This window comes from Alistipes sp. i18-0019-D1, from assembly GCF_042852885.1.
GTDB lineage: Bacteria > Bacteroidota > Bacteroidia > Bacteroidales > Rikenellaceae > Alistipes.
On sequence record NZ_AP031424.1, the window covers coordinates 1095759 to 1153429 of the forward strand.

A 57671-nucleotide genomic window follows, 5' to 3' on the forward strand; every position below is an offset into this window, starting at 1 on the left:
TCGGTTTGAGCCTGGTGAAACTCCTCGTCGAGAAGCACAACGGCCGGGTGTACGTCGACCGGCACACCGTCGAGGGCTGCGAACTTACGGTGGAGATCCCGGATTCCGGGGAATCGGCAAGGGGGGGGGGAGATTCGCGCCTCCGAACCGGCCGAAGAGACGGCCGACAACCCGGAAGACCGGCAGCCGGAAGCGAAGCCCTTCCGCATCATGATCGTGGAGGACACCCCGGACCTGCGGGAGTTCCTGGTCAAGAATTTCGAGGACACCTACGGCGTCCTTTCGGCGAAAAACGGCGCCGAGGCCCTCGCCATCCTCGAAAAACAGGCGTGCGACCTGATCATCAGCGACGCCCTGATGCCCGAAATGGACGGTTTCGACCTGCTGATGAAGGTCCGCAACGACGAAATGCTGTGCCACATCCCGTTCATCCTGCTCTCGGTGGTCGACTCCGTGGACTCGAAGATCCGGGGGCTGGAATACGGGGCCGACGTCTACATCGAAAAACCTTTCTCGCTGGGCTACGTCAAGGCGACGGTGGAGAGCCTGCTCGAAAACCGGAAACGAGCTTTCCGCCACTTCGCGTCACGGCCCGGATTCCAGTACGAGAAGGATGACATGGGCCGCAACGACCGGCAGTGGCTGGACAAGCTGACGGGCATCGTCCGCGAGAACCTCACCTGCGAGACGCTCTCCGTGGACCTGCTCGTCGAGAAGATGGCCTTGAGCCGCTCCAGCCTGCAACGGAAGCTGAAAGGGCTGACGGGCGTCTCGCCCAACGAATACATCCAGCTGGTGCGGCTGAAAACGGCCGCGCAGCTGCTCCGCAGCGGCGAATACCGGATCAGCGAGGTCTGCTACCTGACCGGCTTCAGCAGCATGTCGTGGTTCGCCAAGTGCTTCACGAAGCAGTTCGGCATGCGCCCGAAGGATTTCATCCGGCAGAACCAGGACGGAAAATAACCCCGTACCAGGAATATGGGATGCATGTCGACTGTTTTTGAACAAAAAGTGCTGACCGCCCGCGTCTGTCGTTTACTGCGGGAAATCCGGTTTTCAGGGTTTGGTCACGCGCCACTCCGCAGGGGCCTTGAAACCCTCCTTACCCTGCCCGTAGGGCAGCTCGGGATGCGCGGGACGGATCGTGTCGTAGCGGATGATGTACCGGCGCAGGCGCTCGGCTTCGGCGGCATGCTCTTCGATCCGGTTCTGCGCCTCATAGGGGTCTTCGGGATAGCAGACCAGGTAATCGCCCTTGAGCTGCATCGCACGGTTGCCCCCTTTGAGAATCAGCTTATAGTCGCCGCTGACCGCCGCGCCGCAGCCGAGGTAGAGGTCGCGCGGGAACGATGCGGTTTTGCCCGTAAGCACCGGAAGCAGGTTCACACCGTCGTAGGGACGCGGAGGCTCCCCGGCGCCGACCAGCGCGGCGATCGTGGGGGCCATGTCGACGAACGCCGCGAGTTGTTCCGAGCGTACGCCCGCCGCGAAGCGCCCTTTCCAGCAGAGGACGGCCGGAACGCGTACGCCGCCGTCCCATTCCCGGCCCTTATGGCCGCGCAGCGGCGCGCAGCTCGACCCGCCGGGCAGGTTCGGAATGCCGCCGTTGTCGCTCATGAAGAGCACCAGCGTATTTTCCAGCTGGCCGCTCTTCTCCAGTTTTTCGAGAATGCGGCCCACACCCTTGTCCATGCGGGTCACCATGGCGCGGTAGGTATAGGCATCCTTCTCGCGGGGAGTCAGCGCGGCGAATTTCTCCGGGGAGATATGCTCGGCGATCTCGTCTTCGGGGGCCTGGAAAGGCGTATGGGGCGCATTGAACGCCACGTAAAGGAAGAACGGCCCTTCGGGGGCGTACTCCCCGATGCAGCGCACGGCCTCGTCGGCGATCAGGTCGGTCGAATAGCCCTCGTCGCGGCACGACTCCCAGTCGTTGTGCCAGTCCAGTTCGCCCTCGCGTTCATGGGTGAAGTAGTCGAGCGCGCCGTTCAGGCAGCCGTAGAAATGGGTGAATCCGCGGTTAAGCGGATAATACGCCCGGCGTCCGTGGCCCAGATGCCACTTGCCGACGATCGCACGGTGGGCGTAACCGTTGGCGGCGAGCATGTCGGCCAGCGTCTGCTCCTCGGGATCGAGTCCGTAGTCGCGCCAGGGCGGAATCACGGTTTTCCGGATGCCGAAACGGCTGGGATAGCGCCCGGTCATCAGTCCCGCACGGGTCGGCGAACTGACCGGGGCGGTATAGAAACGGTTCATCTCGATGCCCCTGGCGGCCAGCGCATCGATGTTGGGCGTGGGGATGACGCTTCCGTGATAGCTCACGTCGCCCCAGCCCAGGTCGTCGGCCACGATGAACAGGATATTGGGACGTTCGCCGTTCCCGGCGGCAACGGCCGGAAGCGCGGCGGCAAGACAGGCGCCTGTTCCGAGCAGGATTTCGCGAAGTAGGTTCCGATTCATTTCGATTTTTGGATTTAGTTGTTGCAAGGTATTCATTTTCGCGGGGAAACGACGTCGTTTTTTGTTCAAAAAATGTCGCGATTTCGGCAAACCGCCCCTCGTCCCCCTCGAATCCGCTCCGAACCGGAACCCGACCGCGGCCGCAAAGCCCCGGGTTCCGGTCTCCGGCAGCATTTTGAACATTCCGTGGCCTGTTTTGGCCAAATTTTTAGTCCCCGGCTCCTATATAATGGTTATCTTGCGATCGGAACAGGACCGGAATCCGGACGGCCGCGCCTCGGTGCGGGACCGCCCCCGGCCGACGAGAACCACACGCAAACTCACAAAACTTCAAGACATGAATAACCGCACCATCCTCACCGGACTGCTGGGCGCCGGAACAGTCGCCTCGGCCACGGCGCAGGCCCCGGCAAAAGCAAAGGCGCAGACACCGCAGGGCCGCCCGAACATCGTGATCATCTACACCGACGACATGGGCATCGGCGACCTCTCGTGCACCAACACGGGCTGGATCGAAACGCCCTCCATCGACCGCCTGGCTTCGCAGGGTCTGGTCCTGAACAGCTACTATTCCTCCGCTCCGGTCAGCTCGCCCTCGCGCGTGGGACTCACCACGGGCATGTTCCCGATGGAGTGGGGCATCAACACCTACCTCCAGACCCGCAAAGGCAACGCCGCCTGCGAACAGGCCGACTACCTCGCCGCCGAAGCGCCCTCGATGGCCCGCATCCTCCGCGACGCCGGGTACGCCACCGGACACTTCGGCAAGTGGCACATGGGCGGCGGGCGCGATGTGAAGGACGCGCCATCGATCCCCTCGTTCGGCTTCGACGAGTACTGTTCGACGTGGGAAAGCCCCGACCCGGCTCCCGAACTGACCGCCACGAACTGGATCTGGAGCGACAAGGACGACGTGAAACGCTGGAACCGCACGGGCTACTTCGTCGACAAGACGCTCGACTTCCTGGTGCGCCACAAGGACAAGCCCTGCTTCGTGAACCTCTGGCCCGACGACATGCACACGCCGTGGGTTCCCGACGAGGAGTCGCAGCACAAGCAGAAGGACTGGAACTCACAGCCCAACTTCTCGGAGGTGCTCGCCGAGTACGACCGTCAGATCGGCCGCTTCCTCACGCGGCTCGACCAGCTGGGGCTGAGCGACAACACCATCGTCATCTTCACCTCGGACAACGGCCCGGCCCCGAGCTTCCGCCAGCTGCGCACGAACGGCATGCGCGGCGTGAAGAACAGCCTCTACGAAGGCGGCATCCGCATGCCGTTCATCATCCGCTGGCCCGGGGTGATCGAAGCCGGCAAGGTCGACGACCGAACGGTCGTCTGCGCCGTCGACCTGCTGCCGTCGCTCTGCAAAATCGCCAAGGCCCGGCTGCCGAAAGGCTACCGTTCGAGCGGCGAGGACATGAGCCGCGCCCTGCTCGGAAAACCCGCGGTCCGCAAAGGCGACCTGATGTGGGACTTCGGCCGCAACGAAGCGTTCATGTTCCCCCGCGACAAGTACCACCACAGCCCCTCGCTGGCGATCCGCCGCGGCAACTGGAAACTGCTCGTCAACCCCGACGGTTCGAACGCCCAGCTCTACGACATCGCCGCCGACATCAACGAAACGAAGAACCTCGCGGAGGAGAATCCCGCGCTGGTCCGCGACCTTTCGAAGACCGTACTGGCCTGGTGGGAGCGCCGTCCCCGCATCGGCGCCGGAAAACAATAATCCATCTCCGGACAGAACGACCATGAGAAACAAGACGATACCCGCCGGAAAGATCGGATTCGGGGCCTCGCTGGCCCTGCTCTCCGGCGGCACGGCCCAGGCCGCCAAACCCGCCCGGCAAAGCCCGAAACGCCCCAACATCGTGCTCGTCATCGCCGACGACTGCCGCCATTACGACCTGGGCTGCTACGGAAGCCCCGACGCCATCACGCCCAACATCGACCGGCTGGCCGCGCAGGGACTGCGTTTCGAGCGCTTCTTCCAGGCGACGGCCATGAGTTCCCCGACGCGCCACTGCCTGCTCACGGGGCTTTACCCCGTCCGCTCGGGAGCCTATCCCAACCACACGCGGCTCGACGAGGGCGTGCACACGCTGCCCGAATACCTCAAGGAGGCCGGTTACCGCGTCGCCCTGCAGGGCAAGCGGCACATCGCGCCGATCGAATCCTTCCCGTTCGAGTTCCTTTCGGAGGAGTCGCTGCGCAGCGTACACCCCGAAAAGATCGAACCGTTCCTGGCCGACGTGGCACAGACGGGCGAACCGTTCTTCCTCTACGTCGGCTCGACCGAGCCTCACGACCCGTGGACGCTCGGCGACCGCAGCCTCTGGAGCCCCGACGACCTCACGCTGCCCGGCAACCTCGTCGACACGCCCGAAACGCGCCGGCAGTTCCGCAATTACCTCGCGGAGATCAACGTGCTGGACAATCAGGTGGGCGCGGTGGACTCCCTGCTCCGCAAATACGGACTCGACGAAAACACCGTCTTCATCTTCACCAGCGAGCAGGGTTATTCGTTCCCGTTCGGCAAGTGGACCTGCTATGACGAAGGCTTGCAGACGGGCTTCGTCGTGCGCTGGCCGGGCGTGGTCAAACCCGGCACGACGACCGACGCCATGTGCGAATACGTCGACGTGACCCCGACATTGGTGGACATCGCCGGCGGAAAGATTCCCGAAGGACTCGACGGACGCAGTTTCCTGCCCGTCGTCCGGGGAGAGGCCAGGAGTTTCAAGCAGGAGGTCTACGCCATCCAGACCAGCCGCGGCATCCACGCCGGACCGGAATACTACGGCATCCGCTCGGTGCGCAGCGACCGTTTCGCCTACATCCTCAACCTCACGCCCGAAGCGACGTTCAAGTGCATGTCCACGCACCCGAAACGCGACTGGTGGGCTTCGTGGAAGGAGAAGGCCGCCACCGACGAATTCGCCCGCGGACAGGTAGAGCGCTACCAGCACCGCCCCGGCGAAGAGCTTTACGACATCGTCAGCGACCCGTTCCAGACCCGCAACCTGACCGACGATCCGAAATACGCCGGGGAGAAAGCCGCACTGCGCGCCAAACTGCTGCAATGGATGGAGCGCCAGGGCGACCGGGGGCAGGAGACGGAGATGGAGGCCAAAGAGCACATGTTCCACAAGGAGGCGGACGACACGCCCCGGCCCAAAAAGAAAAAAACCGAAAAAACGCGACCACAAAATGCCCGGATTGATTAACTTTGCAGACAAAGAACCCAAAAACCGACCCATGAAAAGAAATTTCATCGCATTATGCACCCTGCTGCTGGCTGCCTGCGGAAGCCAGGAGCCGAAAATCACCCTGTTCAGCAACGAGGCCTTCCAGACGGAGGCCGACGGCAAGCCCGTCGGTATCTACACGCTCCATGCGGGCGACGTGACCATGCAGGTCACCAACTACGGCGCACGCGTCGTATCGCTCTGGACCCCCGACCGTGCGGGCAACTACGAAGACATCGTACTCGGCTACGAGACGATCGACCGCTACATCAACAATGACGGCGAACGCTTCCTCGGCGCGGTCGTGGGACCCTACGCCAACCGCATCGCCAAGGGCAGCTTCACGCTCGACGGCACGGAGTACAGCCTGCCGATCAACAACAACGGCCAGACGCTCCACGGCGGGCTCGAAGGCCTGGACCGCGTGGTCTGGGACGTGGTTTCGGCCTCGGAAGACCGTCTGGTGATGAAGTACCTCCACGCCGACGGACAGGAAGGTTTCCCGGGCAACCTGCAGATCGAGATGACCTACTCGCTCACGCCCGAAAACGAGTTCCGCATCGACTACAAGGCCACGACCGACAAGCCGACCGTGGTGAACCTCTCGCACCACCCCTTCTTCAACCTCAAGGGCGAGGGTAACGGCACGATCCTCGACCACGTCGTGACCATCAACGCCAGCCGCACCACGCCGGTCGACTCGGTGCTGATCCCCACCGGGGAGATCGCCGACGTCACGGGCACGCCGTTCGATTTCCGCCAGCCGCACGCCATCGGCGAGCGCATCGGCGCCGACAACGAGCAGCTGCGCAACGGCGCGGGATACGACCACAACTGGGTCCTCGACCGCAAGACCGCGGACGGCATCGAGCCGGCGGCCACGGTCTGGGAACCCGCTTCGGGCCGCACGATCGAGGTGCTGACCGACCAGCCCGCCATGCAGTTCTACAGCGGCAACTTCTTCGACGGCAAAGCGAACGGCAAATACGGCAAACCGCTGCGTTACCGCGAATCGCTGGCGCTCGAAACGCAGAAATACCCCGACAGCCCCAACCACGACAACTTCCCCTCGACCGTGCTGCGCCCGGGCGAAGAATACACGCAGGTCTGCATCTACCGCTTCGGGGTGAAATAAACGCCCGCTCCGGCAGAAACACACGGACGCCGCCGCAAGGGAATCTCCCTGCGGCGGCGTTTTTCGTCCGTCCCGGAACGCCGGGTGCCTGCGGGAATCGGTCCGGGCGGAGACGCCCTGTGCCCGGAATCCGCCCTACCGGCAGCTGAACGCGACGCTTCGGGAGGCCCCGTGTTCGTCGATCACCGTCAGACGGTGACGCCCAGGAGCGGGCCGGACCGACAGTTTGTGCTCCAGCGAGGTCGCACCGAGATACCGGTCGTCGAGATGCCAGAACAGCACGGCGTTGCGGTCGCGGTGCACGGCCGTGAAGACGAGGCTCTGCTGCTCTCCTTCGAGCGACTTCGGGGCCACCAGCACGCGCCCCGGCTGGGGATAGATGATCTCGATGGGGTCGTTTCCCGCCCCGCGGCCCGACAGACCGGGGTGCAGCGGCGGCAGCGGACGGTAGTCCGGGTGCTGTTTCCGGTAGTACCACTCCTGCGCGGGCGGCAGAATGAACATCGGCCTGCGGACGATGCGAGCCGGATCGCAGCAGTCGGTCGTCACGCGGTATTTCAGGTCGGGGCTTAAATTGACGATCCGGTGGTAGGGGCAGACCTCGGCCGGGGTGGCGGTCCGCGGAATCATCAGCGTATCGCGGTCGGGGCACACCTGCGAGGCCAGGAATCCGCTTTGGCGGCAGACCACGGCGGGTTCCAGATCGCCGTAAGGCTCCGCGAACCACTCGCTCCCGGGCAGCAGGCCGAACACCTCGAACAGTACGGGCGCGGCATACCCCACGCCCGTCATCAGCGGCCGCCCCTCGCCCGAACAGTTCCCGACCCAGACACCCACGGCATAGTCGGGCGTCGCCCCGACGGCCCACGCATCGCGGTTGCCGTAGCTCGTCCCGGTCTTCCAGCCGATCTTCTTCGACGAGGCGAAATACTGCCATTCGCCCTCCTCCTCGGGACGCGTGACGCGGCTGATCGCCTCGAACATCAGCCACAGCGCACCCCGCGACAGGGGAATGTCGTCGGCCACAACGGTCGCATCGGACGCCGCGTCGTAGTGCGGCCGGCGGATCGTCTCCTGCCCGTTGAGTTTGGCCGCCATCAGCATATAGGCGGCCGTGAGGTCCCACAGCGTGATCTCCGCGCCGCCCAGAATCAGCGACAGCCCGTAATGGCCGGCGCTGCGGTCGATCGTGCGGAAACCCAGCCCCCGCACCAGCGACAGAAAATTCTCGCGGCCGTATTTGTCGAGCATCCGCACCGACGGGACGTTGAGCGAACGCTCGACCACCCGGTCGGCGGGAACCGCGCCGTCGAACGTGCGGTTGTAGTTCTGGGGCGTGAAATTCCGGTAATAGGTCGGCACGTCGGGGAAAAGCATCGTCGGAAGCGCCGTGCCGTCGTCCAGCATCCCGGCGTAGAGGATCGGTTTGAGCACGCTGCCGCTGCTGCGCCGCGCGGGGATGACATCGACGCTGGTTCCCGCGCTCCGGTCCCCGGGATCGTAGACGTTGCCGGCGTAGGCCAGCACCTCCCCGCTCCGCACGTCCATCACCACGACGGCCAGGTTGTTGATCCGGTTGCCCCGGTACTGCGCGTTGTAACGCCTCGCCAGCGCGTTCACCCGCCCCTGAAGGCCGGCGTCGAGCGTCGAGTGCAGCGCCCCGGTGCGCATCCTGCCCAGCAGGTGCATCGCCTCCATCGGCATCGGTTCGGGAGCCTCGGGCAGCGGCTCCAGCTTGGCCAGGGCACACGTCAGGGAGTCGATGTGCCCGCCGCTCCGGATCCGGTCAAGCAGTCCGTCGCGCTTCGCGCGCAGCCGTTGGCGGTTGCGCTTCATGTGGATCAGCGAAGGCGCGTTGGGCAGCACGGCCAGCAGGGCGCTTTCGGCCCACGAAAGGTCCCGCGCGCTGCGGCCGAAATAGTACCACGAGGCGCTCTCCAGCCCCACGACATTGCCGCCGAAGGGCGCATGGGCGGCATACAGGGCCAGGATTTCATCCTTCCCGCAGCGCATTTCGAGCCGCAGGGCCAGCACCGCTTCGACGAATTTTTCACCCAGGGTCCGGGGCTTTCCGCCGCGGCTCAGGCGGATGGTCTGCATCGTGAGCGTGCTCGCGCCGCTCTCGATCCGCCCCGCCGCGAGATTCTGCCCCACGGCGCGCACCAGGGCCAGCGGATCGACCCCGAAATGGCGGTCGAAACGCTTGTCCTCGTAAGTCGTGACGGCGGTGCGGAACTTTTCGGGCACGCTGTCCGTCGGAAAGAAACGCCACTGCCCGTCGGGGGCGACCTTCGCCGAGAGCAGCCGCCCGTCGCGGCTCCACACCGTCGCGGAGAACGGCTCGTCGAAGAGCGTCCGCGGCAGGGCGAAGAAAAACCCCGCGGCGGGCAGCAGGGTAAGCCCGACCGCGAGGAGGCAGATTCTTTTTTTCGACACTATTTTTGACATATTTTATATATCTTTGGTGAAAGATATGCACACCCCGCCGTATCCAACGCAAAGTTACCTAAAAAAACGCACCATGAAAACATTCCGCGCCGCATTATTTGCCCTCATCGTCCTGCTGTCCGCCGCCTGCAGCCGCCCGGCGAGCGACATCGTCGAGTCGTCGACCAACGGACTTTCGGGCGTCCGGATGCCGGTCCAGGTGACCCTCCGCGAGGGCGTCGAGCTGGCGAAAGGCGACCTGAAGGACGCCGTATCGTTCACCCCGGCGGCCGACATCGAAGTTTCCCGGCAGGGCGTGCGGATGCTGCGCATCGTCCCGAAATCGCCCCTGAAAAGCGACACCCGCTACAAGGTGACGCTCGACGCGTCGAAACTCACCGGCGGGAAGGCCCGAGGCGTCGCCCAGTTCGAATTCTCGACGCCGAAACTGCGGTTCTCCTACAACCCCTGCTGGCTGCAGCAGAGCGACGACCTGAAATACTACGTGCTGGTCGGCGAAACGGTTTCGTCGGACTACGCCGCCGCCGACTACGTGGAGCAGCGGCTCAGGATCAAGGGACTTCTGAAGCCCGAAGTGGCATGGACCCATTCGGAGGACGGCACGGTCCACAAATACCGGGTCGAGAACATCCCGACCCGCAGCGACGAAAGCTACAAGCTGACCCTCGACTTCGACCTCGACCCGAAGCGGAACGTCGAGATGGAGGTCCCCCGCAAGGGCGAATACATCGTACTGGACCATACCGTGCAGACCGAGCCGCTGGCCGTGGTCGTCACCTTCTCCGAGCCGCTCAAGCCCAACCAGGATTTCAAAAGCCTGATCCGCTTCGACCCGAAATTCCGGACCTCGGTCGACCGGAACCGCCTCTACATCTACCCCGAAACGCAACTCACGGGCAATTACGAGGTCGAAATCAGCCGCGAGGTGCAGAACAAGGCGGGACGCCGGCTCGATGAAAGCTGCACCTTCACGGCCGTGCTACCCTCGCAGGCTCCCGCGATCCGCTTCACGGGCAAAGGCTCCATCCTGCCCTCGTCCAACCGCATGAGCCTGCTGTTCGAATCGGTGAACTTCGCCCGGGCGCGGGTCCGCGTGCGGAAGATCTTCGCCAACAACCTGCTGCAATTCTTCCAGCGGAACTACTACGGCGACACCTATTTCTCCGACATGGAGTACGTCTCCCGCGTCGTCCGCGACACGACCATCGACCTGGGGGGCAAGGCCTCGACGCGGCTCGACCGCACCAACAGCTACTCGCTGGACCTCAGCCGCCTGATCACCGACAGCCGAAAGTCGATGTACCTGCTCGAAATCAAGGGCGTCGACCCGCTGATTCCGGTCGGGGACAACGACTACGACTACTATTTCGGCGACTACCGGACCTACGCCGAGCGGTCGAAGGTCGTCATAGAGTCCGACATCGGCATCATCTGCAAGAGCAGCGGCGACGGAGAGATAGTCGTCTACACCACCGACCTGGTCTCGGCGCTCCCGAAAGGCAGCTGCAAGGTCCGGGCCTACGACCGCCAGAACCAACAGCTGGCCGAAGCCGTCACCGACTCCGAGGGACGGGCCGTGCTGAAATGCGGGGACGAACCCTACATGGTTCTGGCCGAGGCGGACGGCGACGCGGCCTTCGTCCGGGTGGAGCGGGGTGCGGCGCTTTCATTGAGCAATTTCGACGTGGGCGGCACGACCGACACGAAGGGGATAAAGGGCTACCTGTTCGGCGAACGGGGCGTCTGGCGCCCGGGCGACGAGATCTACCTCACGCTGATCGTCGCCTCGGACAACCCGCTGCCGGAGAACCACCCGGCGTCGCTGGAGTTCTACAACCCCAACGGGCAGCTGGTGCAGTCGGCGGTCAGCAGCGGTTCTTCGGACGGGATTCATACATTCAAATTACAGACGACGCCCGCCTCCCCCACGGGAATCTGGCGCGCGAAGGCGGCCTTCGGCGGCGCGGTGTTCGAGAAAAACATCCGCGTGGACGCCGTCAAACCCAACCGGATGAAGATCGAGATGCGTCTGGGCGACGGACAGACCGTCGACGCCAAGGAGTTCACGGGCCGACTGACGGCCCGGTGGCTGCACGGCACACCGGCCGCAGGGTCCAAGGTCACGCTCCAGGCGCAGCTGTCGCAAATCCCGACGCGCTTCAAGGGCTATGCCGACTATTCGTTCGACGACGCCACGAAGCAGTTCGCCCCCGAGGAGCGGGAGATCGTCTCCGGCACGACCGACGCCAAGGGCACGCTGCAACTGACCACCGACCGGCTCTCCTCGCTGGAAGGGTTGAGTCCGGGGATGCTGAGCGGCAAATTCACCGTCAAGGTCTTCGAAAAGAGCGGTGACTTCAGCGTCGACCAGCAGATCGCGGCCGTCTCGCCCTACGACGCCTATTTCGGCATCGGCGTAACCGCCCAGCAAAGCGACTGGGGCGAGGAATACCTCGACAGCAAACGCGACCATGCGCTGCGGCTCGTCCTGCTCGACGCCCGGGGCCGCCCCGTGACGGGCACGGAGGAGGCGACCGTGACGGTTTACAGGATGAGTTCCTACTGGTGGTGGGACGCCTCGTCGGCGGCCTCCCAGGCCCGCTACGCCAAGAGCGCGCTCAACGCCCAGTACAAAACCCTCCGGACCACCCTCTCGAACGGCAGAGGACAGGTCACGATGCGCTGGAGCGCCGGCGATTACGGCTATTACCTCGTTCGCGTGACGGGTGCCCGGCAGGCGCATTCGGCGACGTGCGTCGTCTGCGTGTCGTCGTCCGACTACCGGGGCGACGTCTCCTCGGTGACCGACGCCGCGACACGCCTGGCCATCGCCCGCGACAAGGACAAATACGTGCCGGGCGACAGGGCGAAGATCACCATCCCTTCGTCCCCGGGCGCACGGGCGCTGGTGAGCGTCGAGAGCGGCAGTTCGGTGCGCGAAAGCCGCTGGATCGAGTGCACCGACCGGCAGACCTCCTTCGAAATTCCCGTCAGGGAGGGCATGGCCCCGAACGTCTACGTCTCGGTGACCCTCGTACAGCCCCACGGCAACACGCTCAACGATGCGCCGATGCGGCTGTTCGGCGTCCTGCGGCTTCCGGTCGAGGACGTCGGCACACGCCTTGCGCCCGTCGTCGAGATGCCCGAGTCGGTGAAGCCCGAGTCGGAAATCACGATCCGGGTCCGCGAGCAGAACGGCCAGCGGATGAGCTACGTGCTGGCGCTGGTCGACGAGGGGCTGCTGGGGCTGACGCGTTTCAAGACGCCCGACCCCTACCTCTATTTCAATGCCACCGAAGCGCTGGGCGTCCGCACGTGGGACCTGTTCGACTATGTGATCGGCGCCTACGGCGGCCGCATCGAGCAGTTGTTCGCCATCGGCGGCGACGCCGAGCAGCCCAACACCGGAGCGCTCCGGGCGCAGCGGTTCAAACCCGTCGTGCGGTTCCTCGGCGCCGAGAGGCTGGCCGCCGGGAAGACCAACACCCACAGGATCGCGCTGCCGCCCTACTTCGGATCGGTGCGCGTGATGGTCGTAGCCTCCAACGGCCGCGCCTTCGGCTCCGCGGCGAAAGAGGTCGCCGTGAAAAAGCCGCTCCTGGTGCAGGCGACCCTGCCCCGCGTGGTCTCCACGGACGAGGAGATCGAACTCCCGGTCACGGTCTTCGCCCTCGAAAAAGGGGTCGGCAAAACCGACGTCCGGGTGACCGTGAACGAAGCGTTCTCCGTGGTCGGGCCGCAGAGCCGGAGCGTCGTCCTCGGCGACGAGGGCGAACAGGTCGTCACCTTCCGGCTCAAGGCGGGCCGGCAGACCGGGATCGGGAAGGTCCGCGTCACGGCGGCCTCTTCCGACGACAACTCCGCCTCGGAGATCGAGATCGACGTGCGGGAGCCGAATCCCTACGTCACGACCTCGGAGGAGCACATCCTCCAGCCGGGCGAAACGGTCCGGGTGAAGCCCCTGAAAGCCTCCGGGACCGCCCGTCTGGAACTTTCGTCGATTCCTCCGATCGACCTTTCGCGCCGCCTCGAATACCTCGTGCGCTACCCCCACGGCTGCATCGAGCAGATCACCTCGGGAGCCTTCCCGCAACTCTACCTGCCCTCCGTCGCGGAGTGCGACGAAGAGATGTTGCAGGACATCGACCGCAATATCAAGAGCGTCCTGTCGCGGCTGGGGAGCTATCAGCTCTCCAACGGCGCATTCGCCTACTGGAGCGGCGGAACCTCACCCTCGGAGTGGGGCACGGCCTATGCGGTCCATTTCATGACCGAGGCCGCGAAATACGGCTACGCCGTCGACCGGACGACGCTCGACCGCGCGCTCAAATACCTGCGCGGCAGCACCTTCGACAATCCGCTGACGCTGGCCTACGCACAATACGTCCTCGCCCTCGGCGGCACACCCGACCGGGGTGCCATGAACCGCCTGCGGGAGAAGTCGGCGCAGGCCGGCAGCGATGCGCGATGGCTGCTGGCCGCGGCCTACGCCCTCGACGGCAACCGGAAGGTGGCCGAAGAGCTGACTGCACAGACCGCCAACACGGCGGCTCCGAAGGCCGACCCCTACGACGGAACCTACAACAGTCCCGAACGGCAGATGGCGATCGTGCTGATGACACAGACGCTGTTAGGACAGCGCGAAGCGGCGTTCCGCACGGCCCTCACAATGTCCGACATCCTGAAGAAAGACAAGTGGCTGAGCACGCAGTCGACGGCCTGGATGCTCAACACGCTGGTCAACTTCGCCTCCACGGGACAGACGGGCATCGACGCCCGGGTCGGCCGCGAACAGCTGCGGAGCGCCAAGTCGATCGCCTCCATGCCGCTCACCGCAGAGACCGAGGTGAAGAACACCGGCACGGGCAGCCTCTACCTGGTCGTGAGCCAGAGCTACACGCCCGGCAAGGGCGAGGAGGCGGAAGCCGCGAGCGGCCTGAAGATCGACGTCCGCTACCGGGACATGAACGGCGCGCCGCTCGACCCGCAATCGGTCGCCGTATCGACGGACTTCTACGCCGTGGTGACCATCACGAACACCAGCGGCTACGAGCGCTACGCCGACCTGGCCCTGACGCACATCGTCCCGGCAGGCTGGGAGATCACCTCCGAACGGGACCTTTCGGCGGTCACCTACCAGGACATCCGCGACGACCGGGTCCTGAGCTACTTCGACCTCCGGAGCGGCGAGAGCAAGGAGATCCCGATCAAGCTGACCGCAGCCTACAAGGGCCGCTACTACCTCCCCTCGGTCTACTGCGAGGCGATGTACGACAACTCGGTGCGGGCGCTCCGGAAGGGCGAATGGATCGAGGTCGTCGGGCAGACGCCGGCCGGAAACTGACCGCACGGCCCTGAAATAACGAAACATCCCCGTAATGCCAATACATTACGGGGATGTTTTTGCAGACCGGACGGTTATTCGTCCTTGCCTTCGAAGAAATAGGTGGCGTAGTTCAGCCCCGCCGTATCGTAACATTTGCGCAGGGAGTTCATACGGTGTTTGAAGTCGTCGAAATCCTTGCGGTCGTAGGACCAGCCCACCTCGGCGATGGCGGCCAGGCGCGGCAGCAGCATGTGCTTCAGGTGCGGGAACGTGGCGATGTACTCGGTCCAGAGGTTACCCTGCACGCCGAGGATGTAGGAACGCTCCCCGGGCGTAAGCTGGTCGTAGGGGTCCAGTTCGTAGACCTTGCGCATCGGGACATAGCCGCCGATGGCCATCGGCTCCTTCGCGGGAGTCTTGGTCTGGTAGTAGTCCAGGTAGCAATGGACGTTGGGCGTCATGATGACGTGGTTGCCGGCCTTGGCCGCCGCAATGCCGCCCTTCGAGCCGCGCCACGACATGACGGTCGCCGTGGGCGAAACGCCGCCTTCGAGAATCTCGTCCCAGCCGATGATCTTCCGGCCGTGCTCGCGGAGCCACTTTTCCATGCGGCGCACCGTGTAGCTCTGGAGTTCGAATTCGTCCTTCAGTCCCTCGGCCTTGATGCGCTCCTGGCACAGCGGACACTGCTTCCAGCTCTCCTTCGGGCACTCGTCGCCGCCGATATGGATAAACTCCGAGGGAAAGAGCTCCAGCACCTCGGCGAAGACGTTCTGCAGGAATTCGAACGTCGTCTCCTTACCCGGGCAGAAGACCTCCTTGCTGATGCCCCAGCGCCGGCGCACCTCGTAGCCTTCGCCCTTGCAGCCCAGCCACGGATAGGAGGTGAGCGCCGCGACGGCATGACCCGGAAGTTCGATTTCGGGAATCACCGTGACGTAGCGGTCGGCGGCGTATTTCACGATCTCGCGGATCTGCTTCTGCGTGTAATAGCCGCTGTGGGGCGTCTTATCATACTCGTTCGAGGTGTGGTGGTGGCCGATGAGCGTCTCCTTGCGCACCGACCCGACGCGCGTCAGCTCGGGGTATTTTTTGATCTCGATACGCCAGCCCTGGTCGTCGGTCAGATGCCAGTGGAACTTGTTGAGCTTGTGCATGGCGAGGATGTCGATATACTCCTTGACCTCGTCCACCGTCCAGAAATGGCGGCAGGGGTCGAGCATGCCCCCGCGGTGGGCGAAATAGGGTTTGTCGCTGACCGTCACGGCGGGCAGGACGCCTCCGCCGTCGACGACCAGCTGGTGCAGACTCTGCAGTCCGTAGAACACGCCCTGCGGCGTACCGCCGCGCACCTCGACGCCCGAAGGAGTCACGGCGAGCGTATAGGCCTCGGCCTCCAGCGAGCCGTCCACCGCCAGGCGGATGTCACCCCCGGCGGCGGTCTTCATCACCCCTCCGACGACGGGCGCGACCTCCCCGGCGAAAATCCGGGCCGAGCGGCGCAGTTCGGCATCCTTGCCGACGCCGATCACAGTCGATGCGGTTACGGTGAAAGTCCCCGCGCCGGGCGTTACCGAGAGGGGTTTGGGAACGATGCTGGCCTCGGGTCCCGCCCCGAAGGCTGCGCACGACAGACCGACGGCGCACAGCGAAAAAAAGAGTCTCTTCATATTGATTCAGGTTCTGGTTGAAATTATGGTTTCAGTGGAAATTCGTGCGTATGGACCGTCTTTTCGCGCGGACCGACGATCCGGACGCGGATCAGGCTGTCCGCAACGTCGCAGCGCACGTAGCTTCGGTTGTCGTTGACCACGACCGGGAACCGCGTACCCTGCTCCCCGGCCGGCCGGAACGAATAACAATGGTCGTGGCCGCAAAGCATCAGGTCGATCCCGGCTTCGTTGAGCACCGGCACGAAGAGTTCGTTCAGGTGGACGCTCCCGTGCCAGGCCCCGGCCGCAGGCGGGATGTGGAGCAGGACGATGCGCGCCGAGGCCGTGAGGAACTCCTCCGAGCGCACGGCCTTTTTCAGCCATTCGCACTCCTCGGTGCGGTAGGCGTCGTAATCGGCCAGCCCGTTGTACTCCGCATGGTCGTCGGGCTTGTCCTCGCCGCAGTCGAGCAGCAGGATGCAGACGTCGCCGTAGCGATAAATACCGTAGAACCGCCCGTCCTGCCCGGGGAAATAATCCCCGAGGCTGTCGGCGAAGACACCGCGCGTCTCGTGGTTGCCGCGGGTGAACAGGATCGGGGTTTCGGCGGCGAAAAGCGCGGCCGAGGCGTCGAGGTAGGCCTTGAAAAGCTGCTCCCCGCTCTCGACGCTGCTCGACATGTCGCCGTTGAAGGCCACGAATCCCAGCTCGGAAAAGTCCACATGCTTGCAGAGCCGGGTCAGGTAGTCGGCCTTGCCGTGGATGTCGTTCAGCACGAGGAAGGAGCATGCGGAACCCGCAGCCGGGAAGGTGCGGAACCCGTAGGCCCGGCGCCGAGCCGCATCGGCGTCGACGGTCTTTCCGTAGGTGACGTTGTTGACGTCGGGCCACGACTGGACCTCCTGCGAAAAGATCCGGTAACGGTAGCCGGTCCCGGGTTGCAGCCCCCGGACACGAACGGCGTGGAGCGTCCTGCCGGCCAGTTTGCGGCCCGCGACGGTCTGGTAATAGCGCGGCTGCGGGGGTGCGGGCGCAAGGCTGTCGGCGGGAGAGGCCTCGACCCACGAAAGCGCGGGCCTGCTGGTGGTCCAGACCACCGTCACCCCGTCCTGCGACATGTCGCACAGGTAAGGTCCGTGCGTAATTCGGAGTTCCTGGGCGGCGGCCGTCAGTGCGAAAGCCAGCCCCGCCAACACGAAAAGCAATTTCTTCATCCTATTTCCGGTTGATCGCCTCGTCGGCAAAGGTTTCGGTTTCCACGCGGACGGGAAACCGGATTTTACGCCATGCAAGATAGCGATTATTCGCGAAACAACCGCATTAAAGACAAAAAAAGGAGGCGAACCGGTTTCCGTTCGCCCTCTTTTCGTTATTTTTCGCGTTTACTTTATCCGTTCGAGAAGTTCCTCCTTGCGGTCGGAATCCTTGAGCATCGCCACGAAATAGCGGGCGTCGGCCCGGTTGGCGGCCGAAGGGTCGGCCTCGTAAACCTCCACGAAATGTTCGGCATGCGCAGCCAGGGCGTGCCGGCAGTCGAAGTTGACGGCCAGCACCTCCGCGCCTTCCGCGGCCTCCCTGCCGGGCGCCCACGAGAGGCCCGTGACCGTTTCGCCGCCCCCGACGGCGGTGCAGGACGCAGGATCGACACCCGAAACGTTCAAGGTCAGCGACGGATAATAGAAATACAGCCCGCCGGGCAGCGTGACGGTCAGCGTCAGCGCGTCTTCCCCGGCCCGGGTCTCCACGACGGCATGCCGGCGCAGGTAGTTGTATTCGAAATACTCCTCGGGAGCGGGCATCCACATGCAGTCGTCGCCGTCCTTGCCGTGGGTGTTGTTGAGCCACAACAGCATCTCGGACCACGTGCGGTCGGTTCCGTGCACACCGATATTCACCGCCTCGCGCTCGGCTACGGGACGTGCCAGCTGCGCTTCGATCACCCCCGGGATATCCTTGGGCTGCCAGAATCCCCGGTCGAGCACAGTCTTCACCAGATCGCCCTCCACGGCGAAAGGCCGGAGCCGCCCGCCGCCCGATTGCACGAAAATCGTCTGAATCGGATCATAGCTCATAGCCGCCGTGACATAGGTCTTGTTGCCGTTGGGTTCGGCCAGCATCTTGCAGCCGCGGCCCGAAAGGCGGTCGAGGACGATCTGCTGCGCAATGCCGTAATGGCGGAGGATCGAGTCGGGCAGGTTGACCGACGGGGTGTTCATGTCGTGCAGGGCGATGCCGACGCCGTAGTTGAGCATCTCCCGAACATCGCCCCACATCAGGCCCTTCTGCATGAAGAAACGGTAGTAATTGTCCGTATAGCCCGGCTTCACCGTGGCCTCGGCGTCCATGTAATCCCATTCGGGGGAGATCGTCGTGGTGAAGGCGAAGCGCACTTCGCGCCCCGTTCCGTCGGTCGAGCCGAGCGTCTTGCCGAAGCCGTAGGTATCGGGCGGCATGTCGCCGCCGCGCAGGTGCGCCGCCGTATAAAAATAGGTGTCCGAAAGGGGACGTCCGTTAATCGCCGCCCAGGTCGTCGAAAAAGCCGCCTGTTTGCAGTCGTCCTGCGTCAGCAGCACCAGCAGCGACTTGTTGTATTTCAGGGGAGGGATTCCGACCCGCACCTGCGAGAGATCGGTCCCGGGTTCGAACGCCAGCGTGATTTCGGCCGTTACCTGCCGGGGTTCATCGCCGAAAGGATAGACGTATTCCGCGGGGGGGGGGGAAATCGGGGTTGTCCGGATCATCGGGGTCCGGGCTTACCGGCTTGGGCATCTTGACGCAGCCCGCCAGCAGCAGAGCCGCCGAGGCGAACAACAGGGAAGAGGCGACGAGAGGTGTTTTCATAAAACAAAAGTACAAAAAAACGGACGGGTTCAAAACCGAATCGTATATATTCCGGTAAAATATTCCGGCTGATAAAAAGGCGCTACAACACCGAAGGCACAAAACCCGGACGGATCCAAAACCGAATCGTGTGCAGCCCGGCAAAACGCTCCGGCTGATAAAAGGGGCGTTACGCCCCCCGAAGGTACGAAAAATAGGAGGCGTCAGCGTTTTTTCTGCGCCTTTTTCTTTTTGCGCACCGACCAGCCGAAATGACCCAGCGCCTCGCCCAGCGCGAAATACTCGCCGTGGGAGTAGACGATCGGATCGGCCCGTTCGAGGCAGAACCGGCCCGTCGCCGGGTCGATGTAGGCCTCGTCGGCCTGGACGCCGACCACCTCGGCCACGAACATGTCGTGGGTCCCGAGCGGCAGCACCTGCCGGACACGGCATTCGATGTTGACGGGGGATTCGGCGATGAGGGGCGCGGCGACCTTTTCCGACGGCACGGCCGTCAGGCCCATCTCGCGGAACTTGTCGTAGTCGCGGCCCGAGCGCACCCCGCACCAGTCCGCGGCGCGTGCCAGACGGCGCGTCGTGAGGTTGATGACGAACTCGCCCGTGCGGCTGATGATCGCATGGGAATGGCGTTCGGGACGCACCGAGATAAAACACATCGGCGGGTCGGAGCAGACCGTCCCGGTCCACGCCACGGTCAGCATGTTATACTCCCCGGGCGCCGCGCCGCAGCTCACCAGCACCGCCGGCAGCGGATAAAGCACCGTCCCCGGTTTCCAGTTCTGCTTCATTCGATTTCTTTTTCGGAACAAAGGTACAGGTTTTTCCTTATCTTTACCGCATATGATCGCAGATTTTGTCCGATACCTCGAAGCCGAACGCCGCTACTCGCCGCTCACGGTCCGCAACTACCGCCACGACGTGGAGCAGTTCCTCGCGTGGCTGGGGGTCGACGACGCACAGTTCGAGCCGCGGCGGATCACCACGGACGACATCCGCGAATGGATTCTCTACCGCACCGAAACGGGCCGCGTGAGCGCCGCCACGATGAACCGCGAGGTATCGTCGCTGCGTGCGCTGTTCCGCTGGCTGCTCCGCACGGGAGCCATCGACCGCGACATCATACACCCGATCTCCTCGCTGCGGACTTCGCGGCGACTGCCGGCCTTCGTCCCCGAAAGCCGCATGAGCGGCATCGTCAGCGAATGCGAATACGACACCGAGGATTTCACCCGCGAGCGCAATTCGCTGATCATACTCCTCCTCTACGCCTGCGGTCTGCGCCTGGCGGAACTGGTCGGCATCGACCGCGGCGACTTCTCCGCGGACTTCTCGTCGCTGCGCATCCGGGGCAAGGGAGACAAGGAGCGGATAGTCCCGATCCTCGAATTCGTACGCGAAAAGATTTTACATTACATCGGGTTAATTGAGAGGCAAAATATTTGCATTTCATCGGAAAAAGCACTATTTTTAACACACAAAGGGAAACGCATATCCCGGACGGCGGTGTACCGCACGGTGCAGGAAGAACTGGGCAGGGCGGGCGTACAGGGCAAGAAAAGCCCCCATGTGCTGCGGCACACATTCGCCACCCACCTTCTGAACGCAGGCGCCGATATGCGCGAAATACAGGAACTCCTCGGGCACGCCTCGCTGCAGGCCACACAGGTCTACACGCACAACAGCATCGCCAAGCTCCGGGAGGTTTACGCGAAGGCCCATCCCCGCGAAAAGGGAGGCAAATGATTAACTTTTATAAACTGTAAGGCTATGAACGTACAGATTCAATCCGTGAAATTCGACGCCGACAAACGGCTCGTCGAATTCGTGAATGCCAAAATGGCGAAGTTGGACCGCTTTGCGGAGCGCTCGACCGGAGCCGAGGTCATTCTCAAACTCGATAAGGACCACGAAAAAGGAAACAAATTCGCAACCATCACGCTGCACATGCCCGGCGAGGATCTGGTGGCCTGCCACCAGTCGAAAGCCTTCGAGGAGTCGGTCGACGAAGCCATCGACGCCCTGAAACGCCAGCTGGACAAATTCAAGGCGAAATTCGAAAAACAAACCCCCACCAACCTTTAATACCTTAACTAACCAACGCCGCGACGGCCGCCTTATCGAAAGGCGGCCGTCGCATTTTTTCGGGAGCAGGACAAACGAAAGAAGAACCCGGTCCGAATACCCTGCCTACTCACCGCCCTGCTCCCTGCGGGCACTGAACCGGGTACCTGGTTTCAGATCAATAAACCCACTCGAAATCGTCGACCTGCATCGTATTCGTCGAACAACCCGTCAGGTAGTCACCGCGCACGCTGGTCGCACACGAGATCACGAGCGAGAACTTATCGGCAGCCGGTTTTCCGGCTTTCTCCACATACCAATCGATCGGAAGCGTGGCCTCGATCCAGCCGGCAGCAGTCTGCGTAATGACCAGATCGCCGTAACCGAGAATCGCACCTTCGTCGACGCTCGTCATGGTCGCGGGATCCCACATGCCGGTAGGAGCCGTCATACCCGAAGTCACACCGTGCTGGGCCGTCCAGTCGACGACGGCGACGAAAATGCGCGCGCGATCCTGCTTATCCTTGTAGGACGCTCCGTCGGGATCGTTCGAACCCACTTTGTCGATCTTGCCGACCTGCGCCTTATAGCGAACCTTCAGGGCGCGGGGACGCGCCGTCCAGGCATAGGGCTTACCGAAATTGACCGTTCCGGAAAGACCCGTGTAATTGAAATCGCCGGTGAACATATTCCCCGGGGCAAACACGAAGCCCATCACCATTTGCGCGGAAAGAATCGCCGTCCCGGCCTCCGTTTCATCCTCCCGGCAAAGCGGCGTAAAGAGTTTAGGGGTTCCGTCCTCGTTGTATTGTTCGAGGAAAGCATTGTTGCCGCTGTCCCAAAGCTTTACGCCTTCGGGATTGGGATAAGTAATCGGATACTCACCGTTACTGGCATCGAGCCAGATTCTCTTCGACCAGCCCGACATGTCGCCGTTGGGAATCTTATCCCCGGCCGCCGTAGCGAACTCCTTGCTGGCGAGGGTCTCTCCGTCCTTTGCGACACGCACTTCGTAAGTCGTAGCGGCAAAAATACCCGTACCGGCCTGAATGCTGTGAATGTCCAACTCGGCATCGTTCTTCGCCGAGGTCCAGACGGGAGCGAGGCTGTACTTCGCGCCTTCGACGAGCACGGCGTCGGTCCAGTCGGCGGCGCCCTTTACGCGATACTGCACGCTGCCGCCTTCGGGAACATTCGCAGCCGTAACGGTCGCGGTATTGGCCCACAGATCGGCATCGTTGTTATAGGTCAGAGCCGCCTTGCCCGTCAGATGGCAGGTCAGGGTTTTGGTCGTGCTCTTACCCTTCGCATCAGTCACCTTCAGGATGAACTTATGATCCGAAGTTTCATTGTAAATCTGCGCGATCATCGGAACAAGCGCCGAAATATCGAACGTCAGCGCCGTTTTGCCCGAAACGGCATCCCCGGAAGGGAACCCGAGCGCGCCGAGCGCTTCGGCCATGCTGCCGGGATTCACGAGGTTCAACTCGGTCGCCAAGCCTACCGTAGCGAGCATTTCGGCCGTCAGAGCCGGAGAGTCGATCGTAACCGTAAAGCCCTCAATAGCACCGGGAGCCGTTACCGACACCTTGACCGACATCGGAGTCGTGATCTCCTGCGGTTGGTCGATGTCGCCACCGTCCAATGCAATGGTCGGAGCTGCGGTCAGGTGACATGTGAGCGTTTTGGTCGTACTTTGTCCTTTCGCATCGGTCACTTTCAGGATGAACTTGTGGTCCGAAGTTTCGTGATAGATCTGCGCAATCATCGGAACAAGCGCCGAAATATCGAACGTCAGCGCCGTTTTGCCCGAAACTGCATCCCCGGAAGGGAACCCGAGCGCGCCGAGCGCTTCGGCCATGCTGCCGGGATTCACGAGGTTCAACTCGGTCGCCAAGCCTACCGTAGCGAGCATTTCGGCCGTCAGAGCCGGAGAGTCGATCGTAACCGTAAAACCCTCAATAGCGCCGGGAGCCGTTACCGACACCTTGACCGACATCGGAGTCGTGATCTCCTGCGGCTGGTCGATGTCACCGCCGTCCAATGCAATGGTCGGAACAGCGGGGGGGGGTGTCTCATCGTCCGTGCCGTCATCCCCGCACGCCACGAAGAGGGCGGCCATCATGGCCATAGCCATGGTCATAGACACTAATTTTTTCATAATCATACTATTAAAATAAAAATTCTATTTGCAATTTTGAAGCAAAAATAGAGGACCGGTGCGACGGCGGCAAATTAATTCAATGAACCGCACAACAATCATCACCAACAGCGTTTTTTTAATAACGAACAGAATCGGCTCGCTGAAGGAATATATCGGAAGGAAAGGAGGAGGCGCGAAAACGGTCGGGATCAATCCCGGACCGATCCCAAACAAAAAACGGCCGCACTTGCGTGCAGCCGTCGGTTTGGTAGTGGATAGGGGATTCGAACCCCTATGTCATGCGTGAGAGGCATGTATCCTAACCCTTAGATGAATCCACCGGTTTGGTTTTGTGGTGCAAAGATAACGCCTTCTTTCGAAACTCCAAAATTTTCCGGCAAAAACTGTGATTTTTTTCGTTTTTGGACGCCGCAAATGCTTTTTGAGCTATCTTTACAGATAGACATAAAAACGTATTCGCCATGAAATTCCGTACCCTCGCCCTCCTGGCCGCCGCACTGACGGTCGGGTCCTGCACGAAACGCCCCGTCCAGCCGCAGTTCACCGTCGTAAGCGCCGACTCGCTGGTCAGCGGAAACGGTTTCTCCTGCGGCTTCGAATACCGCTTCGCCTCGATCTCCAACGCCGAGGACTCCCCCGCCCTCGCAGCGATCGAACGGGCGAACATCGGCCGCTTCTTCGAACTGGAGAACTTCGAAGGGACGCCCCGGGAGGCTGCTTCGGCCGCGATCCGTCAGGTCACCAGCGACATGACGCCGCCCGGGAACGCAGCGGAAAGTAGCGCCCGCCCGGCATGGAAGGGCGAAATCTCGGCCGAATCCGAAGGGTCGGTCGTCGACACGCTCCTTTGCTACGTGATCACACGGTCGAGCTACACGGGCGGAGCGCACGGCATCTACGGTACGGAATGTTACAACTATTCGCTGGCAGGCGGTTACGAAATCACGACGGCCGACCTGTTCACCGAAGCGCAGCTGGAGCGGCTCAACCGGCTGATCCGCGAAGATATATGCAAACAGTACGGGGTCCGGAGCGACGAAGAGCTGGAGACGAAAGGATTTTTTCCGGAATACATCGGCGTAACGGAGAATTTCCTCGTCACGCCCGAAGGCATTACGTTCTACTACAATCCTTACGACATCGGGTGTTACGCGCTCGGAAGCGTCGAGGTGAGCGTGAGCCGCGAGCAACTGGCCGGACTCTGACGTTCTCCCGCCCGGAAGGAAAAGAAAAAAGGTCCGAGTCTCACGACTAGGACCTTCTTTTTCGGCGGGGAACCACCCCTCCGAAAATGAGGTTCAATCGGAGGTATTCGACCGCGGAACGAGTACCGCTCCTTTGGTCTTAGTAACGGACAATCCGTTACAACCTGCCGATTTCCTCAACCAACCTAAAACTACTAACCTAAATGAACCTTAAAACTTCACTGCAAAGATAAGGGGGATTTTTCAATTACGCAAATATTTTACGAATATATTAAATATATTTAACAATTTGGTAACATTGGCAAACCAATAAAACTACTTACCCGATTAAGTAAATACTCTCGCAAGTATTTAATCCTAAACCCATTCAACGCAACACCGCGGCCTGAAAACCCCGGTCGGCGGGATTTTCCGAAAACTGGAATCGGTTAACACCGTTGAACAAAAAACGGGCAAATACTTCGGAAGCCGGGGGAGGGCCGGAAAAATCCGGACGCACAAAAAGAGAAGTGTCCGGAAGCAGGCATAAAAAAAGCGCCTTCCGAAAAGACGCAAAAAAAAGGAAACCTGGAACCGGACCGCAGTCCGTCTTTCCCAGTTTCCTCACCAACCTAAAACTACTAACCTAAATGAACCTTAAAACTTCACTGCAAAGATAAGGCGAAAAAACCATTCGCGCAAGCTTTTATTAAAATAATTTTCAAAATTTTTGAGTTTTTTTAATATCACCAGCCGGAAAAAGCATACATACATCTGAAAATAAGATATATAGCATACATACAAACAAGGCTGCAAAAAACTTTTCTCATTCGGCATGCAGTATCGGCCGAAAAGTGCATTTATATATAAAAAGAGCCATATGACGATCATAACGGATAAATTGCTACTTTTGCAAAATGATTTCAGCAACGTCATTTTCTTTTCAGCCAGAATCTCTCCGCTCAACACCCCGGCAGAGATTTTGCACACTCGCTATTGCCTATCCTCGAACTCCTAACCTAACCAATAGTTTTACAGTACGATGACAGTATCGTTGATCATTTCCACTTACAACTGGCCTCGGGCGCTTTACCTTTGCCTCGACAGCGTGATGCAACAGACCGTCATGCCCTCCGAAATCCTGATTGCGGACGACGGATCGGGCATGAGCACCCGCGATGTCGTAAAGCACTTCGAGAACATCTCGCCGGTTCCCGTGCACCATATCTGGCATGAGGACCGAGGATTCCGGGTGGCAGCCATCCGCAACAAAGCCATTGCCGCCAGCCGTGGTGAATACATCATCCACGTCGACGGCGACCTGATCCTGCAGCGGAATTTCATTCAGGATCACATGATCTTCGCCCAAGAAGGATGCTACGTTACCGGCTCCCGGGGCATCATCACCGAGATGCTGGCCCAGAAAGTGCTCAGCGGCGAGATCACCTCGCTCTCAGCCATGACTAAAGGAGTTCGCAATAGTAATAATGCCATGCGAATTCCGATTATGTCGGTTATCTATCGGATGTTCGGGTCAACCCGATCACCGAGAAGCTGCAACCTGGCCATCTGGCGCAAGGACCTGATCCGCGTGAACGGTTACGACGAGAGTTTCGAAGGTTGGGGCTACGAAGATACCGAACTGGTACTGCGCCTGAACAACAGCGGCGTGGAACAACGCTGCATGAAGTTCCGGGGCATCGTGTTCCACATCTACCATAAAGAGGCTTCCCGGGACAACAAATCCAAGAACGAACAGCGTTACAAAGACAGCATTCGCGAACACCGGACCCGCTGCGAAAAGGGACTCGACCGGCATCTTACCCCGAAGATATCCTATGAGACCGGGGGGGGGTCAGCCGCCGTCGTCGGTGGCTGACCCGGTTGTTCCAAATCCGCCACGCGCTACTTTTCGAACGATGACTTTTCGGGGAAACGGGTCTTGAGAAACGCCCGGACCCGAGTACGATCTTCCTCGGTCATGCGCGCGTCGTCGTTCAGGCAGAACAGCGACGGGCTATACTTCTTCATAATAGATTCAAGATTCGGCAGATAAGCCGGGATACAGCGCGAGTCGCTGCCGCAACCCGAGCCGAAAGCCGCCCGAAGCAGCCGCAGAGGGCTGCGCAGTTTGTTGAAGCGGGTCACCTTGCGCAGCGAGGCGCGTCCGCGCGCCAACGCATAATAGAGCACCAAGGCACGCTGCCAGTCGTCGCGCGAGCGGAACCGGGCATGTTTCGTATGTTCCAATTCAGCTTGGAAGGTCTCGCAGCATTCGAGAAAATCGCTGCGGCGGTAAGCGTCGACATTGTGGTGGGGAGCCAGCGACGAGCACCTACCGTAACGCTCCCGCACAAGATTCTGCATCCGGAGAATCATATGACAGTAAATATCGTCATCGTGCTTTTTCAGCGACTGGACCTTAAGCCGCACGATGGGGCGTCCCTGCCTGTCAAAAAAGAACCCGGGATCGACGGGACGACTGAAGAACATGTCGTCGTTGGCATAGAGAAAATGCTCGGCCAAATCGGGAATATATGGCAAGAACCATTCTATCACAGTCGAACTGAATACCGGCAAAATCTCCGCAGGCATGATTTCCCGGTGGGAAACCACCCTTACGCGCGGGTTCGACGTATCGAGCCACGCGGGCGTCTGGTCGTCGGTTACAACGTAGATACGACGTATCCACGGCGCATATTTCTCCACCGAGCGCAGTGAATAGCGCAGTTCGTCGTTCTCGACGTAGCGGCACTCCCCCGCCACCTGGGGGTCCACCTGTCTGTCTGCCGGCAGAAATTCATTTTTCTTCGTCAACCACACGGGGTCGTTTCCATCGACCCAAAGGTATACCAGATCAATGTCCATCGCATGCATGTTTATCGGTTACACGTTTCCGCCACACCGGAATCAGATCGAACAACCGGCAGGTCTCCCAGCCGCCGCACTCCTTGATTTTCAGCCACGTAAGCCCCCAGCGGTCGAACGAACGGCGGGTGATGCGCCGGAACCTCGCATCGAGGCGGATTCCGCGGGCGTCGGCGTAGGCTACGAAGGCCTTGTGAGCCAGATATTTGTCCTGTTGCTTCTTCGGCGTCTGGCGGCTCTTGGTAATCGACGCCCCGTTGACCACATAGCGGTAAACGACGTCGGGAACCGTCACCAAAACGCCCCCTTCGCCCAGCAGGCGCATCGTATATTCCACATCCTCGTAGCAGACCCGCTCGCGGAAGCACAGTCCCAGCCGCAGCAGCATCTCGCGCCGCAGCAGCTTGTTCATCACATAGAAATCGGGCGGACAGCGGCAGGTGCGGAATTTCTCCTGCGTGTCGGCAACCACCTGCCGTTCCGTATAATGGATCGTCCACTTCGAGTAAGAGGGTCTGATCTTCAGCATCGAGGCGCAGGCGATGTCGGCCTTCGCCTCCCGGGCCGCCTCGTACAGCCGCTCGCAGTAAGCCGGGTCGATCCAGTCGTCGGAATCCACGAAAAGGATGAATTCGCCCGTCGCGGCGTCGAATCCCCGGTTGCGGGCGCCGCCCAGGCCGCGGTTCTCCTGCGAAATGACCCGGATACGGTCGTCCTGCGCCGCATAGCGGTTCAGGATGTCGATCGAACGGTCGGGACTTCCGTCGTCGACGCAGATAATCTCGATCCCGCGCAGGGTCTGCCCCGCCACACTGTCCAGACAGCGAGCCAAAAACGGCTCGACGTTGTAGACCGGAATGATAATGCTGACTTTCGGTTCCATCGGTTATCGAATATAGTTTTTTACCGCCTCGGCGATTCGTTCGCCGTCGAGCGCCGCAGAAATGATGCCGCCGGCGTAACCGGCCCCCTCTCCTGCGGGAAACAAACCGCTCGTTTCGGGATGCATCAGCGTCCCGGGATCGCGCGGCACGCGCACGGGCGTCGAGGTGCGCGACTCCACGCCCACGACCACCGCTTCGTTAGTCAGGTATCCGCGCATCCGGCGGCCGAAGGTCGCGATACCCTGCCGCAGTCCCTGCGCGATGAAGCCGGGCATCCACTCGTCCAAACGCGACGGCGTGATGCCGGGAATGTACGACGTTCGGGGCAGCGACCCGCTGGCGCGTCCCGCCACAAAATCGGCGACCCGCTGTGCCGGGGCGATCTGATGCTCCCCGCCCCGCTCCCGCGCCAGTTCCTCGAACCGCTGCTGGAATTTCAGCCCCGCCAGCTCGCCCCATTCGGCACGCAGATGTTCGAAATCCGCAAGCCGAACCTCCGTGACCAGCCCCGAATTGGCGTAGGGCGACGTCCGGCCGCTGGGCGACATGCCGTTGACCACCGACTCCGCGGCATCGGTCATGGCCGGGACGATGAACCCGCCCGGGCACATGCAGAACGAGTAGACCCCGCGGCCGTTTTCCTGGCTCACGAGCGAATAGGAGGCCGCCGGAAGGTATTCCCCGCGCGTCTCGCAATGGTATTGGATCGAGTCGATCAGCGCCTGCGGATGCTCGATGCGCACCCCCATCGCAAAGGGCTTGGCCTCGACGCGCACGCCGCGGCGGTGGAGCAGTTCGTAAATATCGCGCGCCGAATGGCCCGTAGCCAGCACGACGGCGGCTCCTTCGATCAGTTCGTCGCCGCACCATACGCCTTTTATCCGGTCGCCTTCGATTTTCAAATCGGTGACGCGGCTTTCGAAGCGGAACACACCGCCGGCCCCGACGATCGTCTGCCGGATACGCTGCATGATGCCCGGCAACTTGTCGGTTCCGATGTGGGGATGGGCCTCGAAGAGGATTTCTGGCGTCGCGCCGTGAAACACCAGCGTCTGCAACGCCTTGTTGTAGTCGCCGCGTTTCTTGCTGCGGGTGAATAGCTTACCGTCGGAGAAGGTTCCGGCTCCGCCTTCGCCGAAGGCGTAGTTCGAGTCGGGGTTCACGGCGCCGTTGCGGTTGATCTGCGCGATGTCGCGTTTGCGGGCCGAAACGTCGCGCCCGCGCTCCAGGATCACGGGCCGCAGGCCCAGTTCGATCAGCCGCAGCGCCGCGAACAGCCCCGCAGGTCCCGATCCCACGACCACGACCTCCGTGCGCCCTTCGACCGACGGATAATCGAAATGCACCGGCGCGGGTTTCGGCTCGCGGTCGGCGTACACTTCGAGCGTCAGGTTCACCTTCACCTGCCGCTGCCGGGCGTCGATCGACCGTTTCACGACCCGCACCAACGCAATATCGGCCTCGCCGACACCCAGGCGCCGTGCCGCCTGCGAGGTGTAAAACGTCGCATCGGCAGCCTGCTTCGGCGTGAGTACAAGGGTAATATGCTGCGGCATGTCCAAAAAATTACTTACAAAAGTAACCAAAAAAGCCGGATAATGGCCCGTGCCGGTTGTGTTTTGTGAATTTTTATCTACCTTTGTCCTACCGATGCGGATATGGTGTAATTGGTAGCCACGTCAGACTTAGGATCTGATGCCTTACGGCGTGGGGGTTCGAGTCCCTTTATCCGCACTTTTCAGTCTCCTTTGGGAGACTTTTTTTGTGAGCAAGCCCTGGCAATGGGATTCCGCACATCCGCAACCGAAACGCGGCATATTCCCGCACGGGCCACCGGAAATCAATAGATTGAAGGCTTCCCGGCGCCGATTTATTTGCTTATCGGATTATATTTTCATACCTTGCGGAAAGATACAAGGGGGGGGGTCGCAAAGTAGGTATAAAACCCTCATTTACAATACACAGGCACTACCAAGGGCTGAATTCTCCGACAAACCTCCGCTCCCGGTCGTTTAACTAAACCTCGTTTAGCATGAAACATTGGGGACTTTTTCTTGTCGTGCTCGTTTTTACGGCCTGTCACGACGATCAACCGGAACAAACGTATTACATTACGCCCGAAATGAGCGGAATTGCGGCCGGTTGCCCGGGAATCCAGGAACGCATCGCCATTTCATCGAACTGCGACTGGGGCATCGAAAACACGCCGGAGTGGTGCTCCGCACAGAAGGTCACTGCCGGCGGCAGGGAATATCTCGCAGTGGAAGTTATGCCCAACTACGACGAGAATCCGCGCCAAACGTTCGTAACGCTGTCGTACGACCGGACATCCATTCCCGTTTACGTCACCCAAGCGGGAGAGCACGCCCCTGCGCCGATGCAATGGTACACCTTCCCGACGAACTGGTTTTCCGACATCACCTACGAACCGTCGGACGGCAGCGGCCCGCGGAAGTATCGGATCACGGCATTCGAACTGGCCGTTTCCCCGTCGTGGAGGAAGCAGATTTTCCCCGGCAACCTGATCGACCGCCATGCACCCGGCCGGAAACTGACGGATTACGCCGACAAATACACGTTCAACCCGATTATCCTCGCCGCAAGCACCTACGGCATCAAAGAATTGGCGAAGCCCTCGCTGGAGGCGACAAACGCATGGGTGAAGGAACTCGTCGCCAAATCGCCGCACCAGAGCAGCGGGTTCTTCTGCCAGTCCCCGATCCGGTACACCTCTTACCGACAGCTTCATCTGCTGGGTCTGGGCAATGCAGGGCTTAATCTCGACGAACTCGTGTCGGGCGAATCGTATTCCGGCAAAGAGATGGAGAAACGGACGGGAATGATTTACACCTACAGCCACGAACTGATCCGAATTTTCGTGGGCGAATTCCCGCAGAACCTGATTACGGAGACGGTCAGCGATGAAGAACGCCGCGAAATGTCCTACATAAACGGCGTGGCATACGGAAGGACGGCCTGGCTGCTGGTCGAATCCGACGACAATTTTCAGGAGACCCGGAATGTCGTCTCCAAAATCATGCGGGAGGAGAGCCTGAATACGAAAGAACAGCGAATTCGGGAGAACCTCGCCGCGTATTACATCCGGTTCGACGACAAAGGCGACGTGCAGACGGAAAAGGGCGGCGACGAACTGATCGGAGCATTCAGTCGCGGAATCGGCACGCTGAGCATCCTCCCGGTGAATTTCACAACGAACCGGTTTGAAAACCACGCCGTCGGTCAAATGGAAGTTACATTCGACCTGCCGTAATCCGGCGTCCGGAAAGCACAGACGGTAAAGGCAGGGACAAGTCCCTGCCTTTACCGTTCCCGCACACAAGTGCCGCCGGATCAGAAATTGCGTCCCGTGTCCCACCACAGGCGGGTTCCGCCGTCGTCCGGCCCTCCGAGCGCCTTCACCAGCGCCGCGTACTGCTCGGGATCGGAGGTCTCCAGCGTCGCGGGGTACGGCAGCCGGCGGATCATCGTCTCGGTGTCGATACTCTGCCCCTTGCTGTGGTTGTAACGCACCGGAAACAGCCGCGGATAGCCCGTGCGGCGCTGTTCGGCCCACGCCTCGCAGCCTTCGGGATACATGGCGATCCATTTCTGGGTGATGATCCGTTCGAGTTTCAGCCCAGGACTCGCCGACTCGTCCCAGCGGGGCGACACCCGGCAGCGGGCGGCGATGTCGTTCCCCGGATCGACGGGATCGCTGTAACCAACGGCCGCCGCGTCGCTGGCGAGGTACTGCTCGCAGCCGGACGCCTGCCACTGGGCGAACGACATGGTGACGCCGTTGCGGTAGCAGGTCTCCGTATCCTCCCCGGTCCATCCCCGCAGGGCCGCTTCGGCACGCAGGAACCACACCTCGGCCGCCGTCATCAGCACGGCGTCGGTCGTCGTCTCGACCGTAAGGCGTGAAAAGGCGGCATAGTAGTTATGCGAGAAGGCCGTTCCCTGGCGGATCCCGTGGAAACCGCCCTTGAGCGGCACGGTCACCGAATTTCCGTTTCCGTCCAGAATGACCAGGTCGCTTTTGCAGGGTTCGAAATATTTTTCGAGCCGCGGATCGCCATACCCGACCATGATCGACTCCATCGAGGCGTTCATCACCGCCTCGTTCCAGTTGCGGTTGATCTCGCCCAGCGGGTTGGTATAGGTTCCCGACGTTGAAACCGCGGCGTTCGCGGGATTCGTTTCGATCACACCGTAAGACCCTTCGAGCGACTTGCGGAACTCCGCGGCCGCCCGCTCCGGAAGGACACACGCCACGCGCACCGCCAGACGCATGCGCAGCGAGGCGGCCAGCCGGATCCACGACACGTAGCTGCCGTCGAGCAGCAGGTCGAATTTCCCGAACTCTTCGGACACGCCCCGTTCGCGCACCGCGCCGGTGAGGATCGTCTCCGCCTCGTCCAGATCGTCGAAGAAACGGCCGTAAACCTCCTCCTGGCTGTCGGGCACGTATTCGTTGCCGCGGTCGCCGAAATGGGAGTAGATCACCGGGCCGTAGTAATCCGTCACACGGTGCATGACGAGCACCTTGAGAATCTTCGCAATGGCGTAGAACGCGGGCTTCTGCTCCGGCGCGGTCTGCTCCAGCCGGTAGATTTCCGGCATGATGTAGGAGTAGGTGAACTGCCACATGGAGCCGTTCCAGCCATCCTGCAGGTTGTAGTCCGAATTGTGGCTCCCGCCCTGCAACGGCTTGGGGTCGTGCATGTAGCCCGAGAACATGTCCGCATTGAGGTTCTGAATCATCTGGAAAGGCCAGTTCTTGCCCTTGCCGTAGTCGTAGTTGAAATAGACGCCCTGCTGAACGATGCCCAGGCGGTAGCCCAGTCCGTTGTCGTCGGCCTCCAGTTCCTTGTCCGTGATGCCGGACTTGTCGTCGTTCAGGTCGCGGAAATTACCCGTGCAGGCCCCGAGAACGACCGCACAGCATCCGGCGAAGAGGTATGTACGCCAACGTTTCATCCTTAAAACTCCAGTTTGATATTGAACCCGAAACTCCGCACCGTCGGCATGCCGTAGACGTCGATTCCCTGATTATCGTTGCCCGTCGAGAGGATGAGGTCGGGATCGAACGGCGCGGCGTTGTAGATGAAAAAGAGGTTGCGGGCCACCAGCGACACCGTCGCGCCGCTGAACACGCCCGTCCGCCGCATCAGTTTGCGCGGCAGCGCATAGGAGAGCGACAGTTCGCGCAGGCGGATGTTCGTCGCGTCGTACATGTAATACTCCGTCACCCCGGCGCGTCCGCCGACCAGTTTGTAGAAACTCCTCACGTCTTCGATCCTCCGCCCTTCCAATGTCACATATCCCCGGTCGCGGGCGTCGGCCGTGACCTCCGTGACGCCGTAGGAGTCGAGGTCAGCCATCGTCTGCGACAGCACATGGCCGCCGTAACGGCAGTCGACGAGCATCGACAACGACACGCCGCGGTAGGAGAAGGTGTTGCTCCACGACAGCGAGAAAACGGGATTGGCGTTACCCACCCGGACGGTATTGCCCTCGCCCACCGTCCGCGGCAGCCCGGCGTAGTCCCCTTCGGTCTCGTAGACGATCCGGCCGTTTTCGTCGCGCTCGAACGCCCGGCCGTAAATATCGCCGATCGAACCGCCCTCGACCAGCTTCATGGCGTAGGACGACGAAAAGCTCGACGGGCCGTAGACGTATTCGCGCAGTTCGTCGTGGAGCCGGATCACGCGGTTCCTGTTGCGGGCGAAATTGACGGCAGACTGCCACGTGAGGGCCTTTCCGTAGAGCGGATAGGCGCTGAGCGCAATCTCCACGCCTTCGTTCTCGATGTTTCCGGCATTCTCGTAGCGGAAGGCGTAGACTTCGCCCGAGAGGGCCGGCAGCTTGAAGAACTGGTTGCGGGTGTTGGTCTTATAATAGGTTGCGTTGACGCCCAGCCGGTCGCCGAAGAAACGCCACTCGACACCCGCTTCGACGGCGTGAGTCATCTCGGGCCGGAGATCGGTTCCGGGGGCCGCATCGGCGGCGTTGATGCCGCCGCCGGCCGTCACGTGGGCTTTGGGATTGGTAATGAACATCGGAATGTCGTTGCCCACGCGGCTCCACGTCAGGCGGACCTTGCCCAACGAAATCCACTCCGGCAGTTTGAACATCTTGCTGACCACCCACGACGCGCCCAGCGAGCAGTAGAAGAAGCCGCTGCCTTCGGCCGAAGTGTAGGCCAGCGTCGAGGCCCAGTCGTTGCGCCCCGTGACCTCGAAGGTGAGGCTCTCGGCGTATTTGACCGACGCCGTGGCGAACAGCGACTGAATCTGCCGGCGGGCGTCGATCTGCTCATCGACGTAGGCCGAACTGTCCATGACGATATTGGCGACGTTGAAGATATTGGGATAGTAGAGCGACGCGGTCTTGGAGTCCATGCGCAGCGAGTTGACCGTGCGGTCGTTGAGCGACGCCCCGGCGGTCGCGCTGAAGGTCCAGTCGGAAGAAAAACGCCGGTCGAACAGCGCCAGCACCTCGCCGTTGAAAAGCGTCTCCGAGAAGGCGCTCTCGACATACCGCCCGTTCGCCCCGGCCAGCGCCGGAGCCGTCGAGGCGTAGAACCGCTGACGGACCTTGTCCCCGAGGTAATCCACATTGCCGCGCGCCCGGAGCCGGAGCCAGTCGTTCACCTTCCAGTCGGCGGAAAGCGAGGCCATCACCCGGTTGCGCACGCTCCGGCTGCGGATGCGGTTGACGACCCAGTAGGGATTCTGCTCGAAATCGTCGCTCGGGGCGATCCACTGCTGCACGTCCAGCTTGCGGTCCTCGTCGTAGACCGCGTAATGCTCCCGGTAAGGGGTCATGTCCACGCCGCGCGGAAAGCGGTACAGACCGACCAGCGGGTTCATGTAGAAACCGCCCGGCACGGGTTTGTCCTCAACCGCCTGGCGCATGAAGCTGATGTTGCCGTCGAGACGCAGCCGCTCGCGGAACAGTTCGGAGACGGTGCGCAGGTTGAAATTGTGGCGCATCAGGCGGTTTTTCCCGGTGATGCCCCGCTCGGCGGTGTTGGCGTAGGAGAAGTAGTTCTGAACCTGCTTCGAACCGGTCGAGACGGAAACGGAGTTGATCGCCGTCACGCCCGTCCGGAAAAACTCCCCGGCATTGTCGTAAGGCTTCACGCCGCCGCGCGCGCCCCAGCTCTCCACGCCGCCGCTCACCCCGTAACGGTCTTGGAACTTCGGCAGGCTGAAAGGCGTCTGGAAAGTCAGGTTCGAGGAGAAGGTCACGGGCTGCTGCCCGACGCTGCCCTTCTTGGTCGTGATCAGAATGACGCCGTTGGCGGCCTGGCTGCCGTACAGCGCCGCGGCCGGAGCGCCCTTGAGGACCGAAACGCTCTCGATGTCCTCGGCATTGAGATTCGAGATGCCGTCGCCGCCGTCGCGGTTCCCGGCGTCGGCGACTCCGCCGATGGCCGAATAAGCCTGCTCGGGCGAGGAGTTGAGCATCGGCATTCCGTCGACCACATACAACGGCTGGTTGTCGCTGGCCACCGAACGCACGCCGCGGATACTCACCTTGGCGGACGCTCCCGCCCCCGAAGAGGTTTCACCGACCTGCATGCCGGCCGATTTACCGGCAAGCGACAGAATCAGGTTGGGCGATTTGACGGCCGTGAGCTGCGAACCTTTGATCTTGTCGGCGGCATAGGTCAGGTCGACGTAGTTGCGTTCGAGTCCCAGCGCCGTCACGATCACGTCTTCGATGGACTTCACATCCTCCTGCAAGACGATCTCCAGCTCGGTGCGGCTCCCCGGCTCGACACTGCGCGGGAGGTAACCCAGACACGAAACGTCGAGAACGGCGCCCGGACGGACGCTGATCGAGAACAGACCGTCCGAATGCGTGGCCACGCCGTTCGGGGTTCCCCGTTCCACGACGGTAACCCCGGCCAGCGGGTTTCCCGCTTCGTCGGCGATGCGGCCTCTGACCGCTGTCTTCTGCGGCGCGGTCCGCGCGCGGACCACGGGACCGGGGGCAAAACACGACCAGGCGACCAGGAGCAAGGCCGCTAAAAACCTCACGAATCCCGGACGCATTTTTTCAATACCATGCATAAGGGCGTCACTTATCACAGAATAATCCGTCACAAAAATAGCAAACTTTAACATATCGGGTATATAAAAGTACAAAAAAGACCGATTTATTCGGAATATTCGTGTTTCTTCCGGTTTTCAGCCCTCTTCCGCACACAATAGACCGTCCGCCGGACCGTTTGACGGACAGCGGCGGAGGCGATCCGGTAAAAATGGTAGGCAGGCCCGTAATCCGTATAACCGCAATTTCCCGGGAAAAGGTATCTTTGTACCGTAACCGCAGCATTATGTCAGTTCAGAGAAAAAGAAGGAAAACGATGATCACAGGTCTCATCCTCGCGGCGGCGATCGCCGCCGTGGCAATCGCCGTCCGGCCGGGCTTCGGACGCCTGCCCCGGGGCGAGCGGCTCGAAAGGGTCCGCAACTCGCCGAATTACCGCGACGGCCAGTTCCGCAACCTCGAACCCAGTCCCCTGATGGCCGACGGCAAGGGCCGCGTGCGCGGCATGCTCGAATTCCTGTTCGGAAAGAAAGAGGGAGTGCGTCCCGACCGTCCCGTGAAGGCCGTCCGCACCGACCTCCGCGCACTCGCTCCGGACAGCGCCCTGGCGGTCTGGTTCGGCCACTCCTCCTACCTGATACAGACCGACGGGCGGCGGGTGCTGGTCGACCCGGTTTTCTTGAGCGCCGCGCCCCTCTCCTTCCTCAACCGCCCGTTCCGGGGCGCGGACCTCTACCGTCCGGAGGACATGCCAGACATCGACTGCCTGATCATCACCCACGACCATTGGGACCACCTCGACCGCCGCACCGTCATGGCGCTCAAACCGCGCATCGGGACAGTCGTCTGCCCGCTGGGCGTCGGCGAACATTTCGAGTACTGGGGTTTCCCGAAAGAGCGGATCGTGGAACTCGACTGGCACGAGCAGGCTCCGCTCGGCGACGGCTTCACCGTCCGCTGCCTCCCCGCGCGCCACTTCTCGGGACGCGGGCTGCGATCCAACCAGACGCTCTGGGGATCGTTCCTGCTGCAATCGCCCTCGCGGAAAATCTACATGGGCGGCGACGGCGGTTACGGGAAGCATTTCGCCCAAATCGGCCGCGAATTCCCGGACATCGACCTGGCGGTTCTCGAAAACGGGCAGTACAACGAGGCGTGGAGATACATCCACACCCTGCCCGGCCAGCTGGCGCAGGCGGCCAAAGACCTCGGTGCAAGAGAGATCCTGACCGTCCACCACTCCAAATACGCCCTCGCCCGGCATCGCTGGGACGAACCGCTCAAAACCGAAGCGGCTCTGGCGGCCGACACCGCGCTGCACGTCCTGCGTCCCGAAATCGGCGAAGCGGTTCCCCTCGCAGCCCCCGGCCCCGCCGCGTCCCGCTAATCAGGGACCGGACCCGCCAACCAGGGTCCCGCCCCGTTAACCCGAAATCCCGTCCCGGGACTCCTCGGCTCCCCGGGCCGGCATCCGGCTGATTGTCCGGCCTTTTCCGCGTATGCGGTCCGACGGCTCTGGTACGCAAATTGCTCGGAGAGGAAGAAATTCCTCATACCATGAACAATTTTTCCTCACTGATCGAAAATTCGAAACAGGCCGTCCGCTACTGGTGGCTGCTGCTGATCATCGGCATCGCACTCTTCGCGGTCGGCGTGCTGATTTTCGTCTACCCGGCCCAGAGTTACCTGGGCATGTCGCTCGTCTTCGGATGGCTGATGCTGATTTCGGGCATCCTGGAGGTCGTGCTCTCCTCGGCCAACAAACACTTCATCACGGGCCGCGGCTGGATGATGGCCGGAGGCATCATCGAGATCATTCTCGGCATCATCCTGATCTTCAACGTCGGGCTTTCGGCCGCCACGCTGCCCATCTTCCTCGGGTTCTGGCTGATGATGCGCGGCTTCAGCGCCATCGGGCTGGGCGGCGACATGAACGCCTTGGAGATCGCCGGCTCGGGCTGGACCATCTTCACGGGCGTGCTGCTGCTGCTCTGCTCGCTGTGGATTCTGTTCCAGCCGCTGGTCATCGGCACGACGGCCGTCATCGTCTGGGTCGGCATCACGCTGCTCCTGGCCGGCATCACGGCCTTCTCGCTGGCCCTCCAGCTCCGCAACGCCCACCACTGCCTCCACGGCGACTGCTGACACGACCGGCAACGAAAAAACCGGGACGCTCCCTTTTTCGAAGAGGAGTTGCAACGCCAGATGACCACACCGCTTCGTCATAAATGTCAGGTGCGGATAAGAGACGTGTTTCTCTTCTCCTGCTTTACAGGTATCTGCCATGCGGATATGCGGTCGCTCGAATGGAAGCAATTCGAGCAGGACACTACGGGTGATTGGTGGGTTTCGGATAACCGAATGAAGACGGACTCCAAATATCTGATCAAGTGTTACCCATTCCGTTGTCGATTCTGAATAAATACAAAGGTTTGCCCGGGCCGGAGAAGTTTTTTCTTAAGCGAGCGGCAGGTACGGCGTTACCGGGAACAAGGAAAACTCGTTGGTTTTACCATTGGTAAACGACGCGTATATCTGTTAAGTGAGCTACAAGGAGTTTATCCGCGTCATGCGTCGCCAAGATAAACTGGTAAATTAAAAAAACATGTATTTTTAATTTTATGCATTTATGGAAAAGGACAAGAACGATTCTGCCTATGCATTAGTTAGTGTCGAACATTTCGAGAACTAATTAGGACATATTTCATCTTGAATCAAAGCGTATTGCTTTTTGAGTATCTTTTGAGCAAGAGCGATTATCCGATGTATTAGTCGGCTCAATCAGCCTGTGAAGTTTTGGGTATCAATCCGGGTACTCTTGAGCAATGTCGTCGACAACGTATCATACGTCCATGTATCTATCGGCCGCAATTTCTATATAACGCTTATGTGGTAATGCTTTCATTGTAACCGCTGTCTCCGGAGCAAGATAGCGCCAGGGTCTTACGTCCTTTTCGGCTTTTTCGCACGATCTCCACTTTTCGGGTCGTATTACGCGAAAAAGATCGCCTGCAGGCAGCCCCTGCCGCCTGTCGCCTGCTCCGAAACGAGCTGGCGGCATTATTTCAATATCATGGCATACGAATCATACGTCCCTTTCTCGGCTATCAGGGATTTCCGCGACGCCGAGATCAACGGCATCCCTGCCCTTTTCACCATGACCCGTCCGGACCCCGAAACCCTTCCCGCAGAAATTTCACTCGTTCGAGGTTATGGGCGGCCGGGACAGCGATTTTCAGTGGCTCGTGCCGCTGGCTATTGCAACCTTCACCGGAACATTTGTATCCCGGCGGCCCCTGCTCTGGAGAAGACCCTACTTTACCATAGATGCCTCAACTGAAGTGGAGGCCATTGCAAAGGCGGCAACCCTTGTCGGGCAAGGTATCGACGATGCTGAGGTTGAGATGAACAGATCGGCATCGAGGAATCGGGAATACTTTACGATGCGATGGACGGAATTTCAGTCGAAAAAACTGCGGTAACTCAACCATTGAAATTCAGCTCGTTTCGATAATGAGGGATGACCTTGACGCCAACGTGGCAGGCTCGGTCTGGAGCTATTGGTGGAAAAAAACCGACATGAATTGCTGGAATCCATTCCCAGCTTACGGGCGTACAAATGCCCTTCTCTTTTACATATCCTGCAATCATATGATTGAGACGCGTTCGATGCATTTCGGCTGTATAATGATTGAAGCGATTGAATAAATCGGTCAATCGTACAGCTTCCATTACGACTTTACTCTCATTAATCTCTTCGTGCCGTAGTTCATATAGTTTAGCTGCGTCGATGTGCACTTCGGCATCCCTTTCGTCTTTCCACCACGAATCTTTCCAGATCAGTTCTAAATTCAACAATAGTTCATCAAACTCGCTTGTGAATCCGGGAAACATCGTTATGATGTTTTCCAACTGCGCACAATATGAATCTTTATACGCCTTCTTGTTAAACCCATATAGCTTTTTGAAACTTTCATTGAGTTGGACCTTCTTTGCCTCGAAGAAAACTCTTTTCATACGGATTCGTCACCCTAACAAATAATTTTGCCAATAACACAAATTCATTGGGCAATTACCTTGAAGATCCGTTCGCAAATATGATTTTTCGCCAATACGTTTGAATCTATCCTTACACCTGTTCCAGTGCTCTCAACCTTTGCAAAAGTCCTTTGATAGTAACCGCGCCATCCATTTGTTGCTTCTCAAATACCATAAAATAACGATACTGCTCGCCGGCCTTATTGCCCCAGGTTCTGCCTAACTCGACCTTGGCCCGACTGTCCGAGTTATCTCTGTCGTCGCCTTTCGTTTCAAGGAGAACGGTGATCCCGTTATCTAACCAAACGATAAAATCGGGATAATGATTCATATAACCGTTGATGCAGAATCCCGTGCGGCTCGGATTCCTGTGCCAGAACAACACGTTATCCAAATTGGCGACAGCGTTTATAACCTCATATTCAAAACCGTTAATTGACTCCTCTTCTATATAAAGCCCTTTTGCCAATCCGATTGACTTAGTCTTCACAGTGATCCGTTCAGGCAGATGATACGCTACCTGACATTTTATCTGACCGGTATCAAGCCACTCTTTGAACTTTTCTTCTTGATGGGCAAACAGCAGCGACTCTATTTTCTGCCGAATTGTATTTCTCGCCTGCCAGTTGTTCGTGTACAAGTCTTCGAGTTGCTCGGAATCTACGCCCTCAATCGCCTTTTTGATATAACGTGCAACCTGTGGCTCGGAGATTTCGTCGAAACGAATATTCTTAGCAAGCATTTCTGCCAGTTGCTTCTGTTTGCTTTCCGGCGATAAGGTTGCAAAGTGTTGTTTGATATATGCCAATTGATTTGCATTCAAGTTCCTTCTCGTAACGGCGTATTCTTCTCCGCTGGATTTTTCCAGGTCTACACGCACCGCTTCACTTTCGGTTCGGGTGAAGTCGATATTGTGGTCGCATTTGTCCAAATCGAAACCTTCGGCAAGCATCGTCTTGTCCAACGGCACATATTCATCGGCAAATATCAAGTTGGCATTTATCTTTTTCACGAATTGGGGTAATACCAGTTTTTTTGCCTTGTCTGCAAAAATATCTTTAATCGGATATGTATTTATCATACCTTTAATATCATTCGGAATGTCGTTATTATCTGTCTGCTGCGCCACCTGCTGATTGTAGCTCTCATTCTCCTGCCGGGCAAAAGACTCCAGTTCGATCGCCCCCGTATTTTCGGAGGGTGTTGCAATCCCGTTTTAATCGTTTCGGTGTTTATCTGCTCATCGATGTCGTCGGTTGTCGTGATTGCAGGCGTATCGTGCACCGGCTCGTCGTCGCCGAACAGATTCGGAGACGATTGCCCGGTCGGAACGGGAGCGGGTTCTGTCTGGGCCTCGGCTACGCGGTAATCCTTTTTGCTGAAGCCTGCACGGTTCAACCCCTCTATGATATTCTCGACCGTATTCCGAAAATCGTTGGACGAGGTAAATACATATGACAGGTTAAGCAACTCCTCTTTGTGCTTGGTCGTATAGGGCAGGCGCAATACGCGGCCCAGTATCTGTTCGACATCCACCCGCGAGGTCTTGTTGGCCAGTGACGCAAGAATATAGGCAAACGGACAGTCCCAGCCCTCTTTCAGCGCATTGACCGTAATGATGTAACGCACCGGACAGTCGCGGGACAACAAGTCGGTGTTTCGGATTTCGTCTTTGTTCGCGGTCTTGATTTTTATCTGGTCTTCGGGAATGCCTATTTCGATAAGTTTGCTTTTGATTTTATCGAACGTAATATTGTCGTCATCGGCTTTCGGCTGAGCTTGGAATAGCACAATCGGGCGAATGTATCTGTCGCCCTCCGCTTCCATTGCGACTGCCTTCTGTTCCAGACTGCGCTGCATTTGTATCGCACTCGAAATAACATCGCTCGTCGAACGGTGATTGTACACGATTACCGGCAGCTTTACCATGTTGGCTTGTTTGAGTTTCATGGCATCCACGAAACTGATGATATTGCTCTTCTTGCGGGGCGTCGCCGTCAGGTCGAGGATAAAACACGGATTGATCGCCCTAAGCATATCCACACGCAGGTTAGCCTCGAAGTTGTGACTTTCGTCGATGATGACAACCGGATTCAGATACAACAGCACCTGAATCAACCCCGTTTCGTCCGATCCGTCTACACGCTTGGTCATGCTGTCGTATAACTTGGCATACTCCGCCAGATTCTCGTTTTCACGGTAAACACGCCGCCCATCCTTATTGTTAGCGGCAAACGACTGCACGCTCAACACGAAAATAGTCAGTTGCTCTCGGATTTCCGTCGGCCCGATGCCATGCCCGAACAGTGCCGCTTCTTTGTCTACAACGCACACGGCATTCCCGAAATGGCTGTCGATCTTCTGCCGGTAGGGGTGCGACGGGTTGTTCAGATTTTTGTAGGTCTGTTTCAGAATCGTATCTGAAGGAACGAACCGCCACAACTTTCGGCTTCTCGACGGGCAGATGCCTGAATATCGTACTCAACGCATTGCAGGCTATGAAGGTCTTGCCGCCGGCGGTCGGCACCTTGACTGTTACGTGTGGTACATCGGTAATGCTGTTGTCGTACGGATGCAGATAGTAGTTGTCGATTGCTGAAATCGGAATGCCCTTGTCTTCCCAGAATTTATGAAATGCCGTATCGGGGCGGTTGTATTTTTCAACATACCCGATATATGCATCCAAATCGGAGATTACCTCTTTTTGATATTGTTTGAGTTCCATACAGTCAGAATCGTTTGATGTCGCGCGGAATTTTTTTGAAAGTAATATTTTGGGCTGCCAGCACTTGTGGCGGCACGGTGCAGGTATCTGCATAAATAACATACTGCTCGGCACGCTCCGTCACGATATGCAGCGTGTCGATACAGAGCGTCGTCAGGCGATCGCGTTCGTAGTAGAAATAGTAGCCCGTAGCGTTGTAAGTGTCAAGCAAATATTTCGACGCATCGGAACGCTCGCGCTCCAAATGCCGTTTGGTCTCGGTGTAGTAGATATACTCACGAATCTTCTCCTCACCGATGTTTTCGTTGAGGTTTTGTTCCTCGTCGAACATCCGTTCGCCTAACTCGTAATAGTCGAATGCCCCGCCCGTACCGGCCACTGCATTTTTCCCCTCGCCATACCCCTGCATGACTCGACGCACCCGCTCGGCGGTAATATTCTCGGCGTAGTCCTCCATCTCCACAAGGATAAATTTGCGGTTGCCCTTGTCCTTTTTATTCAGATTCAGCACCGCATGGGCCGTCGTTCCCGAACCGGCGAAAGAGTCGAGAATAATATCGTCAGTGCCGCACACGAAATTAATAAGATATGAAATCAATGTCGCTGGTTTTGGAAAATCAAATACTTTTTGCCGAATATAGTTGTTAGAATAGTGGATGCAACTTCATTTGTATCGACTCCAAAACTGCGATTAATCATGTTCCACGGTACTTCGGGTTCATAGGAGGCTTTTTCATAAGAAGGCGAAAATGCTTTGGTCCTAATAGAAATACGTGTCCCATTTGCAATTTCTTTGTCTAAATTCGATTGCGACCATTTGAATTTGCCTAATAAACGAATGGGGCTTGTGAAAATTCCATTTCTTACCTCAACATCATCCAACAATACAATATCATAACTATCTGTTCCGTATGAACCTGCTGCATAGATTCCGTCTGTAAGACCTGTGTCTACCAAATTTGCAGGAAAAATCAACTCTTTAAGAGCATTAGTTTGATTCATTAATCCATTACTGCTTTTGCTCTCTTTTTCAAGACCTCTGAACTTAATATCGCTTCGATTCTTTTGATAGCATACAATATATTCAATTGATTTCTTCGTTTTATAAGACAGATTGGCAGGCGTTTCTGTTTTGACCCAAGAAAATATGTCGATAAAATTATTCATTCCGAAAATTTCATCGCAAAGCAGTTTCAGATTGGCGAGTTCGTTATCGTCAATCGAAATAAAAATCGCTCCGTCCTCCGCCAACAGCTTATGCAACAGTTTCAGACGCGGATACATCATGCAAAGCCACTTGTCATGACGGCTCAAATCCTCGCCCTGCTTGCCGACGACTTCACCCAGCCACTTCTTGATTTTCGGGTCGTTCACGTTGTCGTTGTAAACCCACTTTTCGTTGCCCGTGTTGTATGGCGGATCGATATAGATACACTTCACGCGTCCTTCGTATTCGGGCAGTAGCGATTTCAACGCTTCCAAATTATCGCCGTGTATGATTTTGTTGCCGCTGTTCGTCAGCGTCCGGTCTCTGTCGTTCTCCGCCCGAAATCCGTACTTGTGCTCCAGCACCCGATACGGTACATCGTGATGATGATTGACAACCTTATCTTTTCCTATCCAAGTCAGTGTAGGCATAGTAGTTATTATATATCAATTTTATTAAATGCATTTGGTGAAATCCATGAAATATGGTCGGGATGAATTAGTTTCCATTGTTTGAAATCTCTCAATAGCGACCATTTCTCAACAAGGCATTTCAAATCGGAAAATCGCTCATCTAACACACATACATAAAAAAACCACAATACATTTATTTCTGTTAATTGACTTAAAATAAATGTCATATATCTATGTTTTCCGTCTATTGAAAACAAATTTGTATCTATGTATTTTATAATCGACAACAAAGAATTAAAACAAACACATAGCGGATTTGCAAATTTGAGCAAAGCGCATCTAATTAACTGAAAAATAGCTCGTTACGCTTTGTTTTTCTATTGGGCAGAGCCAACGAAATGCCACCTCGAAGCCAAACGGTGCAGAAGTTCAGTTACCACCTCATTAATCCCGTAACGGATGCGGACTCTTGCTAAAAAGGCTCTTTTACTGCGTTTTGCGGCGATTTGCATAGCTGTCGGTAACTCACTATAAACTAATTTGTAACCAAAAAAGAAGTGAGTTATGCGAAGTATATTCAAGGTCTTATTTTACGTGAAGAACGGCAGCGAGAAGCCTAACGGCAACCTGCCTCTGATGTGCCGCCTTACGGTGGACGGAGAGATTAAACAGTTCAGTTGCAAGATGGACGTTCCCCTGCGGTTGTGGGACGTGAAAAACAACCGTGCTTCGGGCAAGAGCGTCGAAGCGCAGAGAATCAACCTTGCGGTGGATAAAATCCGTGTGGAGGTAAACCGCCGCTATCAAGAACTGATGCAGACGGACGGTTATGTTACCGCTGCCAAGTTGAAAGACGCCTATCTCGGTATCGGCGTCAAGCAGAAAACTTTGCTGAAGCTGTTCGAGCAGCACAACGCCGAGTTCGCCAAGAAAGTCGGGCATAGCAGGGCGCAGAGGACATTCCGATGCTATCAGACGGTCTGCAACCACATTCGGGAATTTGTGTCCCGTACCTACAAGCGTGAGAACATTCCATTAAAGGAACTCAACCTCACATTCATCAACGACTTCGAGTATTTCCTGCGCACGGAGAAGAAATGCCGCACCAATACCGTGTGGGGTTACATGATTGTGCTGAAACACATCGTTTCCATAGCGAGGAACGACGAGCGTCTGCCGTTCAACCCCTTTGCAGGGTACATCAACTCTCCCGAAAGCCCATTGCCAAGTGGTTCAAGGAGCAATTCGATAAGCTAAAGCAGAACATACATCGCCCCATGCAGCCGCAAGGGGAACGCAGAGGAATGAGCTATAGCCATTTATTTCACTGAAAAACAATAAAAAGTACCGTTCATCATTCCACATGAACGGCATTTTAGTAATTTTGTCCCTCATAATTGTTTTATATATAAGATTTTACAAGATGAATATCAATGATATAATAAACAGCATCTACCGGTTGCCGCAAACCTCCCTCGATACGTTGATTGCTTCGATATCGGAAGTGGAATATCCCAAAAGGTTTCATTTGCATCGGGAAAATAAAAAGGAGACGAAGTCTTATTTCATAAAGAAAGGAATCGTTCGGGCATATGCACATAAAGACGACAAGGAAATTACATTCTGGTTCGGTCAGGAAGGGGATCTGATATTTCCTTTGCAGACTCTTTTTGCAGGTCTGGGAGAATACGCTACGGTAGAACTTCTGGAAGATTGTGTTTTGTATGAAATCGATTTGGAACGGTTGCAGGATTTATACCGGAACAATATCCATATAGCCAACTGGGGACGCCGGTATGCTGAATGTGCCTGCATCAAATCGGAAAAATTGTTTATAGCACGGCAGTTCAAGACATCCTCGGAGAGGTATAGGGAACTTATAAATGAATATCCGGACATAATTCAGCGGGTACAATTAGGTATCATCGCCTCTTATCTGGGTATTTCCCAAGTCAATCTGAGCCGTATCAGAGCCCGGATAAAATGAATTTATCAAAAGTAAAATCGTTTTTTAAAACATGTAAAGAAGAAACAGATCGCAAATACCGAAATTCGCACCCCAAAAAGAATTGAAGTTATGAATTGGTTTCTTTTAGTGGTATCCGGGTGCATCGAGCTGGTTTTTACCTTCTGCCTGAGCAAGGTGAGCAAGACCGCAGGACTGGAAAAAGGTTTGTGGTGCATAGGCACGGCAAGTGCCATTGCCTTGAGTCTGTTCCTTGTGACGAAGGTTCTGAAGACTTTGCCTATCGGCACGGCCTATGCCGTCTGGACGGGCATCGGTGCCGTCGGCACGGTTCTCATGGGCATCCTCTTTTTTAAGGAGTCCGTAAGTTTCGGAAGGCTTTTCTTTATCTTTACGCTGATCGTATCCATCATCGGGTTAAAGGTCGTATCCTCCTGAATGACAAAAATATGACGCAACAAAACTTTCCATTGTGCGAAGAGGCCGTTTCTATTCTTAAAAAGAGAGACAAGAAGCTGGCTTGGCTGATGGAGCGGGTAGGCCCGCTTTCACATACTGACCTGAAAGATGATTTCCTCTTCTTCATCGAGCAGGTTATAGGACAGATGCTTTCTATCCGGGTAGCCGATGTGATGACCGGACGATTGGCAGCCCTTTGCCGGGGAGAAATAACGGCCAGTACGATATGTTCGCTGTCTGTCGATGAATTGAAAAAGATAGGTATTTCCCTGAGAAAAGCAGAGTGTATCCGGCAAATAGCGTTCATGGTGGAAAACGGCAGTCTCGATTTCGGAAAACTCAAAGAACTTTCCGATGCGGAGATTATCAAGTCCCTGACGGCCATCAGAGGCATCGGGAACTGGACAGCCAAAATGTATCTCTATAAGATCGATCGTCCCGACGTGCTTCCATACGAAGATGCCACCTTTTTGGCAGCTTACAAATGGCTTTACCGTACCCGAAATGTGAAACCGGAAGCGGTCAGACGGCGTTGCCGGAAATGGTCGCCGTACTCTTCCGTAGCTGCTATGTATCTGTATGCTGCATTCGACGAAAAATTAATCGCAACGGAACCGCCTAAATTGAAAGAGTTATAAAATGGAACGGTTATCTGTTCAGGTACATAAGCTGATAGACGAATTGGATGAAGCAGCCGACAGCCGGACGGCTTTTCGTTCCGGATCGAACAGAATAGGATGCGTCGGGTCTGATTTTTTCATAGGTCTTAAAGTGGCCGAGATAAGGAAAGTAGCCGAACGGTACGACGATATCTGTTTGGATGAAATAGAACAGTTGCTCTTGTCGGAAGTGCATGAACACCGGATGTGTGCGCTTATCCTACTCAAAAAAAGGTTCGAACAGGGAAACGAATATGAGCGGGCTGAAATTTTCGAGTTCTACATCGGCCACACGAACTGCATAAACGACTGGGATTTGATAGACAGTTCCTCTCCCTATATCGTAGGCGAATACCTGAAGGATAAACCGTGCGATGTATTGTACCGGTTAGCCCGAAGCGATTCGCCTTGGGACAACCGTATCGCTATGATGGCGACATACACGTTCATACACAACGGCAATGTCGAAGATACATTCCGCCTTGCACTTTTCCTGATGAAAAGTCCTCACCTTCTGGTACAAAAAGCCGTGGGGTGGATGTTGCACGAAGCGGGCAAATACGACCCCGTTCGGCTCGGTCTCTTTATCGATAAATACCGGCAAGAAATGTCCCGTCCCATGCTTCGTATTGCCGCCAGCGGCTTTCCGAAAGAAAAACACAGAGAGTGGTTACTGCTTTGACATGAAAATAACAAAGCTGCATTCAATTGAAATACTAAATCTTGAAAAACAATAAAAAGTACCGTTCATCATTCCACATGAACGGCACTTTTAGTGATTTTGTATAGCAAATTGAATCTACCAGAACTCGGGCCCCGCCGTTTTAGAGCATTCCAACTCCAGCAATCCCCTTTTTGCATCGAGGCCGCCGCCGTATCCCGTGAGTTTATGATTGCTGCCGATTACTCGGTGGCAGGGTACGAAGATGGAGATAGGATTGGTGGCATTTGCCGATGCGACTGCACGCACAGCCTTCGGATTGTGGATACGGCGGGCAAGCTCGCCATAAGACAGGGTCGTTCCATAGGGTATTTTCATCAGCTCGTCCCATACGGTACATTGAAATTCCGAGCCGGTAAAGACAACGGGGATGTCGAATGTCTTACGGTGTCCGGCAAAATATTCTTCGAGTTCCCCGATGGCCCGTTCGATGACGTCGGAAGTTCCCTCTTCGTACTTCGCATTCAGATATCGCCGTATGCGGCGGTCTATCGTACTGCGGCGTTTCTCCACCGCCCAATCGCAAATACACAGCTTGTCGCCGTAAGAACCGACAAGCATCTCGCCCACGGGCGATTGATACCGTATAATTTTGATAGTTTCCATATTGTTCCTTTTATTGTTGTGAAATTCTTTCATACATATTTTGCATGGTCTGTATCCGGCTTGTAAAGCATCATTGCCGCATCTATTTTCTATCGTGGAAATATTCATTAGAGTCCGCCGGAGCCTCATTCCGATTGGAATCGTCATATTCTCTTATGACGGAAGCGACGGTGATTCGGTAATTTTCAAAAAGCCTTTCACGTCCTTCCGATTGGCTCATGCGGTGGTGAAGTTCATTGCGCCACTTTTCAACGGCTTCTTCGTTCTCCCATACATTCAGCGACAACAGCTTGCCTTCTTCATTCAGGCTGCCGAACCGTTCGGAACGAATAAAACCCTCCGCATTTGAAAGCAATGGCTTTAATTGGGCAGCGAGTTCGGGATAGCGCACTTTACCCTCTGCCGTTGGCATAACTTCAAAAAGAACGACCACTTTTTCATGGCTGTTCTCGGGATTCCTCATCATTGGGTTTCTATAATTTCTGTTGTTCGTCCTATGGTTCTTCCACAATCTTGACTGCCATCTTCCGGGCGTTCTTCAAATCGCCTGCAATGATGTATCTCAACAACTTCTCGTGAGAAGATTGTGAATTTACGAAGCAATCCGTACCATCGTAAATACGGTTGAACTCCGAAAGCAGATGCAGGGAAGCGGAGCGGTAAATGTCTGCCAGTATCCGGTTGTGAGTGGCATCGGCAATGGCAATGTGGAAATTCAGGTCGGCTTCGATACATTCTTTCAACCGGTCGTCTTTCGCATTTGCCTTTCTTGCTTCAAGGGAGGACTGCATTCGCTCTATATCTTTGTCTGTTCTTCGTGCCACGGCTTTCTCCACGATCGCAATATCCAATATTTTCCTCACTTCATCGAGTTCAGTCCGGTCGGCGATACTCATATTTATACTGCCTCCGTTCGCATCGGACGCTTCGGCGACAAATGTTCCCGCCCCTTGCCGGACTTGGACAACGCCCATATTTACCAACAATTTTACCGCTTCACGGATGCTCGATCGTCCGACTTTGAACGTTTTCATCAACTCCGGTTCGGTCGGAAGTTTATCCCCGATTGTATAAACTCCTTCCGCAATCTGTTGTCTCAACTGCTCGGCTACCATATCGGCCAAAGACTTCTTCTGTATAATCATATACCCCTTCCCTGTTTTATTCATCATATCATCAGATGATTTACAAAAGTATGCATTTTTATCTGACAAGCAAAATATTTAGTGATAAAATATTGAAAAGTCTATGTTTAACGCTGTAAACAACTAACAGGAAACTTGATTGTTTGCTATATAAGGTTGCGCACAGGTATCGCTTACATAGATACTCCATAAGTATCTTAATGTTGTTTCTTCCCGGTTCTAAAAATCAGAAAAAATCTTTGAGAACCACGGTAAATGGAATGCGGAACTGTCGAACGATGATTTTCTGCGATTACAATCGATTTTGAATACATATAAAGTACATGGACTCCGGGCTGCGTGAAAACGGAGCTGGCAAGTTTCAGTTGACAGAGGAAGGATGAATAAGGTTTTTACAGCGATCGATTGAATCCTATAATAGAGAATACCCCAACTTCAGGACCGAAGCAAGGAGGAAAATCATTAGATGAAATCTTATCTAAAAGGATTAGGATAGTGTAATAATATTAAAAGTAGTTTTTAAAAGTGACGGCTGCAATATGTTGGTTGCCTGCCAACCATCACTTTTATTTAACTTTTGATAACAATAGACTTTTGAAAAGCAGGATTATGAAAACAAAGAATTTGTTGTTGGAAGCAACCGCTGTTTGCAGCGGTTCTTTTCAGGCAATCGCCTGCACGAGCATCGCGCTTACGGCTGCGGACGGCAGCTATGTACAGTCCCGCACCATCGAGTGGGCCCGCGGCGTTTTGCAGAGCGAATACGTCGTCATTCCGCGCGGCCAGCGGCTCCGCTCCTTCACGCCCTCCGGAACCGACGGAATGACTTTCACGGCCAAATACGGCGTCGTGGGGCTGTCCGTCGTGCAGAAGGAGTTCATCGCCGAAGGAATCAACGAAGCGGGATTGTCGGCAGGGCTCTTCTTCTTCCCGCAATACGGCGGTTACGAACCCTACGAACCGGCTCGGAACGACCGCACGCTCGCCGATCTGCAATTCGTAGCATGGGTGCTGACGCAGTTTTCGACGATCGACGAAGTGAAGGCCGCCGTCGGAGAGGTGCGCATCGTCGAACTGGAGCCTGCGTCGGTCGTGCATTGGCGTATCGGAGAGCCCTCCGGGCGGCAGGTCGTGTTGGAAATCGTCGGCGGGGTGCCTCATTTCTACGAGAACGAGATCGGCGTGCTCACCAACGCTCCCGGTTTCGAGTGGCAGCTCACCAACCTGAACAATTACGTGAATCTCTATCCGGGCGACGCTCCCGTCCGGCGGCTGGGCGCTGTGACGCTGCATCCTACGGGCGGCAACTCCGGGTTCCTCGGCCTTCCGGGCGACGCCACGCCGCCGTCGCGCTTCGTGAGGGCCGCCTTCTACCGCGCCACGGCTCCGCAGCGCGCCACCGGGTTCGACACCGTGCAGCAGTGTTTCCACCTGCTCAATAATTTCGACATTCCCATCGGCATCGAGCATCCCGAGGGTGAGTGTCCGGACATTCCGAGCGCTACGCAGTGGACCTCGGCCATCGACCTGACCAACCGCCGGGCCTACTTCAAAACGGCTTACAACAATACGATACGCTGTATCGATCTCGCACGGATCGACTTCGGGAAAACGGCCTATCAGTCCCATCCGCTGGATCCGAAACGGGAACAGCTCGTGGAGCGGATCGCGATTCCGGAGTAAGCGGGTGGTTACGGCACGGTTTCGGACACCTCCTCGTCGGCATCTCCGATGCTGAACTCCTTGTCGGCGAAGAGTTCGGCGAGGCCCGTGATCTGTTTCAGACGAAGCAGTTCGTCGCGGTCCATGCCGATATGGCGCATGATCCACTGGTCGGACATCCGCGCGCGGGTCAGTTCGGCGACGATCTCGCTCATCAGCTCGACGTTGTGCGTGCCCCGCGCCCGGTTGTGGCGGATGGTCGAGGCCATGCGGTTCGAAAGGTCCTTCTCGATCACGGTGACGGGCAGCAGCCCCCGTTCGCGTTCGTAGATGCGCTTCGAGGTTTTGAGCACCAGATAGCGGTGGTAGCCGTCCACCAGTTCGTAGCGGTCCCTTTCGGCGTCGTAATAGCAGACGCACGGCATCGTATAGCCGTCCTCCCAGATAGACAGTTCCAGCAGCTTCATCTCGGGCGGTGCCACGACGTTGGGGTTGTAGCTGTTCGCCACGATCTTCTCCACCGGTACAGCGCGGACGTTATAGACAGGGCTCCGGAAGTTTTTCTCGGTCGGATGTTCGTAATAGCGATTCATATTTTTCCATGATTTTCCTGCGGCGCTGCGTTTCGCTTTTGTTGGGCGAAAACCCCATGTATTTGCAGGCGTGGTCGTTTTTCAGGATGCAGATGCAGATACGCTTGAACGTGGGCAGCTGGCTGAATTCCGGCAGGTCCGTGTCGTCGAGATACTCCATGCGCACCGGACGCTTGTCGGTGCGGTAGGCGCTCCTGTCGCCGACTTCGATGCGGATGCCGGCCTTTTGCAGTCTGGCGATGGTCTCCTCGGAGAGACATCCGCCCTTTTCGCGCCAGAAACGGATGCTTACGGAGAGTTTTTCCAGATAGTTGCGCCGCGTCGGCTCCGGGAGCGTCGAGAGCAGGAAATGCATGTAACGCTCCCACGTCATTCCCTTCGGCAGACGCACCGACTGCCAGCCGACGGCCGCCGTCCTGCCGTACAGCGCCGCGAAATTGGCTCCGTCGACTCGGCCGACCATGCGTCCCCATGTGTCCGGATCTATGGCTTTGTAGAGGTGCAGGCTGGCGATGGCCGGCGAGATGAACGGACTGGCCACGCGCTGACTGTCGAGCGGCACGCCGGCCCGGTAGAAAAGGTCGTACAGCCGGTTGTAGGGCCAGCCGAAACGTCCGTTCGCCGTCCAGATGTCGGTCGTCAGCCAGTCGTAGAGCGGATAGGCGTTGCAGATGCCGCCGCCGGCCCATTGCCGTATCCACCGTTTTCCGCCGAACCGGTGGTGGTTGCGGTCGCTGTATATCGTGCGCCAGCGGTTGAAGCTCTCCTGCGTGCGGATGCCGATCAGACAGCATGTGCGCGCCGCGCCGCTGCGTGCGTGGAGCCATTCGGCGAAGCGGTTCTGGAATTCGTAGTCCCACATTTCGTCGGTGAAGAACGGGAAGTCGCGCCGCGTGAGAGATCCTTCGGGCATCTCCCGCACCCAAATCTCCCGCTTCGACTCCTCCCACGGCCGCCAGTACTGCCGGAACATCGAGGTGCAGGTCTGGACCTTGAACGGCACGCAGACCCGGTAGACATCGAGAATATCGGCGTTCGCGGCCAGCGTCCGGTCTACATAATCGAGCGTGTCGCGGTACTGGATTTCGTAATCCATGTGGAATACGCCGATCCGTCGGCGCAGTCCGTGACGCCGGATGTAGTCGATGCAGAGGTTGAGCAGCACGCCGCTGTCCTTGCCGCCGGAAAAGGAGACGTAGATGTTGTCGAAAAGGTCGAAGACCGTTTTCAACCGCTGCTGTGTCCGCTCGTAGACGTTCATGGCTGCCGTTTTTTCCCGTACTGCATCGTCACATACTGCGTCCACTCCTTCGTGGGGACGAAGCCCTCGGTGCGGAACACCTCGGCGTGGCGGAGCAGCGTCACGGAACGTATCGTATAGTCGCGGTGGTAATATTGGATGATTTCGCGCAGGAAGCGCGACAGCAGCTGCGGGTCGTCGCCCGAAACGTAGTAGTTGTTGATCTTGGCCACTCCGCCGTCGGTGATCTCCACGGGCATGAACCCAAAGACGGTCTGGCCTTCCCACGCGACGAACCACGTATGCGCACGCGAGGTCCAGAACGGGTAGTTGTTGTTCTGGCGCAGCACGCTGCGCCGCATGACCAGCGGAGCGACGAGTGTATAAAGGCGGGGCGAAGTGCCGTCCAATTTCTCGATTGTCATATCCGAAAGGTTATAAAACGACCGAATGTTATATATCTGAAACCAAATGCATTAAAAATGCATTCAATCCTTACAAATGTAAAAAATATCGGCCGTTTTCTCAAATTTTCAGATCGGGGCAATGGGCAATATCGTACTGTTTTTCTTTTGCAACAGTGTATTTTTTCTGTTGAAAAGATTATTTTTGTACTGGAACTATTCGTCCTGATTTATGAATTGTGCAAATCTCCCTACCCAAGCAGCAGTCGCCCAATATACGGAATGCGGAAAAGGACTGTGTGTGCAATGCGTACGCAACCAGCAAAAACCTCTATGTGCCGCATGCCGTGAAACATTAAGAAGCCAGGATGCCGGTTCATGTGCCTTTGCCATTTCGTAAGCAAGGTTATTGTTTTTGTTCACTCCAAATTTGGCCGGATACGCTGTTGGAAGCATGTTTGTTTTTTTGCTGGGCTGCAAAATCTTTGGGCAGAATGCCGAATTGTTCCTGAAAGCATTTGGCGAAATAGGAAGGCGTGTTGAATCCTACCAGATAGCAGATTTCGTTTACTTTGTAGGTCCCCTGCATGAGGTACTGCGCAGCTCGCCGCAGCCGGATCTGTTTGATGAAGTTGTTGGGCGTCATCCCGAATAGGTTTTTCATTTTGACGTACAATACGGAACGGCTCATGTAGATCATTTGTGCAAGATCCTCGATCGTGAATTGTGGATTCGAAAGATTGCTCTCGATTATTTCATTGATTTGATTCAGAAAGACCTCGTCGGTGGCTGTTTGTGAAACCGAAGAGATCGGAATAAGGGGCCGCTTGCTGAATACGTCCCATAACATACGCCGCTTGTTGAGCAGGCTGTTGATCTGGACGATCAGAAAGTCGATATCGACCGGTTTTTCGATGTAGGCGTCTGCACCTCCTTCAAGTCCTGAAGTTTTTGCGGGCAGACTGGCGTTGACTGAAAGCAGTACTACCGGAATATGGCAGAAGTTGACTTCATTTTTAAGTCTCCTGCATAATTCGACTCCGTCCATATTGGGCATCATCACGTCGCTGACGATCACATCCGCAGAGCTCTTTTCGAGCACCTTGAATGCCTCTGTCCCGTCGCAGGCCGTAAGGATCGCGTAGTGACGGCTTAAGGCGTGGCTCATATATTCCCGCAGGTCGCGGTCGTCTTCGACCAGTAAGATGGTTGCTGCCATCTCGGTAGAGGGGGCTGATTCTTCGGGGGCTGACGGAATGCACTCCAGTCTCATCGGAGGCGTTTCAAGGGGTGCTATTTCTGTTGGATTGACATTCGAACCTGCGACTGGTGATATCGGAAAAATTACCGTGAAACGAGTGAATACGCCGAACTCGCTTTCGACGCGGATCTCAGCGTTCATCTTTCGTGCCAGCATACTGGCAATCGAGAGTCCCAGTCCGAACCCGGGGATCGACAAATTCGTCGGTTTGTTGTAATGCCGGAAAGCATGAAAAATGTTTTTAAGCTCCTCTTGTTTAATGCCCGTACCGTTGTCTTCGACTTGCAGTTGGAAGAAATTCTGTTTATCGGACGTAAGTTCGATGACGATCCGGTCGCGGGTGAATTTCAAGGCATTGGTCAGTAGGTTGCAGAGAATTTTGCTGTATGCTTCCTGATTGATGGAGGCCATGATCGGGGACGTCCCGTCTGCTCGGAAGATCAGTTCGATGCCGTGTTCCTCTGCCAGCAGCCTAAATCCGTCTGCCGCCTGGCGCGTGCAGGCTTCGATGTCGGTCGGGGTGGTGAACATCACAGTCAGCGACTTCTTACGGAAATTCAGGATTTCGTTTGCGAGATTGAAAAGCCTGTCGCTGCTCTTTTTGATCAATTGGAGCAGGTCGATCACATCTTGTGACAACTCCTTTTTAGCGAGTATCTCGTTGGTAGGCGCCATGATCAGCGTTACGGGTGTTCGGATTTCATGGGCGATATTGGTGAAAAATTCGATTTCGGCGTCCGCTCGCTCTTTTTCCTTTTCATAACGCTGCCGTTCGATCCGTGCGCGTTGTTTTTGGAGATAGTAGGAGCGGAGCAGCCGGAATACCGACAGGCAGCAGACCCCGAGAAACAGTATGTAGAATCCGACGGCCCACCATGAGGCCCACCAATAGGCTTGGACCACGACTGTCAATGCTTCGGGGGAGCCCCATACACCGTCGTTGTTGCTCGCCATGACGTAAAATGTATAGCTCCCGGCTGGCAGATCGTTATAGGTGATTTGATTGGTGTTGTAACTGCACTCGTGCCATTCGTTGTCGTATCCTTCCATCCGGTAGCGGTAGCGGTTCTTCTGGGATGCACAGTAGCTTAAAGCCGCGAAACTGATAGAAAAGTTTGATTCGCCTCCTTTCAGCCTCACTTGTCGTCGAACATTGATATGGATAGGCTGTGCAGGCGAACCCACTACAACCGGTTGACCGTGGATATAAAATCCGGTGAAGACCACGGGCGGTACGACTTGATTGGATTGTAGCGATCTTGGGGTGAAAATGTTGAATCCTCCGTTAGTCCCCAAATAGATCCGTCCGTCAGAAGTGTACAGTCCCGAATTGAAATTGAAAATGTTGGCCAACAATCCGTCCTCGTAGTTATAACGGCGGACTTGGCCTGAGGAAATCGAATAACGGATTAATCCGAGACTGGTGGTGATCCAGAGATTGTCGTTTTCCGGAATGATGTGAAAAATGGAGAGGTTCGATATTTCGCTGTCCAAAGGCACGGCGGCATAGGTTCCGGCGTGCACATTGTAACAAAAAAGTCCATGCCCCGCTGTACCGATCCATAAATTGTCCTTGTAGAAACTGATCGACCGGATCTGACGGGGTAATGGCATGAAACTTCCGTCGGCAAGACGGATATTCGCTGAAACACGTCGCGTTTGGGGATCACAACGCAGGATACCCTGATTGATCGATGCGAACCAGAGCGTTCCTTGCGAATCGCCGCAGATATTTACAATGTCGCTATTATATCCCAGGTGGGCTACACAGGAAAAACGTCCTTTACTGTAAATATAAATACCGGTTTTGGTCCCAATCCATAATTGACCGGCTCCGTCTTTGTAAAGCGAATAAACGCTTTCGTCCCAATCTTCAGTCTGGTCTGAAAAGTGCCGAAAGTGCTCCGTATGCCCATCGGTTCCCATTCGATAGAGTCCGTTGCTGTAAGTTCCGACCCAAAGATCATCGCCGTCGACAAGCAATGCGTGGATATTCAACATCGGTGTTTGCGGATCGACAGCAACAGCCTCTAACCAGTCCATACGGGAGTTGTAACGGAAAAGTCCCCCATCGTCCGTACCGATCCATATCCAGCCGTCGGAACCTTCGCAAATTTTACTGATGACGCGGCCGCTTCCCGATGCCGTGTGGCATCTCCGTGTCGAAAAACAAGCGCTGTTGGGAGAGAGGTAGTTGACCCCGCCGAAATAAGTTGCCACCCAAAGGCCTCCTTCCC

Annotated in this window: 42 protein-coding genes, 2 tRNA genes and 2 pseudogenes (2 of these 46 cut by a window edge); 20 read left to right on the forward strand and 26 right to left on the reverse strand. The window is 57.3% G+C overall.

Annotated elements, in window-relative coordinates:
* Positions 1–92, forward strand: a pseudogene (locus tag ACGHP5_RS04405) (two-component regulator propeller domain-containing protein) (its annotated part extends 2968 nt beyond the left edge of the window); the annotation flags it as partial.
* A 118-nt stretch (positions 93–210) separates the two neighbouring features.
* On the forward strand, positions 211–963 hold the full coding sequence (locus ACGHP5_RS04410) for a DNA-binding response regulator (RefSeq protein WP_337658130.1): 753 nt from the start codon (positions 211–213) through the stop codon (positions 961–963).
* 93 nt (positions 964–1056) lie between these two features.
* Here the strand turns inward: ACGHP5_RS04410 and ACGHP5_RS04415 are convergent, their stop codons facing one another.
* Positions 1057–2460 carry an arylsulfatase gene (locus ACGHP5_RS04415; protein ID WP_390568126.1) on the reverse strand — a complete coding sequence of 468 codons (1404 nt, stop codon included), beginning with the start codon at positions 2458–2460 and terminating at the stop codon, positions 1057–1059.
* Between the two features lie 337 nt (positions 2461–2797).
* Between ACGHP5_RS04415 and ACGHP5_RS04420 the strand changes: the two genes are divergently transcribed.
* Genes ACGHP5_RS04420 through ACGHP5_RS04430 form a run of 3 tightly spaced genes read left to right on the forward strand, consistent with a single transcriptional unit; the run spans position 2798 to position 6843 of the window.
* Complete coding sequence (locus ACGHP5_RS04420; RefSeq protein WP_295904351.1) at positions 2798–4189, forward strand: sulfatase; 1392 nt, start codon at positions 2798–2800, stop codon at positions 4187–4189.
* A 22-nt stretch (positions 4190–4211) separates the two neighbouring features.
* Positions 4212–5687, forward strand: coding sequence for a sulfatase (locus ACGHP5_RS04425; RefSeq protein ID WP_390568127.1), 1476 nt, complete (start codon positions 4212–4214; stop codon positions 5685–5687).
* A gap of 31 nt (positions 5688–5718) precedes the next feature.
* Entirely contained in the window at positions 5719–6843 is a 1125-nt protein-coding gene (locus tag ACGHP5_RS04430) for an aldose epimerase family protein (protein ID WP_337757080.1), read from the forward strand.
* 135 nt (positions 6844–6978) lie between these two features.
* Here ACGHP5_RS04430 and pbpC read toward each other — a convergent pair whose 3' ends face one another.
* Positions 6979–9291, reverse strand: a complete 2313-nt coding sequence (gene pbpC, locus ACGHP5_RS04435; protein ID WP_390568128.1) for a penicillin-binding protein 1C — start codon at positions 9289–9291, stop codon at positions 6979–6981.
* 73 nt (positions 9292–9364) lie between these two features.
* On the opposite strand from pbpC, the gene ACGHP5_RS04440 reads away from it, so the two are divergent.
* Complete coding sequence (locus tag ACGHP5_RS04440) at positions 9365–14635, forward strand: MG2 domain-containing protein (protein WP_390568129.1); 5271 nt, start codon at positions 9365–9367, stop codon at positions 14633–14635.
* Positions 14636–14709: 74 nt separating this feature from the next.
* Here ACGHP5_RS04440 and ACGHP5_RS04445 read toward each other — a convergent pair whose 3' ends face one another.
* From ACGHP5_RS04445 to ACGHP5_RS04460, 4 genes are all read right to left on the reverse strand, one after another.
* On the reverse strand, positions 14710–16287 hold the full coding sequence (locus ACGHP5_RS04445) for a beta-N-acetylhexosaminidase (RefSeq protein ID WP_390568130.1): 1578 nt from the start codon (positions 16285–16287) through the stop codon (positions 14710–14712).
* 23 nt (positions 16288–16310) lie between these two features.
* Positions 16311–17483 (reverse strand): FN3 domain-containing metallophosphoesterase family protein, encoded by a 1173-nt coding sequence (locus ACGHP5_RS04450; RefSeq protein ID WP_337771396.1) that lies wholly within the window; start codon positions 17481–17483, stop codon positions 16311–16313.
* Between the two features lie 168 nt (positions 17484–17651).
* Positions 17652–19010 carry a hypothetical protein gene (locus ACGHP5_RS04455; RefSeq protein ID WP_390568131.1) on the reverse strand — a complete coding sequence of 453 codons (1359 nt, stop codon included), beginning with the start codon at positions 19008–19010 and terminating at the stop codon, positions 17652–17654.
* A 303-nt stretch (positions 19011–19313) separates the two neighbouring features.
* On the reverse strand, positions 19314–19898 hold the full coding sequence (locus ACGHP5_RS04460; RefSeq protein ID WP_290533756.1) for a flavin reductase family protein: 585 nt from the start codon (positions 19896–19898) through the stop codon (positions 19314–19316).
* A gap of 52 nt (positions 19899–19950) precedes the next feature.
* Between ACGHP5_RS04460 and ACGHP5_RS04465 the strand changes: the two genes are divergently transcribed.
* A complete protein-coding gene (locus ACGHP5_RS04465) occupies positions 19951–20853 on the forward strand; it encodes a tyrosine-type recombinase/integrase (RefSeq protein ID WP_390568132.1) in 903 nt (300 codons plus the stop codon).
* Positions 20854–20877: 24 nt separating this feature from the next.
* A complete protein-coding gene (gene hpf / locus ACGHP5_RS04470) occupies positions 20878–21192 on the forward strand; it encodes a ribosome hibernation-promoting factor, HPF/YfiA family (protein WP_290533754.1) in 315 nt (104 codons plus the stop codon).
* 157 nt (positions 21193–21349) lie between these two features.
* Here hpf and ACGHP5_RS04475 read toward each other — a convergent pair whose 3' ends face one another.
* Both ACGHP5_RS04475 and ACGHP5_RS04480 read right to left on the reverse strand, forming a co-directional pair.
* Positions 21350–23332 (reverse strand): PCMD domain-containing protein, encoded by a 1983-nt coding sequence (locus ACGHP5_RS04475; RefSeq protein WP_390568133.1) that lies wholly within the window; start codon positions 23330–23332, stop codon positions 21350–21352.
* A 248-nt stretch (positions 23333–23580) separates the two neighbouring features.
* A tRNA-Glu gene (locus ACGHP5_RS04480) sits at positions 23581–23655 on the reverse strand.
* A 141-nt stretch (positions 23656–23796) separates the two neighbouring features.
* Here ACGHP5_RS04480 and ACGHP5_RS04485 point away from each other — a divergent pair.
* Entirely contained in the window at positions 23797–24540 is a 744-nt protein-coding gene (locus ACGHP5_RS04485) for an RsiV family protein (RefSeq protein ID WP_390568134.1), read from the forward strand.
* Positions 24541–25561: 1021 nt separating this feature from the next.
* Positions 25562–26398 carry a glycosyltransferase family 2 protein gene (locus ACGHP5_RS04490; protein ID WP_337757182.1) on the forward strand — a complete coding sequence of 279 codons (837 nt, stop codon included), beginning with the start codon at positions 25562–25564 and terminating at the stop codon, positions 26396–26398.
* Positions 26399–26424: 26 nt separating this feature from the next.
* Here ACGHP5_RS04490 and ACGHP5_RS04495 read toward each other — a convergent pair whose 3' ends face one another.
* Genes ACGHP5_RS04495 through ACGHP5_RS04505 form a run of 3 tightly spaced genes read right to left on the reverse strand, consistent with a single transcriptional unit; the run spans position 26425 to position 29827 of the window.
* On the reverse strand, positions 26425–27387 hold the full coding sequence (locus ACGHP5_RS04495; RefSeq protein ID WP_390568135.1) for a stealth family protein: 963 nt from the start codon (positions 27385–27387) through the stop codon (positions 26425–26427).
* Positions 27377–28270: a glycosyltransferase family 2 protein gene (locus ACGHP5_RS04500; RefSeq protein WP_390568136.1), complete on the reverse strand. Its 894-nt coding sequence runs from the start codon at positions 28268–28270 to the stop codon at positions 27377–27379. Before ACGHP5_RS04500 ends, ACGHP5_RS04495 begins: the two co-directional genes overlap by 11 nt.
* A 3-nt stretch (positions 28271–28273) precedes the next feature.
* Positions 28274–29827, reverse strand: a complete 1554-nt coding sequence (locus tag ACGHP5_RS04505) for an NAD(P)/FAD-dependent oxidoreductase (protein WP_295904379.1) — start codon at positions 29825–29827, stop codon at positions 28274–28276.
* 96 nt (positions 29828–29923) lie between these two features.
* On the opposite strand from ACGHP5_RS04505, the gene ACGHP5_RS04510 reads away from it, so the two are divergent.
* Together ACGHP5_RS04510 and ACGHP5_RS04515 are read left to right on the forward strand one after the other, a co-directional pair.
* Positions 29924–30005 (forward strand) — tRNA-Leu (locus tag ACGHP5_RS04510).
* Between the two features lie 388 nt (positions 30006–30393).
* Positions 30394–31542 (forward strand): BACON domain-containing protein, encoded by a 1149-nt coding sequence (locus ACGHP5_RS04515; protein WP_390568137.1) that lies wholly within the window; start codon positions 30394–30396, stop codon positions 31540–31542.
* 80 nt (positions 31543–31622) lie between these two features.
* Here ACGHP5_RS04515 and ACGHP5_RS04520 read toward each other — a convergent pair whose 3' ends face one another.
* Complete coding sequence (locus tag ACGHP5_RS04520; RefSeq protein ID WP_290533667.1) at positions 31623–33251, reverse strand: SusD/RagB family nutrient-binding outer membrane lipoprotein; 1629 nt, start codon at positions 33249–33251, stop codon at positions 31623–31625.
* Positions 33252–33253: 2 nt separating this feature from the next.
* Entirely contained in the window at positions 33254–36265 is a 3012-nt protein-coding gene (locus ACGHP5_RS04525; protein WP_390568400.1) for a SusC/RagA family TonB-linked outer membrane protein, read from the reverse strand.
* A 356-nt stretch (positions 36266–36621) separates the two neighbouring features.
* On the opposite strand from ACGHP5_RS04525, the gene ACGHP5_RS04530 reads away from it, so the two are divergent.
* Together ACGHP5_RS04530 and ACGHP5_RS04535 are read left to right on the forward strand one after the other, a co-directional pair.
* Positions 36622–37722: an MBL fold metallo-hydrolase gene (locus ACGHP5_RS04530; RefSeq protein ID WP_337757172.1), complete on the forward strand. Its 1101-nt coding sequence runs from the start codon at positions 36622–36624 to the stop codon at positions 37720–37722.
* Between the two features lie 170 nt (positions 37723–37892).
* Positions 37893–38480: an HdeD family acid-resistance protein gene (locus ACGHP5_RS04535; protein ID WP_290533664.1), complete on the forward strand. Its 588-nt coding sequence runs from the start codon at positions 37893–37895 to the stop codon at positions 38478–38480.
* 1338 nt (positions 38481–39818) lie between these two features.
* On the opposite strand, the gene ACGHP5_RS04540 is transcribed toward ACGHP5_RS04535, so the two are convergent.
* From ACGHP5_RS04540 to ACGHP5_RS04565, 6 genes are all read right to left on the reverse strand, one after another.
* On the reverse strand, positions 39819–40352 hold the full coding sequence (locus ACGHP5_RS04540; protein WP_337757169.1) for a hypothetical protein: 534 nt from the start codon (positions 40350–40352) through the stop codon (positions 39819–39821).
* Positions 40353–40464: 112 nt separating this feature from the next.
* A complete protein-coding gene (locus ACGHP5_RS04545; RefSeq protein ID WP_337757168.1) occupies positions 40465–41502 on the reverse strand; it encodes a hypothetical protein in 1038 nt (345 codons plus the stop codon).
* Positions 41451–42815, reverse strand: coding sequence for a DEAD/DEAH box helicase family protein (locus tag ACGHP5_RS04550; protein WP_337757166.1), 1365 nt, complete (start codon positions 42813–42815; stop codon positions 41451–41453). The genes ACGHP5_RS04545 and ACGHP5_RS04550 overlap by 52 nt, the downstream gene beginning before the upstream one ends.
* 287 nt (positions 42816–43102) lie before the next feature.
* Entirely contained in the window at positions 43103–43696 is a 594-nt protein-coding gene (locus tag ACGHP5_RS04555; RefSeq protein WP_337757163.1) for a DNA methyltransferase, read from the reverse strand.
* On the reverse strand, positions 43693–44736 hold the full coding sequence (locus ACGHP5_RS04560) for a site-specific DNA-methyltransferase (protein ID WP_390568138.1): 1044 nt from the start codon (positions 44734–44736) through the stop codon (positions 43693–43695). Before ACGHP5_RS04560 ends, ACGHP5_RS04555 begins: the two co-directional genes overlap by 4 nt.
* A gap of 8 nt (positions 44737–44744) precedes the next feature.
* Positions 44745–45050: a putative phage abortive infection protein gene (locus ACGHP5_RS04565; RefSeq protein WP_390568139.1), complete on the reverse strand. Its 306-nt coding sequence runs from the start codon at positions 45048–45050 to the stop codon at positions 44745–44747.
* Positions 45051–45282: 232 nt separating this feature from the next.
* On the opposite strand from ACGHP5_RS04565, the pseudogene ACGHP5_RS04570 reads away from it, so the two are divergent.
* The 5 genes and pseudogenes from ACGHP5_RS04570 to ACGHP5_RS04590 all read left to right on the forward strand — a co-directional run.
* Positions 45283–45936, forward strand: a pseudogene (locus tag ACGHP5_RS04570) (phage integrase SAM-like domain and Arm DNA-binding domain-containing protein); the annotation flags it as partial.
* A 205-nt stretch (positions 45937–46141) separates the two neighbouring features.
* Complete coding sequence (locus ACGHP5_RS04575) at positions 46142–46705, forward strand: Crp/Fnr family transcriptional regulator (protein WP_390568140.1); 564 nt, start codon at positions 46142–46144, stop codon at positions 46703–46705.
* A gap of 90 nt (positions 46706–46795) precedes the next feature.
* Positions 46796–47122 carry a DMT family transporter gene (locus tag ACGHP5_RS04580; protein WP_390568141.1) on the forward strand — a complete coding sequence of 109 codons (327 nt, stop codon included), beginning with the start codon at positions 46796–46798 and terminating at the stop codon, positions 47120–47122.
* An 11-nt stretch (positions 47123–47133) separates the two neighbouring features.
* Positions 47134–47781 (forward strand): DNA-3-methyladenine glycosylase family protein, encoded by a 648-nt coding sequence (locus ACGHP5_RS04585; protein ID WP_390568142.1) that lies wholly within the window; start codon positions 47134–47136, stop codon positions 47779–47781.
* Between the two features lies 1 nt (position 47782).
* Positions 47783–48484 (forward strand): DNA alkylation repair protein, encoded by a 702-nt coding sequence (locus ACGHP5_RS04590; RefSeq protein ID WP_390568143.1) that lies wholly within the window; start codon positions 47783–47785, stop codon positions 48482–48484.
* 117 nt (positions 48485–48601) lie between these two features.
* Here ACGHP5_RS04590 and ACGHP5_RS04595 read toward each other — a convergent pair whose 3' ends face one another.
* The 3 genes from ACGHP5_RS04595 to ACGHP5_RS04605 all read right to left on the reverse strand — a co-directional run bounded on the left by ACGHP5_RS04595 (position 48602) and on the right by ACGHP5_RS04605 (position 50301).
* Positions 48602–49129, reverse strand: coding sequence for a methylated-DNA--[protein]-cysteine S-methyltransferase (locus tag ACGHP5_RS04595; RefSeq protein ID WP_390568402.1), 528 nt, complete (start codon positions 49127–49129; stop codon positions 48602–48604).
* An 82-nt stretch (positions 49130–49211) separates the two neighbouring features.
* Positions 49212–49595 carry an antibiotic biosynthesis monooxygenase family protein gene (locus ACGHP5_RS04600; RefSeq protein ID WP_390568144.1) on the reverse strand — a complete coding sequence of 128 codons (384 nt, stop codon included), beginning with the start codon at positions 49593–49595 and terminating at the stop codon, positions 49212–49214.
* Between the two features lie 28 nt (positions 49596–49623).
* Positions 49624–50301 carry a FadR/GntR family transcriptional regulator gene (locus ACGHP5_RS04605; RefSeq protein ID WP_390568145.1) on the reverse strand — a complete coding sequence of 226 codons (678 nt, stop codon included), beginning with the start codon at positions 50299–50301 and terminating at the stop codon, positions 49624–49626.
* 582 nt (positions 50302–50883) lie between these two features.
* Between ACGHP5_RS04605 and ACGHP5_RS04610 the strand changes: the two genes are divergently transcribed.
* Positions 50884–51957 carry a linear amide C-N hydrolase gene (locus ACGHP5_RS04610; protein WP_390568146.1) on the forward strand — a complete coding sequence of 358 codons (1074 nt, stop codon included), beginning with the start codon at positions 50884–50886 and terminating at the stop codon, positions 51955–51957.
* An 8-nt stretch (positions 51958–51965) separates the two neighbouring features.
* Here ACGHP5_RS04610 and ACGHP5_RS04615 read toward each other — a convergent pair whose 3' ends face one another.
* The 4 genes from ACGHP5_RS04615 to ACGHP5_RS04630 form a co-directional block, all read right to left on the reverse strand.
* Positions 51966–52529 (reverse strand): ParB/RepB/Spo0J family partition protein, encoded by a 564-nt coding sequence (locus ACGHP5_RS04615; RefSeq protein ID WP_290534075.1) that lies wholly within the window; start codon positions 52527–52529, stop codon positions 51966–51968.
* Positions 52474–53790: a DUF3440 domain-containing protein gene (locus tag ACGHP5_RS04620; protein ID WP_390567439.1), complete on the reverse strand. Its 1317-nt coding sequence runs from the start codon at positions 53788–53790 to the stop codon at positions 52474–52476. The genes ACGHP5_RS04615 and ACGHP5_RS04620 overlap by 56 nt, the downstream gene beginning before the upstream one ends.
* On the reverse strand, positions 53787–54194 hold the full coding sequence (locus ACGHP5_RS04625; RefSeq protein WP_337658225.1) for a hypothetical protein: 408 nt from the start codon (positions 54192–54194) through the stop codon (positions 53787–53789). Before ACGHP5_RS04625 ends, ACGHP5_RS04620 begins: the two co-directional genes overlap by 4 nt.
* A 385-nt stretch (positions 54195–54579) precedes the next feature.
* Positions 54580–57671, reverse strand: the 3' portion of a protein-coding gene (locus tag ACGHP5_RS04630) for a two-component regulator propeller domain-containing protein (protein ID WP_390568147.1). 952 nt of this gene lie beyond the right edge of the window; 3092 of the gene's 4044 nt are visible here — the last part of the coding sequence; its start codon lies off the right edge, out of view; it ends in the stop codon at positions 54580–54582.

Bases quoted from the DNA above. Each gene is read 5' to 3' on its own strand.
- ACGHP5_RS04410 (WP_337658130.1), top strand. From the start codon at position 211: ATGATCGTGGAGGACACCCCGGACCTGCGGGAGTTCCTGGTCAAGAAT.
- ACGHP5_RS04415 (WP_390568126.1), bottom strand. From the start codon at position 2,460: ATGAATCGGAACCTACTTCGCGAAATCCTGCTCGGAACAGGCGCCTGT.
- ACGHP5_RS04420 (WP_295904351.1), top strand. From the start codon at position 2,798: ATGAATAACCGCACCATCCTCACCGGACTGCTGGGCGCCGGAACAGTC.
- ACGHP5_RS04425 (WP_390568127.1), top strand. From the start codon at position 4,212: ATGAGAAACAAGACGATACCCGCCGGAAAGATCGGATTCGGGGCCTCG.
- ACGHP5_RS04430 (WP_337757080.1), top strand. From the start codon at position 5,719: ATGAAAAGAAATTTCATCGCATTATGCACCCTGCTGCTGGCTGCCTGC.
- pbpC (WP_390568128.1), bottom strand. From the start codon at position 9,291: ATGTCAAAAATAGTGTCGAAAAAAAGAATCTGCCTCCTCGCGGTCGGG.
- ACGHP5_RS04440 (WP_390568129.1), top strand. From the start codon at position 9,365: ATGAAAACATTCCGCGCCGCATTATTTGCCCTCATCGTCCTGCTGTCC.
- ACGHP5_RS04445 (WP_390568130.1), bottom strand. From the start codon at position 16,287: ATGAAGAGACTCTTTTTTTCGCTGTGCGCCGTCGGTCTGTCGTGCGCA.
- ACGHP5_RS04450 (WP_337771396.1), bottom strand. From the start codon at position 17,483: ATGAAGAAATTGCTTTTCGTGTTGGCGGGGCTGGCTTTCGCACTGACG.
- ACGHP5_RS04455 (WP_390568131.1), bottom strand. From the start codon at position 19,010: ATGATCCGGACAACCCCGATTTCCCCCCCCCCCGCGGAATACGTCTAT.
- ACGHP5_RS04460 (WP_290533756.1), bottom strand. From the start codon at position 19,898: ATGAAGCAGAACTGGAAACCGGGGACGGTGCTTTATCCGCTGCCGGCG.
- ACGHP5_RS04465 (WP_390568132.1), top strand. From the start codon at position 19,951: ATGATCGCAGATTTTGTCCGATACCTCGAAGCCGAACGCCGCTACTCG.
- hpf (WP_290533754.1), top strand. From the start codon at position 20,878: ATGAACGTACAGATTCAATCCGTGAAATTCGACGCCGACAAACGGCTC.
- ACGHP5_RS04475 (WP_390568133.1), bottom strand. From the start codon at position 23,332: ATGAAAAAATTAGTGTCTATGACCATGGCTATGGCCATGATGGCCGCC.
- ACGHP5_RS04485 (WP_390568134.1), top strand. From the start codon at position 23,797: ATGAAATTCCGTACCCTCGCCCTCCTGGCCGCCGCACTGACGGTCGGG.
- ACGHP5_RS04490 (WP_337757182.1), top strand. From the start codon at position 25,562: ATGACAGTATCGTTGATCATTTCCACTTACAACTGGCCTCGGGCGCTT.
- ACGHP5_RS04495 (WP_390568135.1), bottom strand. From the start codon at position 27,387: ATGGACATTGATCTGGTATACCTTTGGGTCGATGGAAACGACCCCGTG.
- ACGHP5_RS04500 (WP_390568136.1), bottom strand. From the start codon at position 28,270: ATGGAACCGAAAGTCAGCATTATCATTCCGGTCTACAACGTCGAGCCG.
- ACGHP5_RS04505 (WP_295904379.1), bottom strand. From the start codon at position 29,827: ATGCCGCAGCATATTACCCTTGTACTCACGCCGAAGCAGGCTGCCGAT.
- ACGHP5_RS04515 (WP_390568137.1), top strand. From the start codon at position 30,394: ATGAGCGGAATTGCGGCCGGTTGCCCGGGAATCCAGGAACGCATCGCC.
- ACGHP5_RS04520 (WP_290533667.1), bottom strand. From the start codon at position 33,251: ATGAAACGTTGGCGTACATACCTCTTCGCCGGATGCTGTGCGGTCGTT.
- ACGHP5_RS04530 (WP_337757172.1), top strand. From the start codon at position 36,622: ATGTCAGTTCAGAGAAAAAGAAGGAAAACGATGATCACAGGTCTCATC.
- ACGHP5_RS04535 (WP_290533664.1), top strand. From the start codon at position 37,893: ATGAACAATTTTTCCTCACTGATCGAAAATTCGAAACAGGCCGTCCGC.
- ACGHP5_RS04540 (WP_337757169.1), bottom strand. From the start codon at position 40,352: ATGAAAAGAGTTTTCTTCGAGGCAAAGAAGGTCCAACTCAATGAAAGT.
- ACGHP5_RS04560 (WP_390568138.1), bottom strand. From the start codon at position 44,736: ATGCCTACACTGACTTGGATAGGAAAAGATAAGGTTGTCAATCATCAT.
- ACGHP5_RS04575 (WP_390568140.1), top strand. From the start codon at position 46,142: ATGAATATCAATGATATAATAAACAGCATCTACCGGTTGCCGCAAACC.
- ACGHP5_RS04580 (WP_390568141.1), top strand. From the start codon at position 46,796: ATGAATTGGTTTCTTTTAGTGGTATCCGGGTGCATCGAGCTGGTTTTT.
- ACGHP5_RS04585 (WP_390568142.1), top strand. From the start codon at position 47,134: ATGACGCAACAAAACTTTCCATTGTGCGAAGAGGCCGTTTCTATTCTT.
- ACGHP5_RS04590 (WP_390568143.1), top strand. From the start codon at position 47,783: ATGGAACGGTTATCTGTTCAGGTACATAAGCTGATAGACGAATTGGAT.
- ACGHP5_RS04595 (WP_390568402.1), bottom strand. From the start codon at position 49,129: ATGGAAACTATCAAAATTATACGGTATCAATCGCCCGTGGGCGAGATG.
- ACGHP5_RS04600 (WP_390568144.1), bottom strand. From the start codon at position 49,595: ATGATGAGGAATCCCGAGAACAGCCATGAAAAAGTGGTCGTTCTTTTT.
- ACGHP5_RS04605 (WP_390568145.1), bottom strand. From the start codon at position 50,301: ATGATGAATAAAACAGGGAAGGGGTATATGATTATACAGAAGAAGTCT.
- ACGHP5_RS04610 (WP_390568146.1), top strand. From the start codon at position 50,884: ATGAAAACAAAGAATTTGTTGTTGGAAGCAACCGCTGTTTGCAGCGGT.
- ACGHP5_RS04615 (WP_290534075.1), bottom strand. From the start codon at position 52,529: ATGAATCGCTATTACGAACATCCGACCGAGAAAAACTTCCGGAGCCCT.
- ACGHP5_RS04620 (WP_390567439.1), bottom strand. From the start codon at position 53,790: ATGAACGTCTACGAGCGGACACAGCAGCGGTTGAAAACGGTCTTCGAC.
- ACGHP5_RS04625 (WP_337658225.1), bottom strand. From the start codon at position 54,194: ATGACAATCGAGAAATTGGACGGCACTTCGCCCCGCCTTTATACACTC.